Source organism: Streptomyces sp. SID9727 (assembly GCF_010550605.1).
In the GTDB taxonomy this organism is placed as follows: domain Bacteria; phylum Actinomycetota; class Actinomycetes; order Streptomycetales; family Streptomycetaceae; genus Streptomyces.
In genome coordinates this window covers 1-54066 of record NZ_JAAGNI010000312.1, presented here as the reverse complement: position 1 = coordinate 54066, position 54066 = coordinate 1, and the positions used below count along the sequence as shown (strand labels likewise).

The 54066-nt window shown below is 72.2% G+C and carries 45 protein-coding genes, 1 pseudogene and 1 riboswitch; of the genes and pseudogenes, 18 read left to right on the top strand and 28 right to left on the bottom strand.

The window, feature by feature from the left end:
- Window positions 1–178: 178 nt before the first annotated feature.
- From G3I41_RS21160 to G3I41_RS21120, 9 genes are all read right to left on the bottom strand, one after another.
- Window positions 179–664: a hypothetical protein gene (locus tag G3I41_RS21160; RefSeq protein ID WP_164401965.1), complete on the bottom strand. Its 486-nt coding sequence runs from the start codon at window positions 662–664 to the stop codon at window positions 179–181.
- A 94-nt stretch (window positions 665–758) separates the two neighbouring features.
- Window positions 759–1442: a uracil-DNA glycosylase gene (locus tag G3I41_RS21155; protein WP_164401964.1), complete on the bottom strand. Its 684-nt coding sequence runs from the start codon at window positions 1440–1442 to the stop codon at window positions 759–761.
- Between the two features lie 103 nt (window positions 1443–1545).
- Window positions 1546–3132: an ABC transporter substrate-binding protein gene (locus tag G3I41_RS21150; RefSeq protein WP_164401972.1), complete on the bottom strand. Its 1587-nt coding sequence runs from the start codon at window positions 3130–3132 to the stop codon at window positions 1546–1548.
- Window positions 3133–3249: 117 nt separating this feature from the next.
- Window positions 3250–4005: an SDR family oxidoreductase gene (locus G3I41_RS21145; RefSeq protein WP_164401963.1), complete on the bottom strand. Its 756-nt coding sequence runs from the start codon at window positions 4003–4005 to the stop codon at window positions 3250–3252.
- A 20-nt stretch (window positions 4006–4025) separates the two neighbouring features.
- The gene (fabG, locus tag G3I41_RS21140; protein WP_164401962.1) at window positions 4026–4787 is read right to left on the bottom strand and encodes a 3-oxoacyl-ACP reductase FabG; all 762 of its coding nucleotides are present in this window, start codon (window positions 4785–4787) and stop codon (window positions 4026–4028) included.
- Between the two features lie 212 nt (window positions 4788–4999).
- Window positions 5000–5383, bottom strand: coding sequence for a DUF3037 domain-containing protein (locus tag G3I41_RS21135; protein ID WP_164401961.1), 384 nt, complete (start codon window positions 5381–5383; stop codon window positions 5000–5002).
- On the bottom strand, window positions 5380–6231 hold the full coding sequence (locus G3I41_RS21130; protein ID WP_343242197.1) for a HipA family kinase: 852 nt from the start codon (window positions 6229–6231) through the stop codon (window positions 5380–5382). Before G3I41_RS21130 ends, G3I41_RS21135 begins: the two co-directional genes overlap by 4 nt.
- Before the next feature lie 267 nt (window positions 6232–6498).
- Entirely contained in the window at window positions 6499–7464 is a 966-nt protein-coding gene (locus tag G3I41_RS21125; RefSeq protein ID WP_164401959.1) for a glutaminase, read from the bottom strand.
- Window positions 7465–7519: 55 nt separating this feature from the next.
- A complete protein-coding gene (locus G3I41_RS21120) occupies window positions 7520–10246 on the bottom strand; it encodes a LuxR family transcriptional regulator (protein WP_164401958.1) in 2727 nt (908 codons plus the stop codon).
- Window positions 10247–10425: 179 nt separating this feature from the next.
- Between G3I41_RS21120 and G3I41_RS21115 the strand changes: the two genes are divergently transcribed.
- Window positions 10426–12564, top strand: a complete 2139-nt coding sequence (locus tag G3I41_RS21115) for a M4 family metallopeptidase (protein WP_164401957.1) — start codon at window positions 10426–10428, stop codon at window positions 12562–12564.
- A gap of 93 nt (window positions 12565–12657) precedes the next feature.
- Here the strand turns inward: G3I41_RS21115 and yjfF are convergent, their stop codons facing one another.
- From yjfF to G3I41_RS21095, 4 genes are all read right to left on the bottom strand, one after another.
- On the bottom strand, window positions 12658–13641 hold the full coding sequence (gene yjfF, locus G3I41_RS21110; protein WP_164401956.1) for a galactofuranose ABC transporter, permease protein YjfF: 984 nt from the start codon (window positions 13639–13641) through the stop codon (window positions 12658–12660).
- On the bottom strand, window positions 13638–14645 hold the full coding sequence (locus G3I41_RS21105; protein ID WP_164401955.1) for an ABC transporter permease: 1008 nt from the start codon (window positions 14643–14645) through the stop codon (window positions 13638–13640). Before G3I41_RS21105 ends, yjfF begins: the two co-directional genes overlap by 4 nt.
- Complete coding sequence (locus G3I41_RS21100; protein WP_164401954.1) at window positions 14642–16189, bottom strand: sugar ABC transporter ATP-binding protein; 1548 nt, start codon at window positions 16187–16189, stop codon at window positions 14642–14644. Before G3I41_RS21100 ends, G3I41_RS21105 begins: the two co-directional genes overlap by 4 nt.
- Before the next feature lie 67 nt (window positions 16190–16256).
- Window positions 16257–17207, bottom strand: coding sequence for an ABC transporter substrate-binding protein (locus G3I41_RS21095; RefSeq protein ID WP_164401971.1), 951 nt, complete (start codon window positions 17205–17207; stop codon window positions 16257–16259).
- A 336-nt stretch (window positions 17208–17543) separates the two neighbouring features.
- Between G3I41_RS21095 and G3I41_RS21090 the strand changes: the two genes are divergently transcribed.
- A complete protein-coding gene (locus tag G3I41_RS21090; protein ID WP_203601423.1) occupies window positions 17544–18584 on the top strand; it encodes a LacI family DNA-binding transcriptional regulator in 1041 nt (346 codons plus the stop codon).
- A gap of 98 nt (window positions 18585–18682) precedes the next feature.
- Here the strand turns inward: G3I41_RS21090 and araD are convergent, their stop codons facing one another.
- Genes araD through araB form a run of 3 tightly spaced genes read right to left on the bottom strand, consistent with a single transcriptional unit; the run spans window position 18683 to window position 22698 of the window.
- Window positions 18683–19396: an L-ribulose-5-phosphate 4-epimerase AraD gene (gene araD / locus G3I41_RS21085; RefSeq protein WP_343242196.1), complete on the bottom strand. Its 714-nt coding sequence runs from the start codon at window positions 19394–19396 to the stop codon at window positions 18683–18685.
- Between the two features lie 35 nt (window positions 19397–19431).
- Window positions 19432–20940 carry an L-arabinose isomerase gene (gene araA / locus G3I41_RS21080; RefSeq protein WP_164401951.1) on the bottom strand — a complete coding sequence of 503 codons (1509 nt, stop codon included), beginning with the start codon at window positions 20938–20940 and terminating at the stop codon, window positions 19432–19434.
- A 51-nt stretch (window positions 20941–20991) separates the two neighbouring features.
- A complete protein-coding gene (gene araB, locus G3I41_RS21075; RefSeq protein WP_164401950.1) occupies window positions 20992–22698 on the bottom strand; it encodes a ribulokinase in 1707 nt (568 codons plus the stop codon).
- Window positions 22699–23016: 318 nt separating this feature from the next.
- Here araB and chvE point away from each other — a divergent pair, with 318 nt between their 5' ends.
- The 3 genes from chvE to mmsB are packed head-to-tail and all read left to right on the top strand — an operon-like array spanning window position 23017 to window position 26989.
- Window positions 23017–24126, top strand: a complete 1110-nt coding sequence (chvE, locus tag G3I41_RS21070) for a multiple monosaccharide ABC transporter substrate-binding protein (RefSeq protein ID WP_164401949.1) — start codon at window positions 23017–23019, stop codon at window positions 24124–24126.
- 47 nt (window positions 24127–24173) lie between these two features.
- Window positions 24174–25745: a multiple monosaccharide ABC transporter ATP-binding protein gene (gene mmsA / locus G3I41_RS21065; protein WP_164401970.1), complete on the top strand. Its 1572-nt coding sequence runs from the start codon at window positions 24174–24176 to the stop codon at window positions 25743–25745.
- Entirely contained in the window at window positions 25742–26989 is a 1248-nt protein-coding gene (gene mmsB, locus G3I41_RS21060; protein ID WP_164401948.1) for a multiple monosaccharide ABC transporter permease, read from the top strand. Before mmsA ends, mmsB begins: the two co-directional genes overlap by 4 nt.
- A gap of 61 nt (window positions 26990–27050) precedes the next feature.
- Here the strand turns inward: mmsB and G3I41_RS21055 are convergent, their stop codons facing one another.
- Window positions 27051–28157 (bottom strand): aldose epimerase family protein, encoded by a 1107-nt coding sequence (locus G3I41_RS21055; protein WP_164401947.1) that lies wholly within the window; start codon window positions 28155–28157, stop codon window positions 27051–27053.
- Between the two features lie 323 nt (window positions 28158–28480).
- On the opposite strand from G3I41_RS21055, the gene G3I41_RS21050 reads away from it, so the two are divergent.
- Window positions 28481–29443 (top strand): DUF6215 domain-containing protein, encoded by a 963-nt coding sequence (locus G3I41_RS21050; protein WP_164401946.1) that lies wholly within the window; start codon window positions 28481–28483, stop codon window positions 29441–29443.
- Between the two features lie 18 nt (window positions 29444–29461).
- Here the strand turns inward: G3I41_RS21050 and G3I41_RS21045 are convergent, their stop codons facing one another.
- Window positions 29462–30250, bottom strand: a complete 789-nt coding sequence (locus G3I41_RS21045; RefSeq protein ID WP_343242195.1) for a maleylpyruvate isomerase family mycothiol-dependent enzyme — start codon at window positions 30248–30250, stop codon at window positions 29462–29464.
- Between the two features lie 151 nt (window positions 30251–30401).
- Between G3I41_RS21045 and G3I41_RS21040 the strand changes: the two genes are divergently transcribed.
- The 3 genes from G3I41_RS21040 (at window position 30402) to G3I41_RS21030 (ending at window position 34917) form a co-directional block, all read left to right on the top strand.
- Window positions 30402–31004: a TetR family transcriptional regulator gene (locus G3I41_RS21040; protein WP_164401945.1), complete on the top strand. Its 603-nt coding sequence runs from the start codon at window positions 30402–30404 to the stop codon at window positions 31002–31004.
- 102 nt (window positions 31005–31106) lie between these two features.
- Window positions 31107–32711 carry an MDR family MFS transporter gene (locus G3I41_RS21035; RefSeq protein ID WP_164401944.1) on the top strand — a complete coding sequence of 535 codons (1605 nt, stop codon included), beginning with the start codon at window positions 31107–31109 and terminating at the stop codon, window positions 32709–32711.
- A gap of 67 nt (window positions 32712–32778) precedes the next feature.
- Window positions 32779–34917 (top strand): prolyl oligopeptidase family serine peptidase, encoded by a 2139-nt coding sequence (locus G3I41_RS21030; protein ID WP_164401943.1) that lies wholly within the window; start codon window positions 32779–32781, stop codon window positions 34915–34917.
- Between the two features lie 55 nt (window positions 34918–34972).
- Here the strand turns inward: G3I41_RS21030 and G3I41_RS21025 are convergent, their stop codons facing one another.
- Window positions 34973–35887, bottom strand: coding sequence for a LysR family transcriptional regulator (locus G3I41_RS21025; RefSeq protein ID WP_164401942.1), 915 nt, complete (start codon window positions 35885–35887; stop codon window positions 34973–34975).
- 74 nt (window positions 35888–35961) lie between these two features.
- Between G3I41_RS21025 and G3I41_RS21020 the strand changes: the two genes are divergently transcribed.
- Window positions 35962–36921, top strand: coding sequence for a DMT family transporter (locus G3I41_RS21020; protein WP_203601422.1), 960 nt, complete (start codon window positions 35962–35964; stop codon window positions 36919–36921).
- A 72-nt stretch (window positions 36922–36993) separates the two neighbouring features.
- On the opposite strand, the gene G3I41_RS21015 is transcribed toward G3I41_RS21020, so the two are convergent.
- Complete coding sequence (locus G3I41_RS21015) at window positions 36994–38325, bottom strand: aminotransferase class I/II-fold pyridoxal phosphate-dependent enzyme (RefSeq protein ID WP_164401940.1); 1332 nt, start codon at window positions 38323–38325, stop codon at window positions 36994–36996.
- A gap of 35 nt (window positions 38326–38360) precedes the next feature.
- On the opposite strand from G3I41_RS21015, the gene G3I41_RS21010 reads away from it, so the two are divergent.
- Complete coding sequence (locus G3I41_RS21010) at window positions 38361–39050, top strand: pyridoxamine 5'-phosphate oxidase family protein (RefSeq protein WP_164401939.1); 690 nt, start codon at window positions 38361–38363, stop codon at window positions 39048–39050.
- Here G3I41_RS21010 and G3I41_RS21005 read toward each other — a convergent pair.
- Window positions 39047–40036: an EamA family transporter gene (locus G3I41_RS21005; RefSeq protein ID WP_164401938.1), complete on the bottom strand. Its 990-nt coding sequence runs from the start codon at window positions 40034–40036 to the stop codon at window positions 39047–39049. The genes G3I41_RS21010 and G3I41_RS21005 overlap by 4 nt on opposite strands.
- A 147-nt stretch (window positions 40037–40183) precedes the next feature.
- On the opposite strand from G3I41_RS21005, the gene G3I41_RS21000 reads away from it, so the two are divergent.
- Window positions 40184–40372, top strand: a complete 189-nt coding sequence (locus tag G3I41_RS21000; RefSeq protein WP_164401937.1) for a hypothetical protein — start codon at window positions 40184–40186, stop codon at window positions 40370–40372.
- A gap of 60 nt (window positions 40373–40432) precedes the next feature.
- On the opposite strand, the gene G3I41_RS20995 is transcribed toward G3I41_RS21000, so the two are convergent.
- Entirely contained in the window at window positions 40433–41053 is a 621-nt protein-coding gene (locus G3I41_RS20995) for a PadR family transcriptional regulator (RefSeq protein WP_164401936.1), read from the bottom strand.
- Window positions 41054–41185: 132 nt separating this feature from the next.
- Here G3I41_RS20995 and G3I41_RS20990 point away from each other — a divergent pair, with 132 nt between their 5' ends.
- Window positions 41186–41563, top strand: coding sequence for a hypothetical protein (locus G3I41_RS20990; RefSeq protein ID WP_164401935.1), 378 nt, complete (start codon window positions 41186–41188; stop codon window positions 41561–41563).
- Window positions 41564–41570: 7 nt separating this feature from the next.
- On the opposite strand, the gene G3I41_RS20985 is transcribed toward G3I41_RS20990, so the two are convergent.
- A complete protein-coding gene (locus G3I41_RS20985) occupies window positions 41571–42569 on the bottom strand; it encodes a HEAT repeat domain-containing protein (protein WP_343242194.1) in 999 nt (332 codons plus the stop codon).
- A 6-nt stretch (window positions 42570–42575) separates the two neighbouring features.
- On the bottom strand, window positions 42576–43244 hold the full coding sequence (locus G3I41_RS20980) for a HEAT repeat domain-containing protein (RefSeq protein WP_164401967.1): 669 nt from the start codon (window positions 43242–43244) through the stop codon (window positions 42576–42578).
- Window positions 43245–43373: 129 nt separating this feature from the next.
- Here G3I41_RS20980 and G3I41_RS20975 point away from each other — a divergent pair, with 129 nt between their 5' ends.
- The gene (locus tag G3I41_RS20975) at window positions 43374–44192 is read left to right on the top strand and encodes a PhzF family phenazine biosynthesis protein (protein WP_164401934.1); all 819 of its coding nucleotides are present in this window, start codon (window positions 43374–43376) and stop codon (window positions 44190–44192) included.
- Between the two features lie 9 nt (window positions 44193–44201).
- Here the strand turns inward: G3I41_RS20975 and G3I41_RS20970 are convergent, their stop codons facing one another.
- The gene (locus G3I41_RS20970; RefSeq protein WP_343242193.1) at window positions 44202–44981 is read right to left on the bottom strand and encodes a CPBP family intramembrane glutamic endopeptidase; all 780 of its coding nucleotides are present in this window, start codon (window positions 44979–44981) and stop codon (window positions 44202–44204) included.
- A gap of 184 nt (window positions 44982–45165) precedes the next feature.
- Between G3I41_RS20970 and G3I41_RS20965 the strand changes: the two genes are divergently transcribed.
- Entirely contained in the window at window positions 45166–46950 is a 1785-nt protein-coding gene (locus tag G3I41_RS20965; RefSeq protein WP_203601421.1) for a substrate-binding and VWA domain-containing protein, read from the top strand.
- Between the two features lie 25 nt (window positions 46951–46975).
- Here the strand turns inward: G3I41_RS20965 and G3I41_RS20960 are convergent, their stop codons facing one another.
- Window positions 46976–48481 (bottom strand): glutamate-cysteine ligase family protein, encoded by a 1506-nt coding sequence (locus tag G3I41_RS20960; protein ID WP_164401932.1) that lies wholly within the window; start codon window positions 48479–48481, stop codon window positions 46976–46978.
- A 480-nt stretch (window positions 48482–48961) separates the two neighbouring features.
- Between G3I41_RS20960 and G3I41_RS20955 the strand changes: the two genes are divergently transcribed.
- On the top strand, window positions 48962–49561 hold the full coding sequence (locus G3I41_RS20955) for a hypothetical protein (RefSeq protein ID WP_164401931.1): 600 nt from the start codon (window positions 48962–48964) through the stop codon (window positions 49559–49561).
- 324 nt (window positions 49562–49885) lie between these two features.
- Complete coding sequence (locus G3I41_RS20950; RefSeq protein WP_073969024.1) at window positions 49886–50092, top strand: DUF5999 family protein; 207 nt, start codon at window positions 49886–49888, stop codon at window positions 50090–50092.
- Window positions 50093–50179: 87 nt separating this feature from the next.
- Here the strand turns inward: G3I41_RS20950 and gcvP are convergent, their stop codons facing one another.
- Window positions 50180–53065: an aminomethyl-transferring glycine dehydrogenase gene (gene gcvP, locus G3I41_RS20945; RefSeq protein ID WP_164401930.1), complete on the bottom strand. Its 2886-nt coding sequence runs from the start codon at window positions 53063–53065 to the stop codon at window positions 50180–50182.
- A 193-nt stretch (window positions 53066–53258) separates the two neighbouring features.
- A riboswitch (glycine riboswitch) is annotated at window positions 53259–53356 on the bottom strand.
- 116 nt (window positions 53357–53472) lie between these two features.
- On the opposite strand from gcvP, the gene G3I41_RS20940 reads away from it, so the two are divergent.
- Window positions 53473–53841, top strand: coding sequence for a PRC-barrel domain-containing protein (locus G3I41_RS20940; protein ID WP_164401929.1), 369 nt, complete (start codon window positions 53473–53475; stop codon window positions 53839–53841).
- On the opposite strand, the pseudogene G3I41_RS20935 reads toward G3I41_RS20940, so the two are convergent.
- Window positions 53766–54066, bottom strand: a pseudogene (locus G3I41_RS20935) (DNA polymerase IV); the annotation flags it as partial. The gene G3I41_RS20940 and the pseudogene G3I41_RS20935 sit on opposite strands and share 76 nt — an antisense overlap.

The window sequence follows — 54066 nt, the reverse complement described above, 5'->3', positions numbered from 1 at the left end:
CCACGCCGGATCGCCCCGGCCCCACCCGCCCCCGCGCCCGCCCTGCCCGCGCCCGGCGGCGGGACCGGGGTGTGCGCTCTCGGCAGGGGCTACGGTCACTGGCCGGCGGGCAGCCCGCAGTCCCGGATCTGCGACCGCGCCTACGGGCGGTGAGGCGGCGACGCTCCGAAGGCGCCGGTCACCACTCGCGCAGCCGCCGATCCAGCCGGCCGATCGCCGCCCGGACGCCACCCCCGTACCCGTCGTCCGTGCCGTCGTCGGCGAGGACCGCCGAAGCCGCCCGGGCCCGCTCCAGGTGGTCCCGGGCGGCGGCCGGGCGCTGGAGCTTCACGTAGTCCGCGGCGAGGTTGAGGTGGAGCGACGGGTAGAAGGCGCGCACCGCGACCGCGTCCCGGTCTCCCGCCACGCGGTCGTCGGCCAGGGCCCGGGCCGCGGTCAGCGCGCGCAGGTCCCAGGCCAGCTCGTCGGCCGGATCGTCCTGCGTATCGGCCAGGTAGTGCGCCAGGGTGCACCGGTGCAGGGCGTCGCCCTCGTCGCCGATCTCGGACCAGAGCACGGTGAAGCGGTTGCGGGCCTCCTCCCGGTCGCCTCCGTGCAGCAGCATGACCGCCTGGCCGATCCTGGTCATGAAGACGTCCTCCGACGCCTCCCGCTGCTCCGTCACCACGGCCTCCTCGCGCCCGTCCGCCCGGACCCGGCGGTCCGGCTTCCGACGCTAGCCGCCGGGACGGGCGGACACGCGGAGGCTCGGGCGCGGCTCAGCCCAGGTCGGGGATGCGCCAGTCGATGGGCTGGTGGCCCTGCCGGGCAACGGCCTCGTTTATCTGGGTGAAGGGGCGGGAGCCGAAGAACTTCTTCGCCGACAGCGGCGAGGGGTGCGCGCCCTTCACCACCACATGGCGCTCGGTGTCGATCAGGGGGAGCTTCTTCTGCGCGTAGTTGCCCCAGAGGACGAAGACCGCCGGGTCGGGGCGGGCGGCGACGGCGCGGATCACCGCGTCGGTGACCTTCTCCCAGCCCTTGCCCTTGTGCGAGTTGGCCTCGCCCGCGCGGACGGTGAGCACGGCGTTGAGCAGCAGGACGCCCTGCTCGGCCCACGGCATCAGATAGCCGTTGTCCGGGACGGGCAGGCCCAGCTCCTCCTTCATCTCCTTGTAGATGTTGCGCAGCGAGGGCGGGGTCTTCACACCGGGACGCACGGAGAAGCACAGACCGTGCCCCTGGCCCTCGCCGTGGTAGGGGTCCTGGCCGAGGACCAGGACCTTCACCTTGTCGTACGGGGTCGCTTCCAGGGCCGCGAACACCTGCTCCCGGGGCGGGTAGACCGGTCCGGCGGAGCGCTCCTCCTCGACGAACTCGGTGAGCTCCTTGAAGTACGGCTTCTGCAGCTCTTCGCCGAGGACGCCGCGCCAGGACTCGGGCAGCAGGTCGGTGTCGGTCACGTGAACAACCTCCGGTAAGCAATCCGTTCTTGCTCCCAGAACCTACCGGGCACCACTGACAACGCGGTCCGGGCGGGCCGCCGGGGCCCGCCCGGACGCGGACTCACCAGCTGGCCTTGCGGTAGAGCTCCCACATCTGCATGACGGTCTGCGGGTCCAGAGCGCGCTCGCCGCCGCCGATGTCCTCGCCCGCCGCCACGTACAGCTTGCCCTGCCAGAGCGGCAGCAGCCGCACGTCGTCCACCAGGATCTCCTGGGCCCGCTCGAACTCCTTGGCGACCGCGCCCCGGTCGCTCTGCTTGCGGGACCGGGGCAGCAGCTGCTTGGTGATCTCGTCCTTCACGTACGGCATGCCCGTGACGCTGTTCTTGCCCACGAACGGGGCGATGAAGTTGTCCGGGTCCGGGAAGTCCGGGAACCAGCCTCGGCCGAAGACCGGGTACTCGCCCTTGGTGAAGCCCGCCTGGAAGGTCTTCCAGGGGCGGCTCTTGAGGGTGATGCGGAAGAGTCCGGACGTCTCCAGCTGGCGCTTCAGCTCGGCGAACTCGGGCGCGGTCGAGGAGCCGTAGCGGTCGGTGGTGTACCAGAAGGTCATGGGGACGGGCGTGGTGATGTGCGCGTCGGCCAGGATCTGGCGGGCCTTGGCCTTGCTGGGGTTGCCGAAGGTGTCGAAGAAGCTGGTGGTGTGGGTCGCGATGCCCTTGGGGACCATCGAGTACAGCGGTTCGGCCGTGCCCCGGTACACCTTGGCGACGAGCGCGTCCCGGTCGACCAGCTGGGCTATCGCCCGCCGGACGGCCGGCTTGCCGGACGCGGGGTCGTCCGGGTTGAAGACCAGGAAGCGGATGTCGGCGCCGGTGGACTCCACGATCTGGAGGTCGGCGCCCTCCCCGCTGCTCTTGCCGTCCTCGATGCTGACGACGTCCTCGGCGGACAGGCCGCGGTAGGTGGCGTCGATCTCGTTCTTCCGGAGCGCCTTCACCATGGCGCCGGAGTCCTTGAAGTACCGGATGGTCACGGCGTCGTTCTTGCGGTCGGCGAACCCCTTGTAGTCGGGGTTCTTCACCAGCTCGGAGCGGTCGCCCTGCTTGTAGGCGTCCAGCAGGTAGGGACCGGATCCGATGACCTTGCCGTCGTCGCGGATCTTGTGCTTCGAGTACGCGCTCGGCGCGACCAGGGACATGGCCGGGGTGGCCAGGACGAAGGGGAAGGTGGCGTCGGGCTTCTTCAGGTTGAAGATGACGACGTCGTCGCCCTTGGTCTCGACCCGGTCGAGCGAGCCGAGCATGCCGACGGGTCCGCCCTTGACCCCGATCTCCGAGATCCGGTCGATGGAGTACTTCACGGCCGCCGCGTCCAGCTTGTCGCCGTTGGAGAACTTCAGCCCCTTGCGGAGCCGGCAGCGGTAGGCGGTGCTGGTGCGGTCGGTGAACCTGCACTCCTCGGCCGCGTCCGGCTCCGGCGTCGTACTGCCGGTGGGGAAGCTCACCAGAGTCTGGAACACGTTCCGCATCAGCTCCCAGGAGCCGTCCCACGCCGCCGCCGGGTCCAGGGTCGAGGGCTCACTGGTCGTCCCGACGGCGAGCTTCTGCTCCACATCCGATCCGCCGCCGGGCAGCAGCCCGCAGCCGGCCAGCAAGGACAGGGACGCAAGGGCTGCAGCGGCCTGCAGACTGGCCCGGTAGAACACGTGCACGCTCCTCGATCAGCCATGGGTCGGCAGACCATACCGCAGTGCCCCACCGGGTCAATCCGCAGGCTCGGCGGGGCACTTGAGGCAATCGGGACCATATCGGCCCAGGCCGGATCAGCCGACTCCGGCATTCAGGAAAATGCCACCGTCGACCACCAGGGTCTGGCCCGTGATCCAGGCGGACTGGTCGGAGGTGAGGAAGGCGGCCGCGCCGCCGATGTCCTCCGGCACCCCGAGCCTGCCGAGCGGGTAGGCGGCCGCCGCCTCCTCCTCACGGCCCTCGTACAGCGCCTGGGCGAACCGGGTCTTGACGACCGCCGGCGCGATCGAGTTGACCCGGACCACCGGCGCGAACTCGTGCGCCAGCTGGAGGGTCAGGTTGACCATGGCCGCCTTGCTCATCCCGTACGCGCCGATGAAGGGCGAGGCGGAGACGCCGGCGACCGAGGCGATGTTGACGATCGCCCCGCCGTTCTCCTTCTGCCACGCCTTCCAGGTCTGCTGGGCGAAGCCGAGCGCCGAGACCACGTTGGTCTCGAAGACCTTGCGGGCGACGTTCAGGTCGAGCTCCGCGATCGGCCCGAAGACCGGGTTGGTGCCGGCGTTGTTGACCAGGAAGTCGACCCGGCCGAACGCCTCCATGGTGCGGGCGACGGCCGCCGCCTGGTGCGCCTCGTCGTGCGCCTTGCCGGCGACACCGATGACCCGGTCGGCGCCGAGCGTCTCGACGGCCTCCTTCAACGCGTCCTCGTTGCGCCCGGTGATGCACACCCGGTCGCCGCGCTCGACGAGCGCCTGCGCGATGCCGTAGCCGATGCCCCGGCTCGCGCCGGTGATCAGCGCGACCTTGCCGCTGTCCTGCACAGTCATGATGTCCGCAGCCCTTCGGGTCAGTTGAGCGGTCCGCCGGCCACGTACATGACCTGGCCGGAGACGAAGCCGGCGGCGTCGCCCGTGAAGAAGGCGATGGCGTTGGCGATGTCGTCGGGGACGCCGACGCGCTGGACCGGGATCTGCGTCGCGGCGGCGGCCTGGAACTCCTCGAAGCCCATGCCGACACGGGCCGCGGTCTGCGCGGTCATCTCGGTGACGATGAAGCCGGGCGCGACGGCGTTGGCGGTGATGCCGAACTTGCCGAGCTCCTTGGCGAGGGTCTTGGTGAAGCCCTGGAGGCCCGCCTTGACCGCCGAGTAGTTGGCCTGGCCGCGGTTGCCGAGCGCCGAGGAGGAGGACAGCGACACGATACGGCCGAACTTGGCGTCCACCATGTGCTTCTGGACGGCCTTGGCCATCAGGAACGCGCCCTTGAGGTGCACGTTCATGACGGTGTCCCAGTCGGACTCGCTCATCTTGAAGAGCAGGTTGTCGCGGAGCACGCCCGCGTTGTTGACGAGGATCGTCGGGGCCCCCAGCTCGGCGGCGACCCGCGCGACGGCGGCGTCCACCTGGGCGCTGTCCGACACGTCGCAGCCGACGGCGAGCGCCTTGCCCCCGGCGGCGGTGATCTTCTCGACGGTGTCCTTGCAGGCCGCCTCGTCGAGGTCGAGTACGGCGACGGCGCGGCCCTCGGCCGCCAGGCGTACCGCGGTGGCGGCACCGATGCCCCGGGCCGCTCCCGTCACGATGGCTACGCGCTGCTCGCTGGTCGACATGCTTGGCTCTCCTCGCCCTTGGATAGCGGCTCAGCGGACGTCGGGGGCTCCGGGGAGACCGCCCGATGACTGAGCAACCGCTTAGTACCTTCAGCAGACGAGACGCTAGAAGCCCTGGCACCCGGTGTCAACGGGCCACGGGCGCAGCGGCGCATGTCACACTCCGGCGGGCCGCCGTCGCGCGGTGCGTGGACGGCGGCCGGGGGCGGCGGTCAGCGCACCAGCAGGTCGAGCAGCCGCTCCACCTCGGCCTCGGGATCGGCGGTGAGGCCGCTGTGCACGGGCCCGGGCTGGACGACGGTGGAGCGGGGCGCGATCAGCCAGCGGAAGCGCCTCCCCACGTCGTCGCCGGCGGCCTGGCCCGCGTACGTACCGCCGCGGCAGACGCCCTCGACGGCGCGCAGCGCGGCCCGGACCCCGGTCACGTCGGCGCCGGGGTCGAGCGCCTTCAGCTTCGTCTCGTCCAGCTCGGTGCGGGCGGCCACGAAGCCCTTGGCGCGGCAGTAGACCACCACCCCGGCGTTGAAGCACTCCCCCCGCTGGACGCGGGGGACGACGCGCAGCAGCGCGTACTCGAAGACGTCGCGCCCGCTCATGCCCGGCCGCCCTTCTCGCCGTCCGTGGCGTGGCCGCGCGGGGCGAGCCGTTCGGTGATCCAGCCCGGGGCCTGGGACGGCTTGTCGGGGGTGGGCGCGTCCATGATGATCCGCTCGTGGATGGTCGCCGCGCGGGCGGCCAGCGCGTCCACGTACGCCTGCCGCAGTTCGTCCGTCGTGCCGAAGCCCGGCTCGTCCACCAGCCACTCGTCGGGGACGTCGGCCGCGACCTCCGCGAGCAGCCCGGGCGTGACCAGCGGGGCGAGTTCGGCGGCGGCCGACGCGAGGTCGGGCCGGAAGGGGGCGAGGGCGTGGTCGGAGGCGTTGTACGGCTTGGCGGCGGACGCCTGGGCGCCGGGCCAGTTGTGGTGCCAGATCATGGTGGCGCCGTGGTCGATGAGCCAGAGGTCGCCGTGCCAGATCAGCATGTTCGGGTTGCGCCAGGACCGGTCGACGTTGTTGATCAGCGCGTCGAACCAGACGACCCGCCCGGCCTCGCGCGGGTCCACCTCGTAGGCGAGCGCGTCGAAGCCGAGCGAGCCGGGCAGGAAGTCCATCCCGAGGTTCAGGCCGCCGCTGGCCTTCAGCAGCTCCTGCACCTCCTGGTCGGGCTCGGCGAGCCCGATGACCGGGTCGAGCTGGATCCGCACGAGCTCGGGGACCCGCAGCCCGAGCCGCCGCCCGAGCTGCCCGCAGATCACCTCCGCGACGAGGGTCTTGCGGCCCTGCCCGGCTCCGGTGAACTTCATGACGTACGTGCCGAGGTCGTCGGCCTCGACGATCCCGGGGAGCGATCCGCCCTCACGCAGGGGCGTGACATAGCGGGTCGCTACGACCTCTTCCAACACTTTCCCAGGCCACCCATCTCTTCAGCCTTGCGATCCTCGGAAGAATGCTCCGGGGCGTAGAGGCGGACATCGCCGGTCGACGGCACCGGGGAGCCTCCGCCGACGTGCCGGCCTCCCGCTCCCCGGGCACACCGTCGACGGCGCCGCGCCCTTGCTGCCGACCTCCGGCATGAAGCGCCCATAGTAACCGAGGGTGATCGCGAGAATGGAGCAGCGCGGTCGGGCCCCGGTGGTCGCACGCGCGGTGCGCGGTGGAGGGCAGCGCGTTCAGAAGACGGACAGGCCGGTGAGCGTGGTGAAGCGGTCGAGCGCCGCGACGCCCGCCACCGAGTTGCCGCGCCGGTCCAGTCCGGGGCTCCACACGCACAGGGTGCACACACCGGGTACGACCGCGATGATCCCTCCGCCGACACCGCTCTTGCCCGGCAGGCCCACCCGGTAGGCGAAGTCCCCGGCGGCATCGTACGTACCGCACGTGAGCATGATCGCGTTGACTTGCTTGGCCTGGCTCGGGGTCAGGAGTACCGAGCCGTCGGTCCGGACGCCGCGCCGGGCGAGGAAACCCGCGGCGAGGGCCAGGTCCGCGCACGATGCCTCGATCGAGCACTGCCGGAAGTAGGCGGCCAGCAGGTCGGGGACCGGGTTGGCGATGTTGCTGTAGGAGGCCATGAAATGGGCGAGGGCGGCGTTGCGGGCGCCGTGGGCCGCTTCCGAGGCGGCGACGGCCGGTGTGAAGTCGATGACCGGGTTACCGCTTTCGGCCCGCAGCAGCTCCCTGATCCGGCCGGCGGCGTCCCCGGTCAGCGTCTGCAGCCGGTCGGTGACGACGAGGGCGCCGGCGTTGATGAACGGGTTTCGGGGGATACCGTTCTCGTACTCCAGCTGCACCAGCGAGTTGAAGGGGTTGCCGGAAGGCTCGCGGCCCACACCCTGCCAGATCCGTTCGCCCTCCAGCGAGAGCACCAGGGCCAGGGCGAAGACCTTGGTGATGGACTGTGCCGAGAAGGGGGTGCGCCAGTCGCCGACCCCGTAGACCGTTCCGTCCGGTTCGGCGACGGCCATGCCGAAGCGCCGGGGGTCGGCGCCGGCGAGCAGCGGGATGTAGTCGGCGGGGCTGCCCCACTCGCCGAGGGCGGCCGTCTCCTTCTCGATGCGCTCCAGTACGGCGCCGAGGCGTCCGGTCGCGACCGCGGTCACCGTGTCCGGACGAATGTGACGGGGGCTGTGGTGCATGGGCGGTCCTCAGGGAGGGATGGGGTACGAGGGGCTGGTCGAGGGTCCGCACGCGTCACTCCGACGCGGGACCGACGGTGTGCGCGAGTTGGACGCGTGAGTGCAGGCCGAGTTTGCGGTAGACGCGAGTGAGGGTGGCTTCGACCGTCTTGACGCTGACGGTGAGGGCCGCGGCGATGTCGCGGTTGCTCGCTCCTCCGGCAGCGAGCCGGGCGCAGCGCTGTTCGGCCTGGGTCAGGGAGGGGCGGCCGCTGTGGTCCGAGGCGTTGCGCTCCAACCGGTTGAGGCTGTCCGCGGCGGCCTGGGCCCAGGGGTGCGCCTCGTGGGCGGTGAAGAGATCGGCGGCGCTCCGTGCTGCCTCGCGGGCGTTCGCGCGCCGGCGTCCGCGTCGTTCGGTGTGGCTGAGCGCGAGCAGGGTGCGGCCCCGTTCGATCGGGAGGTGGCTCAGGCGGCCGGCCGCGTCGGTGAGCCGGCGGGCGGCCGTGTCGTAATCGCCGTGCGCGGCGTCCAGGAGGGCCTGGACGCGTTCGAGGGACGGAATGACGGACTGCCTGCCGAGGTCGGTCGCGCTCCGGTGCGTGCTGCTCAGCAGTTCATGAGCCTGTTCGAGGTGCCCCAGCGTGATGAGGGATTCGGCCATGTCGGCGTGCCAGCGCAGGATGGACGGGTCGTGGACCTGCTGGAGCGCCTCCAGGCCGCGAACCTCCTCCAGTGCCTCCAGGGCTTCCTTGGCACGGCCCGTGACCAGGAGGAGATGGCCGAGGGCGTAGAGGTTGCGGGAGAGGAACACCCGGTTGCCCTCCCGCCGGCACGCCTCGGCACCGCGGCGGGCGATGGCCAGGGCGGGACCGGTTCGTGCGGCGGTGCCCTCGACGAGGGCGGAGGTGTAGCAGGCGGGCCCGGCAGGCAGGCCGGAACTGTCGGTCAGTGCCTGGGCGCGGGCGGCGTAGTCGAGGGCCTGGGCGCACCGTCCGGCACGGATCTCCACTTCGGCGAGACCGCGCAGGACGTCCACGGTGCCCTCGGCGTCCCCGGCCTGCTGGGCCTGGAAGAGCAGGGGCAGCAGAAGAGTCCGCGCTTCGGACAGGCGGTCGTCGAACAGGGCGTGGCGGGCGGCGAGGTGTTCAGGGGTGGCGTTGACGGCGACAAGTGCGGTGCGGGGCGTGCGCAGGGCGCGCTCGAGTGTGGCATCGGTCCCGGGGCTGCCGAGAACGCGCTGGACGCGCGCCTGCATGGTCAGAGCGAGGGCGGTGGTGGTGGTGTCGCCGGCGGCCTGGGCGAGCGCGGCGGCCTGAGCGGCCAGGGCGGCAGCCTGTTCGGGGGCTCCTTCGTTGAGGTTGGCGCGGATGGCTTGACGGAGCAGGATCTGGGCGATCAGGTCCGGCTGTCCGGCGGCCTCGTGAACCGCCCCGGCGAACAGTTCGTCGGCGCCGTTCAGACGCTGCCCGCTTGCGTCGAGCAGGGCCAGCAGAGCCTGGACGCGTGGGGCGGGCCGGTCTTCGTGCTGCAAAAGGAGCCGGGTCGCGGCCCGGCCGCGGGAGAGGTCTGCGCAGTGCGCGGCGTCCCGGATGGCGGTCAGGGCTCGCTCGGTGACCAGATGCGTGTCTTCGCGCGGGGTGAGGTCGGCTGCCAGCAGGGCGAGTTCGGCGGCGAGCACGTGTTCTCCGCGCAGTCTCGCGCGGTCGGCGGCGCGGGCGGTGTGCAGGGCCGTGCGGGAGTCGACGGTGCCCGCGGCCGCCAGTGCGGTGTGCCGGTCGCGGCGGAGGGGGTCGTGGCCGGCTTCGGCAAGGCGCGTGTGCAGGCGACGGCGGGCGGAGGCCGGCAGCCGGGTCATGAGCTCCGCGCCGATCGCGGAGGCGGTGAGCCGCACCCTCCCGTCCTCCCGCCCGATGTCGACCAGTCCCGCCGTCTCTGCCTGGGCAAGGAGCGTCCCGGCCGCCGGACCGGCGAGGCGAACGAGCAGTTCGAGGTCGGGCCGGTCGTCCAGCGCGGCGAACGCCAGAAGTTCCTGTACGTGGGCCGGCACCTCGTTCAGCCACTCGTCCATCAGGCGCCGGGCCGCCGGCGGCAGGAAGGGCTCGCTTCCGCCGACTCGGTCCGAGGGAGGCGGCGCGGCGTCGGCGAGCGCCAGGACCAGGGCGGGATTACCACCGCTGCTCGCGTGGATCCGGGCCACCTCACCGGTGGACAGCGGCAGATGCGACAGCAACGCGGCGACCTGACCGGACGTCAGGGCCGCGACGCGCACCGCGAGTGCGTTCTCCCCGCACCAGTGGACTCCGGCCTCCGGCCGCCAGGCACGGTCGGCGACGATCGCGGGGAGGCCGGGGGTCAGACGCAGAGCCCAGCCCAGGACCGCCGCGCTGGCCGGGTCCAGCCACTGGGCGTTGTCCACCACCAGCGTCATGGGCGACGCGTCCCGCAACAGGGCGACGGAAAGGCGGCGTAGCCGCAGGGCCGTCCCGGCAGGCTCCGAGGTGCCCGGTTCATCGGCGGACTCGTCCAGTTCCGCCGTCAGTTCCCTCGCCGCCGGGGACGGCAGGGCCAGGGCGAGTTCGAGGAGACCCGCGTAGGGGACCTGGACATCCTGCGGACGTGGGGCCAGTCGCAGAACCGGAAGGCCCAGCCGCCGTCCCAGGACCGCGGCCGCGGTGGTCTTGCCGATTCCCGGCGGCCCGAACAGCACCACCCGCCGGGCTCCGTCCACGGCGTCCGGCGCCTCCGGCAGCACGGGACCGGCCGGTCCCTGAAGCGTGTTCATCCACATCGCAGCGTCGCGCATCGGGCCATGGTGCGCCCGCCCGGACGCCCCGGTCCAGGTCAAGGGATTTCCCTGATGCCGGCCGACTTCCCCGTCCCTAGCCTCATGGCCACAGCAGAGCCAACCGCTGCCGAACGCCCCCCGCACCCCAGATGACGTCCTGCGGCATTTCCCCGACACGGCTCTGCGGAAGGATCACGATGAACCGCAAGAACGCGCTGGCAGCCGGAGTCGCGGCCGCCCTCGCCCTGGGCTCGGTGAACCTGTTGGCCACCCAGTCCACCGCGGCCGCCGACAGCTCCGCCGCCCGCCCCGGTGCCGGATTCCGGGCGATGTCGGCCGAGTCGCGCGACGAGGCGATACGCACGGCCGACCGGAATGCCGCCGCCACCGCCCGCGAGCTCGGCCTTGGCTCCGCCGAGCACCTGGTGGCCAAGGACGTACTGCTCGACACCGACGGCGCCCGGCACGTGCGCTACGACCGCACCTACAAGGGTCTGTCCGTGATAGGCGGCGACCTGGTGGTCCACCTCACCGCGGACGGCAGAATCACCGGCTCGGACCTGGCGCACCGGGGTCCGGTCCGGGTCCCCGGCACCTCACCGAAACTGACGGCGGCCGCCGCCTCGGCCGCGGCCGTGAAGCACGCCAAGCACGTGAAGAACCCGAAGTCCAAGGGCGCGGACACCAGCACCCTCGTGGTGTACGCGGTCGGCAAGGTGCCCGTCCTCGCCTATCGGTCGACGGTCACCGGTGCGGGCGAGACCGGTCCGGCGTCCCGGGAGGCGGTGATCGTCGACGCCACCAGCGGCGCTCCGCTGGCCCAGTACGAGCTGCGCCAGAGCACCACGGGCACCGGCAACGGCGTCACCGCGGGCCAGGTCTCCCTCGACACCACCCAGTCCGGCAGCACCTACACCCTCACCGACCCCGCGCACGGCGGCACGATCGTCTACGACTCGTACAACAGCCCGCAGACGAACCCGAAGCAGAACGCCCGGACCTTCTCCAAGGCCACCAACTCCTGGGGCAACGGCACCACGTCCAGCCGTGAGAGCGCCGCCGTGGACGCCTCCTACGGCCTGGCGAAGACCTGGGACTACTACAAGAGCTCCTTCAACCGCTCCGGCATCCGCAACGACGGACGCGGAGCCCCCGCCTACGTGCACGTGGACACCGGTCTGCTGAACGCGTTCTACGACGACGACTGCTTCTGCATGTTCTTCGGCGACGGCTCCTCGCAGAACGGCAGCACCCCGGTCACCGCGCTCGACGTGGCCGGCCACGAGATGAGCCACGGCGTGACCGCCGCCACGGCCAACCTCAACTACTCCGGTGAGTCGGGTGGTCTCAACGAGGCCACCAGCGACATCTTCGGCACCATGGTCGAGTTCTACGCCGGGAACTCCGGCGATCCGGGCGACTACTACATCGGCGAGAAGCTCAACATGTCGGGCGGATACATGCGCCGGATGGACAACCCCTCCACCGACGGCGCCTCGCTGTCCTGCTGGACCTCCGGTGCCGGTTCGGCCGACGTCCACTACTCCTCCGGCATCGGCAACCACTTCTTCTACCTGGCCGCCGAGGGCACCGGGGCGAAGACCATCGGAGGACGCTCGCACAACGGAACCACCTGCAACAACGACACCTTCACGGGCATCGGCAAGGAGAAGGCCGCCGCCGTCTGGTACCGCGCGCTGTCCACCTACATGACGTCCACCACCAACTACGCCGGCGCCCGCACCGCCACCCTGCAGGCCGCCGCCGACCTGTACGGTGCCGACTCGCAGGAGCGGTACCTCGTCTCCAAGGCATGGGCGGCTGTCAGCGTCGGTACCGCGCTGCCCGACCCCGGGACCGGCACGCCCACGCCCACGCCCACCCCCACCCCTCCCAACGGGAACGCGCTGGCCAACGGCGGCTTCGAGCAGGGCACCAGCGGCTGGACCCAGAGCGACGACATCATCACCGCCTCGACTCTGCAGTCCGCGCGCGGCGGCTCCCACTACGCCTGGATGATGGGCTACGGCACCAACGCCATCGAGTCCCTCTCCCAGTCGGACGTCGCGGTTCCCTCCACCGGCACCCCGAAGCTCACGTTCTGGCTGAAGGTCAGCACCCAGGAGTTGGGCTCCGTCGCCTACGACACCCTCAGGGTCAGGGTCGACGGCACCACGCTGGCCACCTACTCCAACGCGAACGCGAGCGCGGGCTACGTCCAGCGGACCGTCGACCTGTCCGCCTACAAGGGCCGGACGGTGAAGCTGGAGTTCGCCGGCACCGAGGACACCTACCTGTCGACCATCTTCCTGGTCGACGAGATCGCCATCGGCTGACCGGAACCGCTCACCACCTGTGCTCCTGCCCCGCCCGGGGCAGGAGCACCTCGCCGCTCGGGGCGTCCGACCGGGGCGGCGCGGCGGCACCGGTTACCGGGGCCGCCGCACGATGACTCGCTGGAGGACGATGAAGGCCAGCAGCAGGGCGCCGATGACGATCTTGGTCCACCAGGAGCTGAGGGTGCCCTCGAAGGAGATCAGTGCCTGCACGGTGCCGAGCACCAGGACGCCCGCCGTCGAACCGGCCACATAGCCGACCCCGCCGGCCAGCAGGGTGCCGCCGATGACCACGGCGGCGATGACGTCCAGCTCCATGCCGACCGCGTGCAGGCCGTAGCCGGAGAGCATGTACAGCGCGAACAGCAGGCCGCCCAGAGCGGAGCAGAAGCCGCTCACCGCGTAGACGCCGACCTTGACCCTCGTGGTGGGCAGGCCCATCAGCCGCGCCGAGGTCTCGCTGCCGCCGACCGCGTACACCGTGCGGCCGAAGCGGGTGAGGTGGAGGACGTACACCGCCGCCGCCACCACGGCCAGGGCGACGAGCACGCTGTAGGTGACCGTGACGTCGCCGGGCAGCTCGATCGTGCCGGTGGCGAAGTCGCGGAAGGAGGTGTTGGTGATGGACACCGACTCGACGCTGATCAGGAAGCACAGCCCCCGGGCCAGGAACATCCCGGCCAGGGTGACGATGAACGGCTGGACGTCGAAGTAGTGGATGACCAGGCCCATCAGCAGGCCGAGGACGGTCCCGGAGACGAGCACGGCGAGGACGGACAGCAGGACCGGCCAGCCCGCCCGGAGGGTGGAGGCGGCGATCATGGTGGACAGTGCGGCGACGGCGCCCACGGAGAGGTCGATGCCGCCGGTGAGGATGACGAAGGTCATGCCGACGGCGAGCACGATGAGGAAGGCGTTGTCGATGAAGAGGTTGGCGACGACCTGGCCGGAGGCGAAGTCCTGGTAGCGGACCGAGCCGATGCCGAAGGTCACCGCGAACACCACGACGGTGGCGACGACGGGCAGGAATCGCTGGGGAAGGCGCGGTCGTACGGACGCGAGGGCCGATGTGCTCATCCGGCGGCCACCTTCTGGGTCTGGGGTGCGGTTACGGGGGGCTTGCGCCGGCCGCCGATGAGCCGCGCGGTGCGCGGGGACTGCAGCAGGCACACGGCGATCACCACGACCGCCTTGAACAGCAGGGTGACGTTGGTGGGCACGCCGATGGAGTAGACGGTCGTCGTCAGCGTCTGGATGACGAGCGCTCCGACGAGGGTGCCGCCCAGCGAGTAGCGGCCGCCGGCGAGCGAGGTGCCGCCGATGACGACCGCGAGGATGGCGTCCATCTCGATCCACAGACCTGCGTTGTTGGCGTCGGCGGCGCTGACGTTGGAGCTGATCATCAGTCCGGCCACACCGGCGCAGAACGCGGCGAAGACGTACACGGTCCAGGTGATCGTGCGGGAGCGGACCCCGGCGAGCTTGCTGGCCTCGGGGTTGGCGCCCACCGCCTCGATCAGCATGCCGAGGGCCGTGCGACGGGTCAGCAGGGCGACGCCGCCGAGGACCGCGAGGCTGATCAGGATGGCGATCGGCAGGACGAGGAAGCCGGCCCCGATCTGCCGGTACGCGGAGCTGTCGACGGTGACGATCTGGCCTTCCGTGAGCAGCATCGCGCCACCGCGTCCGGCCGTCATCAGGACGAGGGTCGCGATGATCGGCTGGATGCCGAGCACGGAGACCAGGAAGCCGTTCCACAGACCGAGCAGCACGCATACGGCCAGGGCGACGAGGATCGCGGTCGGCACGTCTCCGCCGTCGGCGATCCAGGTGCAGCCGATCGCTCCGGCGATCGCGGCGACCGCGCCCACGGACAGGTCGATGCCCCGGGTGGCGATGACCAGGGTCATGCCCACGGCGATGAGCATGGTCGGGGCGCCGTTGCGGAGGATGTCCACCAGGCTGCCGTACAGGTGGCCGTCCTGGATGCGCAGCGCGAAGAAGGAGTGCGTGAAGAAGACGTTGAGCAGGAGCAGGCCGGCCAGTGCGACGAGCGGCCAGAGCAGACGTCCGCGGATCACGAGGCCACCGCCGCTTCCGCGTGGGCGTCGGCCGCGATGGCCGACATGACGGCGTCCACGGAGACGTCACCGCCGGACAGTTCGGCCACCTTGTGCCGGTCCCGCAGGACCACGACCCGGTCGGACACCCGTACCACCTCCTCCAGTTCGGCGGAGATGAACAGCACCGCCATGCCCTCGGCCGCCAGTTCGGCGACCACCTTCTGAATCTGTGCCTTGGCCCCGACGTCGATGCCCCGGGTGGGCTCGTCCAGGATGAGGAGCCGGGGCCGGGTCACCAGCCACCGGGCCAGCAGCACCTTCTGCTGGTTGCCGCCGGAGAGGTTGCCCATCACGGCGTCGGGGTCGGCCGGGCGGATGTCCAGCCGCTCGATGTACTCGGCCACCATCGCCTCGGCGGTGCGCCGGGGCACCGGCCGCGCCCAGCCCCGGGACGCCTGGGTGGCGAGGATCAGGTTGTCGCGGACGCTCAGATCGGCGACGACGCCTTCCGCCTTGCGGTCCTCGGAGCAGAAGGCGATCCCCTTCGCGATGAGGGACCGCGGCCCCCGGACCCGTACCGTCTCGCCGTCCACCGCGAGGGTGCCCTTGTCGGCGCGGTCGGCGCCGCACAGCAGCCGCGCGAGTTCGGTCCGGCCGGACCCCAGCAGCCCGGCGAGGCCGACGACCTCGCCCTCGTGGATGTCCAGGTCGAACGGCTCGATCGCGCCGGCCCGGCCGAGGCCGCGGGCGACCAGGACCGGGGCGCTGCCCGGTGCCCGTTCCTCCGAGCGGCGCTCGACCTCGGACAGCACGCCGAGCTCACGGCCCAGCATCGCCGACACCAGCGCCATGCGATCGAGGTCCTGCGGCAGGTACTCCCCCACCAGCGTGCCGTTGCGCAGCACGGTCATCCGGTCCGACAGCTCGTAGACCTGGTCCAGGAAGTGCGAGACGAAGAGGATCGCCACGCCCTCGTCCCGCAGCACGCGCACGATGCGGAACAGCTCCTCGACCTCGTCGCTGTCGAGGCTGGAGGTCGGCTCGTCCAGCACGAGCACCCGGGCGTCCACGACCAGCGCCCTGGCTATCGCCACCAGTTGCTGCACGGCGATGGAATGGCTGCTCAGTACGGAGCCGGGATCGATGGTCAGACCGATCCGGGCCAGGAGTCCGGCGGCGCGGGCCCGCATGGCCCGGCCGTCGATGGCGCCCAGTCTGCGCGGTTCGTGGCCGAGCAGGATGTTCTCGGCCACCGACAGGTTCGGGCAGAGGTTGACCTCCTGGTAGACGGTGCTGATCCCGGCGTCCTGGGCCTGGCCGGGGGTGGTGAACTCGACCGGCTCGTCGTTCAGCCGGATGGTGCCGGCCACCGGCCGGTGGACCCCGGTGAGGGCTTTGATCAGGGTGGACTTGCCCGCGCCGTTCTCACCCATGAGTGCGTGCACCTCACCGGGGAACAGGCGGAAGTCGACGCCGGCGAGCGCCTTGACGCCGGCGAACTCGACGGTGATACCGCGCATGTCGACGACCGGGCTGGCGCCGGCCGCTGGGGAATCGGTCATGACCCGTGCTTTCGTCAAGGGGGGAGCGGCCCCGCCACCCGTCCCGGTGGCGGGGCCGCGGCGCCTGTCAGTACTTCCGGTCCTTGAGGACCTTCGCCGCCTGCTCCGAGGTGAAGGCGGTCTCCTCGGTGACGACGCGCTCCGGGACCTTCTCGCCCTTGACGACCTTCTTGGCCAGGTCCATCAGCTGGTCGCCGAGGAGGGGGTTGCACTCCACGATGTAGTTGATCTCGCCGTCCGCGAGGGCCTGCATGCCGGCCTTGACCGCGTCCACGGTGATGATCTTGATGTCGGTGCCGGGCTTCTTGCCGGCCGCCTTGATCGCCTCGATGGCGCCGAGGCCCATGTCGTCGTTGTGGGAGTACACGACGTTGATGTCGGGGTGCGACTTCAGCAGTGCCTCCATGACCTGCTTGCCGCCCGCCCGGGTGAAGTCACCGCTCTGCGAGGCCACGATCTTGATGTCGGACTTTCCGGCGATGGCCTCCTTGAAGCCCTTCTGCCGGTCGATGGCCGGGGCGGCGCCGGTGGTGCCCTGGATCTCCGCGACCTTGGCCGGACCGTTCGCGTTCTCGGTCAGCCACGTGCCCGCCTTGCGGCCCTCCTCGACGAAGTCGGAGCCGAGGAACGTCTTGTAGAGGGAGGTGTCCTCGGAGTCGACGGCGCGGTCGGTGAGGATCACCGGGATCTTCGCGCGCTTGGCCTCCAGCAGGACGGCGTCCCAGCCCGTCTCCACCACCGGGCTGAAGGCGATCACGTCGACCTTCTGCTGGATGTAGGAGCGGATGGCCTTGATCTGGTTCTCCTGCTTCTGCTGCGCGTCGGAGAACTTCAGCTCGATGCCGGCGCTCTTGGCCGACTCCCGTACCGACTTGGTGTTGGCGGTGCGCCAGCCGCTCTCCGCGCCCACCTGGGCGAAGCCCATGACCAGCTTGCCGCCGCCGGACGACTTGGACCCGCCGCCGTCGCCGCTCCCGCAGGCTGTCAGCGTGGCCAGCGCCAGCGCGCAGCCGACCATGGCAATTTTCTTGAACACAGCGTCGTCCTCCATCGTGAACCGTGCGTCCCTGCCGCCGACCTCTGCGATCGGGGGCCACGGGCGTCAACAGTGAGCGCTAACATTTACCGCGTCAACCCCTGGGGGAACCACAATTCGGCATCGGCGCGCACTTGTTGTGGACGAGACTGTTAACGCTCACTATGAGGGGGCCGGCGGCTGAGGACCGGCCTCCGGGGGGCGGTGGAGCCCGCGCCGCGGGGGCCGTACCTTGGCCGGGCGTAGATTGAACGTTCATTGCGGATCACCCGCGGCCCCCGCCGACAAGCGGGGCGGGGCGGTCACCGTCAGGAGGAGATGGGTGTGGAGGACGCCACGGCGACGAGTCCGGTGGTGCGGGTACCGGCGATGACCGATGTCGCGCGGCTCGCGGGCGTGTCGCATCAGACGGTGTCCCGGGTACTCAACAGCCACCCCAACGTGCGCGAGCAGACCCGGCTGCGGGTGCTCGCCGCGGTGAAGGAGCTGGGCTACCGGCCCAACCGTGCCGCGCGCGCCCTGGTGACGGGGCGCTCGCAGCTGATCGGCGTGATCGCCCAGAACTCCACGCTGTACGGACCCTCCTCGCTCCTGGCCGCGTTCGAGATCGCCGCCGCCCGCCAGGGCTTCGCGGTCAGCGTGCACCGGGTGCCCGAGCTGGGGCAGTCCTCGATCACCGCCGCCGTCGAGCGCCACCGCGACGAGCGCGTGGCCGGGATCGTGGTCATCGCGCCCACCGCCTCGGCCGACGCCGCGCTGGCCGGGGTGCCCGCCGAGGTGCCCCTGGTCACCGTCGACGGCGACCCCGAGCGCGGGGCGCCGATGGTGTCCGTGGACCAGGAGCAGGGCGCCTACGAGGCCACGAAGCACCTGCTGGAGGCGGGCCACGAGACGGTGTGGCACATCTCGGGCCCGCCGGACTGGTTCGACGCGGCGGGCCGCATCCGCGGCTGGCGCCGGGCGCTGCAGGAGGCCGGGGCGGAGGTGCCTCCGGTCAGCACGGGCGACTGGTCCGCCGCGTCCGGGTACCGGGCGGGGCAGATGCTGGCCAGGATGCCCGAGGTCACCGCGGTCTTCGCGGCCAACGACCACCAGGCCCTCGGCGCCCTGCGCGCCATGACCGAGCGGGGGCGTTCGGTCCCGGACCAGGTGAGCATCATCGGGTTCGACGACGTGCCCGAGTCGGCGTTCTACTCGCCGCCGCTGACCACCGTGCGCCAGGACTTCGGCGCGGTCGCCACCACGACGCTCGACCTCCTGCTCGGCCTGATGAACGGTGCCGAGACGAAGGGCGCGCAGCCCGTCATCACCCCGGAGCTCGTCCGCCGGGAGAGCGTGCGGGCGCCCGCCGGCGGCTGACCGGGCCACCGGCAGGCCGTGCCCGGGGGCGTGCGGCTACCGGTGCCAAGGGCCCCGCACACGGTGTGCGAGGCCCTGGCAGGCGTGATGTGCGGTGGTCACGCGGCTCCGGGGTTGCCGTAGTAGGCGTCCGGGCCGTGTTTGCGGGTGAAGTGGCGGTCCAGCAGGTGGGGCGGGGGCTCCACCGCGCCCAGGGCGATGGTGTGCAGGGCCATCTCGGCGACCGCCTCGCAGATGATCGCGTGCTCCAGGGACTTGGTCGCGTCGGCGCCCCAGGTGAACGGGCCGTGGTGGGCGACCAGGGCGCCGGGCACCTCTCCGGCCCGGTCGTCGTCGCGCTCCAGGAGGTCCACGATGACCTGCCCGGTGTTGTACTCGTAGTCCTCGGCACACTGCTCGGGCGTCAGCGCGGCGGTGACCGGCACGGGCCCGTTGAAGGTGTCGGCGTGGGTCGTTCCGAGCACCGGAATCGCTCGTCGGGCCTGGGCGAAGGCGACGGCGTGGGTGGAGTGGGTGTGGGTCACCCCGCCGATCGAGGGGAAGGCGAGGTAGAGGCTGCGGTGGGTCTCGGTGTCGGTCGAGGGGCGGAGCCGGCCCTCCACGACGCTTCCGTCGGCGAGGGAGACGACGACGAGGTCGTCGGCGCCCAGCGCGTCGTAGGGGACCCCGGACGGCTTGATGACGAAGACGCCGGCCTCCCGGTCGACACCGCTCACATTGCCCCAGGTGAGGGTGGCGAGCCCGGCCCGGGGGATGCGGAGGTTGGCTTCGAGTACGTCCCGGCGCAGTTCTTCCGATACGGTCCCGGTCACGGAGGGCTCCGTCCTGGTGGAGGTGTCGGCGGCGGTCACAGGCTCTGGGCCAGCCGGTGGTACGCCTGGTTCCAGCGCAGTTCGCGGGTGAAGCTCCGGATGGTGGTGTCCCGGTCGATGACGGCGAGTTCGGTGCGCAGCATCTCGGCGAGGTCCTCCAGCTCCTCGCCGCCGAGTGCGGTGGTGAGGACGGTGTGGTGCGGTGCTCCGGCCGTCAGCCATGCCTCGGTGGAGGTGCGCAGGTCGGGGGTGGGCCGCCACACGGCGCGGGCCACCGGCAGCGCTGGCAGCGGCTCCGGCGGGGTGACGACGTCGATGTGGTTGGCGACGAGCCGGAAGCGGTCGCCCATGTCCGCGAGCCCGACGACCACGGCGGGGCCGGGGGCCGCGTCGAAGACCAGCCGGACCGGGTCCTCCCGGCCACCGATGGAGAGCGGGTGGATCTCGCAGCTGGGGGTCGCCGTGGTGAGCGTGGGGCAGACCTCCAGCATGTGGGCACCGAGGATGAGTTCCTGGCCGGGCGTGAGGTCGTAGGTGTAGTCCTCCATGAACGACGTGCCGCCGGGCAGCCCGTGCGCCATGGCCTTGAGCGTGCGCAGCAGGACGGAGGTCTTCCAGTCGCCCTCGCCGCCGAAGCCGTAGCCGTCGGCCATCAGGCGCTGGACGGCGAGCCCGGGCAGCTGGCGCAGGCCGCCGAGGTCCTCGAAGTTGGTGGTGAAGGCGCGGAAGCCGCCCTCGGTGAGGAAGGCGCGCAGACCGGCTTCGATGCGGGCGGCGTAGCGCAGGGACTCGTGGCGCTCGCCGCCCGGCCGCAGCTCGGGAGCGAGGGCGTAGAGGTCCTGGTACTCCTTGACGAGCGCGGTGACGGTGGTCTCGTCGGCGGCGTCCACGGCGGTGACGAGGTCGTTGACGCCGTAGGTGTTGACCGAGACCCCGAAGCGCAGCTGGGCCTCGACCTTGTCGCCCTCGGTGACGGCGACGTCGCGCATGTTGTCGCCGAAGCGGGCGAGTCTGAGGCCGGCGAGTTCGGCGCGGCCCACGGCGGCGCGCGCCCAGCCGGCGATGCGGTCGACCACCTCGGGGGTGGTGACGTGGCCGGCGACGGTCTTGCGGGGGACGCCGAGGCGGGTCTGCACGAAACCGAACTCGCGGTCGCCGTGGGCGGCCTGGTTCAGGTTCATGAAGTCCATGTCGATGGTGGACCAGGGCAGTTGGCGGTTGGCCTGGGTGTGCAGGTGCAGCAGCGGTTTGCGCAGGGCGTCGAGGCCGGCGATCCACATCTTGGCCGGGGAGAAGGTGTGCATCCAGGCGATGAGGCCGATGCACCGGTCGTCGGCGTTCGCGTCGAGACAGACCCTGCGGATGGCGGCCGCGTCGGTGAGGACGGGCTTCCAGACCACGCGCACCGTCATCTGCGGCTGGTCCGCGAGGGTGTCGCGGATGACCCGTGACTGGTCGGCGACCTGGGCCAGGGTCTCGTCGCCGTAGAGGGACTGGCTGCCGGTGAGAAACCAGATCTCGCGGTCGGGCTGGGCGAGCGTCATGTCGGGTGTGCTCCTCGTCGTGCTGGAAAGAAGGGTCCGGGCCTGGGCAGGTCAGCCCGCGGTGGCGGTGCGCGCGGCGTTGCGGATCCGGCGCAGACGGTGCAGGAGGAGATCGGCGCCGGTGCCGAAGTGGTCGTGGAGGGCGCGGTATTCGGCGAACAGCGCGTCGTAGGCGTCCGCCCGGCCGGGGTCCGGGGTGTACGCGTGCCGCTGGACGCTCCCCATCGCGGCGGCGGCGGTCCGGACGTCCGGGTGCGCGCCCGCGGCCACGGCGGCGTGGATGGCCGAGCCGAGCGCGGGCCCCTGCTCGGAGGTGCCGAGGGAGACGGGGCGGCGCAGGACGTCGGCGTAGATCTGCATGAGCAGGGCGTTCTTCTTTAGCCCGCCGGTGACGATGAACTCCTCGACCGGAATCCCGCCGGCCTCGAACGCCTCCACGATGACCCGGTTGCCGTACGCGGTGGATTCGAGCAGGGCGAGGTAGACGTCCTCGGGGCGGGTGTCGAGGGTGAGCCCCGCGACGACCCCGGAGAGGTGGTGGTCGACCAGGGTGGAGCGGTTGCCGTTCATCCAGTCCAGGGCGACCAGGCCGTGCGCGCCGACCGGCTGTCCGGCGGCCTTGCGGGTCAGGAGCTGGTGCAGGTCCTCCCCCGCGTCCCTCGCCTCGGTGCGGTAGTCGTCCGGTACGCCCTGCCGGAGCCACCAGGCGAAGATGTCACCGACCGCGCTCTGCCCGGCCTCGTAGCCGTAGGCGCCTTCCACGACGCCGCCCTCGACGACCCCGCAGATGCCGGGGACGTCGGCGAGGGTGGCGCCGTTGAGCACGTGGCAGGTGGAGGTGCCCATGATGGCGAGCAGCCGGCCGTTCTCGACGGCTCCGGCGGCGGGGGCCGCCACGTGCGCGTCGACGTTGCCCGCGGCCACGGCGATGCCCTCGGGCAGACCGGTCCAGGCCGCGGCGCGGCCGCTCAGGCCGCCGACGCGGGAGCCCAGCGCCGACAGCGGGTGCTCCAGGCGGGTGGCGGGGAAGTCCGCGAACTCCGGGTGGAGCCGGGAGAGGAAATCGGGCGAGGGGTAGGCGCCGTCCTGGTGGATGCCCTTGTAGCCGGCGGTGCAGGTGTTGCGCGATTCGGCGCCGGTGAGCTGCCAGACGATCCAGTCGGCCGCCTCGATCCAGCGCGCGCAGGCGGCGTAGACCTCGGGATCCTCCTCCAGCACCTGGAGGGCCTTGGCGAACTGCCACTCGGATGAGATCTTGCCGCCGTACCGGCTGATCCACTTCTCGCCCCGGTCGTGCGCGAGGGCGTTGATGCGGTCGGCCTGCTCCTGCGCGGCGTGGTGCTTCCACAGCTTCGGCCAGGCGTGCGGGTGGTCGGACCACTCGGGCAGCAGGGCGAGCGGGACGCCCTCCGCGGTGGCCGGCAGGACCGTGCAGGCGGTGAAGTCGGTGGCGATGCCGATGATGCGGGCCGGGTCGACCCCGGCGGCCTCGACCGCCGCCGGGACCGCGGTACGGAGTACGTCGCGCCAGTCCTCGGGGTGCTGCAACGCCCAGTCGGGGGGCAGCGGTACGCCCGTGAGCGGGAGGCGGTCCTCGATGACGGCGTGGCGGTAGTCGTGGACCGCCGAGCCGAGTTCGGCGCCGTCCCGCACCCTGACCACCACGGCGCGCCCGGACAGGGTGCCGAAGTCCACTCCGACCGTGCAGGCGTCGGGGAGGTGCGGGTCGACGGGGTCGGAAGAGGCGTGTGGCGTCACGATGCGGTCTCTCTCGTCTGGGGTGGGCGGGGCGGCAACGGACCCCCGTTGATTGTTAGCGCTCACAATCCTTGGAGGCAAGGGCTGCGTGCACTTTTGTGACCCCTGATCGAATCGGCGGTCACACCCGTCTCCGCGCATCACACAATCCACACGCGGAACCTGCGGGATGCGCCACGATTACCTCCCTTTCCTCCGGTTACGACCGCACCCCGGCGCAAGAAAAGACGCCGGGGACCCTTGCACCCCCTTGATGCGAGCGCTAACAATCGAGCTTCACCCAGGCCGCCGCGACGACGGGATTGTCAGGTCATGCCCATGAAGAACTTCCGAGCCGCGTCCGCCCTCGTGGCGGTGACCACCGGCTGCGCCCTGCTCCTCACCGCCTGCGGACAGGACAGCGCGGGAGGAAGCCAGGAGAAGAAGGACAAGAAGGACGTCACCATCGGCATCGCCATGCCGACCAAGTCCTCCGAGCGGTGGATCGCCGACGGCAAGAACATGACCGCGAGCCTGAAGAAGGCCGGCTTCGCCACCACGCTCCAGTACGGGGAGGACGACCCCGACCAGCAGGTCGCCCAGATCGAGAACATGATCACGCAGGGCGTCGACGCGCTCGTCGTGGCCGCCATCAACGGCGAGGCCCTGTCCAACGTCCTCCAGCAGGCCGCGGACGCCGACATCCCCGTGATCTCGTACGACCGGCTCATCCTGGGCTCGCCGCACGTCGACTACTACGCCTCCTTCGACAACGAGAAGGTCGGCGAGCTCCAGGCCACGTACATCGTCGACAAGCTCGGACTGAAGGGCGGCGCGAAGAAGGGCCCGTTCAACATCGAGCTGTTCGCCGGGTCCAACGACGACAACAACACCAAGTACTTCTTCAACGGCGCCATGAAGGTGCTGAAGCCCTACTTCGACAAGAAGCAGCTGGTCGTGCGCTCCCAGCAGACCCGGCTCAACCAGGTGACCACGCTGCGCTGGGACGGCGGGACCGCGCAGAAGCGCATGGACGACCTGCTGACCTCCTCGTACTCCTCCGCGCACGTCGACGCGGTGCTCTCCCCGTACGACGGCATCTCCATCGGCATCCTGTCCGCCCTGAAGTCCGACGACTACGGGAGCAAGTCCAAGCCGCTCCCGGTCGTCACCGGTCAGGACGCGGAGGTCGCGTCCGTGAAGTCGATCATCGCGGGCCAGCAGACCCAGACCGTCTACAAGGACACCCGCGCCCTGGCCCAGGTCGCGGCGGACATGGTGACCGCGGTACTGAACGGCAAGAAGCCCGAGGTCAACGACGAGTCCACGTACGACAACGGCAAGAAGGTCGTGCCCGCCTTCCTGCTCGACCCGGTCAGCGTCGACAAGGCGAACTACCGGAAGGTCCTGGTCGACTCCGGCTACATCGACGCCAAGGAGCTCGGGTGAGCCCCGCCGCCCCCGAAGCCCCCGCCGCCCCCGGCCCCGTCCTCGAAATGCGGTCCATCGTCAAGACGTTCCCCGGAGTCCGGGCGCTCTCCGAGGTGACCCTGTCCGTGCGGCGCGGCGAGGTGCACGCCCTGTGCGGCGAGAACGGTGCCGGCAAGTCGACGCTCATGAAGGTGCTTTCCGGCGTCCACCCGCACGGCTCGTACGAGGGTGAGATCCTCCTCGACGGCGAACCGTGCCGCTTCAAGGACATCCGGGCCAGCGAACGGCGCGGGATCGTCATCATCCACCAGGAACTCGCGCTCGTCCCGCATCTGTCGATCGCCGAGAACGTCTTCCTGGGCAACGAGCCGGCCCGGCGCGGGATCATCGACTGGCGCGAGTCGCTGCGCCGCGCGTCCGCGCTGCTCAAGCGGGTCGGTCTGGACGACCATCCGGAGACGCGGGTCGCCGACATCGGCGTGGGCAAGCAGCAGTTGGTGGAGATCGCGAAGGCGCTGGCGAAGGACGTCCGGCTGCTGATCCTGGACGAGCCCACCGCCGCGCTCAACGACGAGGACAGCGCGAAGCTGCTGCGGCTGATGCGGGAGCTGAAGGACCAGGGCATCACCTCGATCATCATCTCGCACAAGCTGAACGAGATCGCCCGGATCGCCGACTCCGTCACCATCCTGCGCGACGGGCGGTCCATCGAGACCCTGGACGTCAACGACCCGGCCACCACCGAGGAGCGCATCATCCGCGGCATGGTGGGCCGGGACCTCGACAGCCGCTTCCCCGACCGCACCCCGTACACCGGCGAGACCGACACCCGGCCCGCCCTGGAGGTCAGGGACTGGACGGTGCGCCACCCGCTCGACCGCGCCCGCAAGGTGGTCGACGGGGTCTCGCTCCAGGTCCGGCGCGGCGAGATCGTGGGCATCGCCGGGCTCATGGGCGCCGGCCGGACCGAGCTCGCGATGAGCGTCTTCGGGCGCTCGTACGGGCACTACGAGCGGGGCTCCGTCCTCAGGGACGGCCGCGAGGTGCGCACCCGTACGGTGCCCGAGGCGGTCGGCCACGGCATCGCGTACGTCACCGAGGACCGCAAGCACTACGGCCTCGATCTCGGGGACTCGGTGGGCCGCAACATCTCGCTCGCCTCGCTCGGCTCCCTCGCCCGCCGGGGTGTGGTGGACGGCCACGAGGAACGCAAGGTGGCCGAGCGGTACCGGCGGACCATGAACATCAAGACGCCGAACGTCCTGGAACCGGTCGGCCGGCTCTCCGGGGGCAACCAGCAGAAGGTCGTCCTCAGCAAGTGGATCCTCACCGGTCCGGACGTCCTCATCCTGGACGAGCCCACACGCGGCGTGGACGTGGGCGCCAAGTTCGAGATCTACACCGTGATCGACCGGCTCGCCGCCGAGGGCAAGGCGGTCCTCTTCATCTCCTCCGAGCTGCCCGAGCTGCTCGGCATGTGCGACCGCGTGTACACCATGGCCGCCGGCCGGCTGACCGGCGAGGTCGCCCGTGAGGACGCCACGCAGGAAGTGCTGATGCGGCACATGACCCGGGACACCCCCGTACCACCGGTGGCCACCGCGGGCACCACCCCCACCGAAGGACAGCAGGCATGAGCACCGACGTCAGCACCCACACGAAGGCCACCCCGCCCTCCGGCCAGGGAGGTTCACCGCCGACGGCCGCCCCGGTCGTCCGGGTCCTTCTGGACGGCGTGCGGCGGAACATGCGCCAGTACGGCATGCTCTTCGCGCTCGGCCTGATCGTGCTCCTGTTCCAGGTCTGGACGGGGGGCGACCTGCTGCTCCCGCGCAACGTCTCCAACCTGGTGCTCCAGAACAGCTACATCCTGATCCTGGCCATCGGCATGATGATCGTCATCATCGCCGGGCACATCGACCTGTCGGTGGGCTCCCTGATGGCGCTGGTCGGAGGCGTCGGGGCGGTGCTCATGGTCGAGCACCATCTGGCCTGGCCGGTCGCCGTGGTCCTCACCCTGCTGCTCGGAGCCGTCGCGGGGGCGCTCCAGGGCTTCTTCATCGCGTACGTCGGCATCCCGTCGTTCATCGTGACGCTCGCGGGCATGCTGCTGTTCCGGGGGCTGACGGAGATCTTCCTCAAGGGCCAGACGCTCGGCCCGTTCCCGGAGGGCATGCAGCGGGTCGCCAACGGCTTCCTGCCCGAGGTGGGGCCGGAGACGAACTACCACAACATCACGCTGGTGCTGGGCCTGGGGCTGGCGGCGTACGTGGTGTTCCAGGAGCTGCGGGACCGGCGGCGGCAGCGCGAGTTCACGCTGGAGACCCTGCCGACGGGCCTGTTCGCGCTGAAGGTGACGGCTCTGGTCGCCGCCGTGCTGGTCACGACGCTGCTGCTGGCGAGCTACAAGGGGGCGCCGGTGGTGCTGCTGATCCTGGCGGTGCTGCTGGTCGGCTTCGGCTACGTGATGCGCAACGCGGTGATCGGGCGCCACGTGTACGCGATCGGCGGCAACCTGCCCGCCGCGAAGCTGTCCGGGGTCAAGGACCGGAAGGTGACCTTCGCGGTCTTCCTCAACATGGGGATGCTCGCCGCGCTGGCCGGTCTGGTCTTCGCGGCGCGCTTCAACGCGGCCTCCCCGAAGGCGGGGGTGAACTTCGAACTGGAGGCCATCGCGGCCGCGTTCATCGGCGGGGCGTCGATGAGCGGCGGTGTGGGCACCGTCCTGGGAGCCATCATCGGCGGACTGGTCCTCGGTGTGCTCAACAACGGCATGAACCTGGTCGGGGTCGGGACCGACTGGCAGCAGGTCATCAAGGGCCTGGTGCTGCTCGCGGCGGTCGGCTTCGACGTGTGGAACAAGCGGAGGGCGGGCGCCTGACCCGCCCCTGACGCGGCTGTGCCCGCCGGTTCGGTGAACCGGCGGGCACAGCCGCGTCTCCTCAGCCCCTGGTGCCGAACCGCAGGACCGTCCTCGACCGGTACGCGTCACCGGGTCGCAGCACGGTGGACGGGTCGCCGGGCCGGTTGGGCGAGTCGGGGAAGTGCTGCGTCTCCAGGGCGATGCCGGCGCCGGCCCGGTAGCGCGCGCCGCCCTTGCCGACGACGGATCCGTCGAGCTGTCCCCCGGTGTAGACCTGGAGGCCGGGTTCGGTGGTCAGCACCTCCAGGGAGCGGCCCGTGGCGGGGGCGTACAGGACGGCGGCGGTGCGCGGCGCGTCGTCCCGGAGCGCCTCCAGTACGAAGTTGTGGTCGAACCCGCCGCCCGTCTCCGCGAGTTGGCCAGCGGGGGAGGCCAGTGCCTCGCCGATCACGCGCGGCCGGCGCAGGTCGAACGGTGTTCCGGTGACGGGGAGATGGTCGCCGCGCGGGATGAGGTCCGGTCCGACGGGCGTGAAGTGGGCCGCCTCGACGGTCAGTTCGTGGCCGAGGATGTCGCCCGCGCCCTCGCCTCCGAGGTTGAAGTACGCGTGGTTGGTCAGGTTGACCGGGGTGGCGGCGTCGGTGGCCGCCGCGTAGGAGAAGGTGAGGTCGCCGTCCCGGTCGATGAGCATGGAGACCGTGACGTCCAGGTTCCCGGGGAAGCCCTGGTCGCCGTCGGGGCTGCGGAGGCGCAGGAGCACCCCGGTCCGCTCGGGGGTGTGCACGCTTTCGGCTTCCCAGACCCGGTGGTCGAACCCGTCCGTCCCGCCGTGCAGGCAGTGGCCGTTCTCCTGGGTCGTCAGCCGGTGGGGCGTGCCGTCCAGGGTGAAGCGGCCGTGCGCGATGCGATTGGCGTAGCGGCCTACGGTGGCGCCGAAGTACCGGGCGGCGGTGGCTGTCAGGGCCGGGTCGGCGGGCGCCAGGACGACGTCGGCCATGTCGCCGTTCCGGTCCGGCACCCACAGGCCGTGGAGGCGGGCACCACGCGTGTGCACCTCCGCCACGAGCCGGCCGGGGAAGCCGAAGGTCCAGCGCTGCCCGGAGTACGCGTCGGGGCGGCAGACGGGTGGGCCTCCGGCGAAGAGGGCCGCGGAGGAGGTCGGAGGAGTTCTCTCGGACTGATACACACCTAGCATTGTGAGCGCTCACTCAAGCTGCCTCAACCCTTCGCCAGGCATTATGACGGATGCGAACGCGCCTGCAAGGTGAGCGATAACAATGTGCGACGGCAGGGCGGGCACCGCCATCTGCGGCGGCTCGTCGCCGCCACGCGAGGGCTCCGCCGCCACGCGCCCGGCGGGCACCGGCCGGCGTGGCAGGCGGCGGCCTCCCGGGCGGTCGCGGAACCCGCCCCTCCGCGTACGGCCCGGGCGAGCGGGACCGTCCGAACCAGCCCGGAATTGTGGCCTCCGCCACAGCATGGATGATCGCCTCCTGATGAGATCACCGGATGCTCGGTCTCATCCTCCGCGTTCTGCCCTTCTGGGTGCGCGAACCCCTGTTGATCCTCCTCGGATCCCTCTTCGGCGCGGGCATGGTGTTCAACGCCGTCGTCGAAGCCGAGTCCCGGTGGATCATGGCGGGGCTCGGTGCGGCTCTCCTCCTCGTCACCGCGTACCGCATCCGCACGGTGACCCACGCCTGGCGCGCCCGCGAGGAGGCCGGGCGCGCCCCGGCGCAGCAGCGCCCCGCCGCCGGGCCGGCGGCACCGAAGCAGAAGGAGCCCAACGCCTGGGCGCAGGTCTTCGTGGCCCTGGCCCTGGTCGGGGCCCTCGTGGGCGCGGTGTGGCTGGCCCCCCGCGTCACGGGGGACGGCACCGCCACCGCCCGGAAGCCCGCCACCTGCTCCGACGACGAGCCCGGGAAGCGGCTGCCGAAGGCGTACGCCCTGACGCCGGGCGCGGTCACCGGCGACGATCTGTGCAAGGCGCTCAACCGGTCCGACCTGGCGGACCTCCTGGGAACGCCCGGCGAGCAGCCGACGGTGGCGTACGGCAACAGCGGCACCGCGTCCCTGACCGCCGACAAGGTCGCCGAGCCGGAGGCCCGGGTCCAGTTCCCCACGTACACCGTGGAACTCTCCGCCACGTACAACCATCTGACGGTCGCCCAGTACGCGAAGGTGCTGGCGCCCCAGACGCTGGACCACACGACGCACAAGGTCCTCGGCCGGCCCGCGGTCTTCACCTCGGACCACCTCATGCGGTTCCGCATCGGGGGCGACGCGTCCGGCGGGCCCGCCACGGAAGGTCCCCTGGCCAGGACGCTGACGGTGGCCCTCGACCGCGAGGACCCGGGCGGCTCGTTCGACTTCACCGTGTGGAGCGCGTCCGGGGCCGTCCTGCCCGAGGACGGCGTCATCCTCGGCATCGTGGAGAAGATCCTCCCGACGCTCCCGGGGGAACCCGGCTGAGCCGGGGCGGCGCCGCCGCTACACCTCCGGTTCCCAGTCCCGCAGCAGGTCGAGCAGCTTCCCGTCCCCGGCGATGCGCAGGGCTTCCGCCGGAATGCGGTTGTACAGGTGGAGGACCAGGTCACCGGCCGGGCCCCGGACGGCCACCCCTGCGGTGCCGACGCCCTCGACGGCGGGCGCGGGGATACGGGCGGGGCGGGCCCCGTCGCCGTCGACGACGAGGCGCCAGGAGAGGCCCTCGAAGGCGTGGAAGTCGAAGACCGCCGGCGGATGCGGCCAGGCGCTCGGCGTCGCGACGCAGGTGAACAGGAACTCCTCCACACCGTCGAGCCCCACCTCCTCCGGCAGCGGCTCCGGCACGCCCTGCGCGCTCTGGGCGTCGTACGTGTGCACCGCGCTCTCCTGGACCCGGTGGCGGGCGACTCCCCCGGCGTTCTGCGGCGTCAGGGCCGGCCCCCACCAGGTCCAGCAGCCCCGCTCCGGACCCGCTTCCCGGAGCGTGTCGAGCAGGAGTTCCGTGGACTCGGCGAGCCAGGCCACGAGTGCGTCCGGCTCGCGCGGCGGGACCAGGGCGGCGCGGGCGGCCAGGGCCTCGGCGGGCGGGGCGGCGGCGGGGCCGGCCTTGACGATGTCGGCCCAGTAGCGGTCACCACCGCCCAGGTGCTGGGCGAGGTCGTACAGATTCCAGCCGGGGCAACCCGGCACGGCGGCGTCGAAACCGGGTGCGGAGGCGATCGCGGCGCGGAAGGCCGCCGACCGCTCGTCGATGAGCCGCAGCAGACCGGTGAAGTCATGGGATGGGGTCACCGGGACTGCCTATCACCGGGATCCGCCCACCGGCCACCGATTTCCGCGCCCCGCCCCCGTGCGCCCGCCTGCCCGCCCCGCCCCGCACACACACCTGCCCACCCTCTATAAAATTTTGCCCAGCCTGCAAAATTGCATAGCATGCATCTTCATGAGCGACGATCCTCCCCTGGGGCTGCGGGAACGCAAGAAGCGCGCCACGCGTGACGCCCTGGCGGGCGTGGCCCTGCGCATGGCCGCCGAACGGGGCTTCGAGCACGTGACCGTCGAAGCGGTCACGGACGCCGTCGGGGTCTCCGTGCGCACGTTCTTCAACTACTTCCCGTGCCTGGAGGACGCGATCACGCGCCCCGTCCAGGAGAACGCCGAGCGGACCCGCCGGGCCGTCCTCAACGCTCCCGGGCACCTGACCGCGCTCGAAGCCCTCAGCGAGGCCATCGCCCAGGAGCTCGCCTCCATCGAGGAGGACCACGAGCGCTGGGAGCTCCAGCTGGAGGTGCTGAGGAAGAGCCCGGCCCTCCTCCCCAACTTCCTGGCCGCCCGGGGCGCCGACGAGAACGCCATGGTCGCCGTCGTCGCCGAACGCCTCGGCCAGGACCCCGAGACCGACCTCCACCCCCGGCTCCTCGCGCACGTGGCCCTGGCCGCGGTGCGCGCGGCGGTCGAGGTCTGGGTGGCCACGGGCCGAACCCGTACCTTCCAGAGCCTGTACCGCGAGGCGTTCGCCTCACTGGCCGCCGGTCTGAAGGGCTGAGCCGCACGGCGCGCGCCGGCCCACCCGTCACCCACCGCACCACCCTCCGCGCCGCGCCACTGGGCGCGGAGCCAGTCACCAGAGAATGAGGAACGTCAGCCGATGACCGCTGCCGTCACACCCGAAACCGGCGCCGCCGGTCCGACCGAGGGGGCCGCGTCAGGCATGACGCGCCGCCAGATACTCCAGGCCATGTCGGGCCTGATGGCCGGCATGTTCGTCGCCATCCTGGCCTCCACGGTCGTCTCCAACGCCCTGCCCCGGATCATCGCCGACCTGCACGGCACCCAGTCCTCGTACACCTGGGTGGTCACGGCCGAACTCCTCGCCATGACGGCGACCGTGCCGATCTGGGGCAAGCTCTCCGACCTGTACGACAAGAAGCTGCTCATCCAGCTCTCGCTGTCGATGTTCGTCGTCGGCTCGCTCGTCGCCGGCTTCTCGCACAGCGTCGGGCTGCTCATCGTCAGCCGTGTCGTCCAGGGCATCGGCGCGGGCGGTCTCACCGCCCTCGCCCAGGTCGTGATGGCGGCGATCATCCCGCCGCGTGAACTCGGCCGCTACTCCGGCATCTTCGGTGCGGTCTTCGCCGTCGGCACGGTCGCGGGTCCGCTGATCGGCGGGGTCCTGGTGGACACCTCGTGGCTGGGCTGGCGCTGGTGCTTCTTCATCGGGGTGCCGTTCGCGCTGCTCGCGATCGTGCTGCTCCAGCTGACCCTGAAGCTGCCGACGATCCGCCGCGAGGTGAAGATCGACTACGTGGGTGCCGTCCTCATCATGAGCGGTGTCAGCTCGCTGCTGCTGTGGGTGACCCTCGCGGGCAACCGCTTCGACTGGGCGTCCTGGCAGACCGCCGCGCTCGTCTCCGCCGGCGTGGTCCTGCTCGCCACCGCGGTGTGGGTCGAGTCCCGGGTGGCGGAACCGATCATCCCGCTGGGCATCTTCCGCAACCGCACCGTGGCACTGACGACGGTGGCGAGCCTGCTGGTCGGTGTCGCCATGTTCGGCGGCACGGTGTTCCTCTCGCAGTACTTCCAGATCTCGCTGGGCAAGTCCCCGACGACCGCGGGCCTGATGAGCCTGCCGATGATCCTCGGTCTGATGATCTCGACCACCGTGGCCGGGCAGATCATCTCCGCCCGGGGCAAGTGGAAGGGCTTCCTCATCGCGGGCGGCATCATCATGACCGCGGGCATGGGCCTGCTCTCCACGATCGGCGCGGACTCCTCGTTCGGTCTGCTCAGCGTCTACATGGTCGTCCTCGGGGTCGGCGTCGGCATGCTGATGCAGAACCTCGTGCTGGCCGCCCAGAACGACGTGCCCGCCTCCGAACTCGGTGCGGCCACCTCGGTCCTGTCGTTCTTCCGCAGCCTCGGCGGCGCCATCGGGACGAGCGCCCTGGGCGCGGTCCTCGGCCACCGGGTCACCCAGGAGCTGGAGAAGGGCTTCGGCGGGGCGGCCGGCGGCGGGACCGGCGGCGGTGTCCCCGAGCTCAGCAAGCTGCCTGAGCCGGCCCGTGTCATCGTGGAGAACGCGTACGGCGTCGCCACCGCCGACGTCTTCCTCATCGGCGCCCCCTTCGCGTTCCTGGCGCTCGTCGCGGTGCTCTTCATCAAGGAGAAGCCGCTGCGCACCCAGAGCGGCATGGAGCGCCTGGCGGAGGAGACCGCGGCGGCGTCCCAGCCCGCCGCCCCCGCCGCGCACTGATCGCGGCCGTCCGGGGCCCGGCGGCCCCGGACGGCTCGCCGGCCGCGCCGCCTGTCATGGTGTCGAGATGACGCTTCCCCCCGACAGCCGCGCGGCCGACGCCTTTCCCGAGCAGTTCGCCCGCACCCGCCGCTTCTCGCTGGGCGTGCCCCGGCAGTTCAGCGTCTCCCCGGACGGTGAGCGGATCCTGTTCGTCCGGGGCACGTCGGGCGTCGACCCGGTGAGCCGGCTCTGGCTGCACGAGGACGGCACGGAGCGGCTGCTCGCCGACCCGCTCGGGCCGGGCTTCGCGGCAGAGGCCCCCGGCGAGGTCCCGCCGGAGGAACGGGACCGGCGCGAACGCGCCCACGAGACCTCGTCCGGCGTCGTCTCGTACGCCACCGACGCCTCGGTGCGTCTGGCGGTCTTCGCCCTCGCGGGCGCCCTCTGGCTCGTCGCCACGGACGGCTCCGCCCCCCGCCGCCTGCCGACCGCCGGGCCCGCCGTGGACCCCCGCCCCTCCCCCGACGGCTCGCTGGTCGCGTACGTCTCCGGCGGCGCGCTGCGCACGGTACGGGCGGACGGCACCGGCGACCGCGCGCTCGCCGGACCCGACGGCGACCTCATCACGTACGGCCTGTCCGACCACGTGTCACAGGAGTCCATCGGCCGTACGCGCGGCTACTGGTGGTCCCCCCGCGGGGACGCCCTCCTGGTCGCCCGCACCGACACCACCGGCGTCCGGCGCCGCTACCTCACCGACCCCGCGCACCCCGAGCGCCCGCCCCGCGAGCTGGCGTACCCGACCGCCGGCACCCCCAACGCGAAGGTCTCGCTGCACCTCGTGCGGCTGTCCGGCGAGCGCACCGCCGTCCGGCTCCCCGGCGAGGCGGGCGGCGGGCACCCCGAAGGCGCCTGGACGGACCGGGCGTTCGAGTACGTGGTGGCGGCGGGCTGGGACGACCGGGGTCCCCTGGCCTCCGTGCAGACCAGGGACCAGCGGTCCGTTCACGTCCTGGCGGTGGACGAGGCGACCGGCGCCACCAGGACCCTGCACCGCGCCCACGATCCCGCCTGGGTCGCCCTGCGTCCGGGCACCCCGCTGCGCCTGCCGTCCGGCGCGCTCGTCGTGCCCGCGCGTCCCGGCGGCGACACCCAGGGCCTGGACATCGGCGGTGCCCCGACGCCCCCGGGCCTGGAGGTGCGCGAGGTACTCGGCACGGTGGACGGACGGGTGTACTTCACGGGCGGCGACGAGCCCACCGAGGTCCACGTCTGGTCGTGCGGCACGGCCGGAGACCTGGCCCGGGTGTCCGGCGCCCCCGGCGTGCACACCGCAGCCGTCGGAGGACCGGTGGTGGTCCTCGACAGCCGGACCCCGGACGGCCATACGGTGACCGTGCTGCGGGACGGCGCGGCGACGGGCCGGATCGCCGTCCTGGCCGAGGAACCGCTCGTCACCCCGCGCCCCCTGGCGCTGAGCCCGGGCGCGCGGGGTCTGCGCAGCCGCCTCCACCTGCCGTCCTGGCACGCGCCGGGTGACGGGCCGCTGCCGGTGCTGCTGAGCCCGTACGCCGGCCACGGCATGCAGATCGTGCTGAAGGTGCGGGCGTGGTGGACGGCGGTCGCCCAGTGGTTCGCGGAGCAGGGGTTCGCGGTCCTCGTCACGGACGGGCGGGGCACGCCGGGGCGCGGCGAGGCATGGGAGAAGTCGGTGCACGGCGACCGGCTGACGGCCGTGCTGGAGGACCAGATCGACGCCCTGCACGCGGTGGCCGCCGACCGCCCCGAGCTGGACCTGACCCGGGTGGCGATGCGCGGCTGGTCGTTCAGCGGGTACCTCGCGGCAGCGGCGGTGCTCCGGCATCCGGAGGTCTTCCACGCTGCGGTGGCGGGCGCGGCCCCGGCGGACCGGCGGCTCTACGACACCCACTGGGAGGAGCGCTTCCTGGGCCACCCGGACGTGCTGCCGGAGAACTACGACCGCAGTTCCCTGCTGGCGGAGGCCGCGACGCTGACCCGGCCGCTGATGCTGGTGCACGGGCTCGGCGACGACAACGTCACCGTGGCGCACACCCTGCGCCTCTCCACGGCCCTGCTGGCCGCGGGCCGTCCGCACACGGTGCTGCCGCTGTCCGGGGCCGGTCACCTGGTGAGCGGGTACCGCACGGCGAGCGGGCTGCTGCGGCTGGAGCGGGACTTCCTGCGGAACGCGCTGCGGGTCTGACGGCACGCCGTTCACCCCAGGGGGTCGTCCAGCCCCGCCCACGGGGTCGTCCAGCTCATCCCATGGGGTCGTCCAGCTCCCGCCCCGCCTCGCGCAGCGCCGCGACCGCCGCGCGGACCGAGGGCCGCCGGTCCGCGTCCGTCCGCCACACGGCGTGGACATGGCGGCGCATCCGCTGCCGCACCGGCACCAGCCGTACCCCGTCGGGCACGGGCCCCCGCCCCAGCCGGGGCGCCACGCACACGCCCATCCCGGCGGCGATCAGCGCGAGTTGGGTGTGGTGTTCACCCGCGAGGTGGGCGATGCGCGGTTCGATGCCCTTGGAGCGGAGCGTGAACATCAGCCAGTCGTAACAGAATTCGCCCTCGGGCCAGGACACCCAGTCGTCGTCCGCGAAGTCCTCCAGGTCCACTTCGGTGCGGCCGGCGAGCGGGTGGCTCGCCGGCATCGCGATGTCCGGGGCGTCGTCCAGCAGTTCCGCCCGGGTCAGTCCACCGGGCACCGGGAGCCGCTTGTTGCTCCAGTCCAGGACCACCGCGAGATCGATGTCGCCCCTGAGCACCGCCCGGATGCCGGCCTCCGGCTCCAGTTCGAGGGTGCGCACCCGCAGTTCGGGATGGCCGGAGCGGAGGGCGAGCAGCGTCGAGGGGAAGAGGCCGCGCGCGGCCGTGGGGAACGCGCCGAGCCGGATCTCCCCCACGACCTCACCGCGCTGGGCCTCGATGTCGGACTGCGCCAGCTCGACCTGCGAGAGGATGCGGGCCGCGTGGCCGGCCAGCAGGCGGCCCGCGTCGGTGAGACGCACCCCGCGCCCGTTCCTGGCGAGGAGCTGCTGGCCGACCTCGCGCTCCAGCTTCGCCATCTGCTGCGAAACGGCCGACGTCGTGACGTGCAGCCCTTCGGCGGCGGCGCTGACCGAACCGAGCCTGGCCAGGGCGTCCAGGGTGCGCAGGCGCTCCAGGTTCAACATGTAAGCGATGCTACGTGAAGCAGTGCATAAAATCTCACTTGTGCTACGAGGTGGGGGCGGCGATCGTTGTCACCATGAGCGCCCCGACCACACCGAGAGCCACCTCCGAGCCCTCCCCCGCCGTACTCCCCGAGCCGCCGGACGCCCCCGCCCGGCGGCCGGCCCTGGACTGGCGGCTGCGCTTCGCGGCGCTCTCACTGATCTGGGGCTTCAGCTTCCTCCTGATCAAGGTGGGGACCGACGCCTACGCCCCGTTCCAGGTGACCCTGGGGCGGCTCCTGTCGGGCACGGCGGTCCTGGCGGTGGTCATGGCGGTGAAGCGGGAGCGGCTGCCGCGGTCCGCCCGGACCTGGGGCCATCTGGCGGTGGCGGCCTTCTTCCTGAACGCCCTGCCGTTCTCCCTGTTCGCCTACGCCGAGCTGTCCATCCCGTCGACGCTGGCGGGCATCTGCAACGCGACCTCGCCGCTGTGGGGCATGGCACTGTCGCTCGTCGCCCTCTCGGAGGACCGGCCGACCCGCCGCCGCGTCGCCGGTCTCGGCCTCGGCTTCCTCGGTGTCCTGACGGTGCTGGGCGCCTGGCAGGGTTTCTCCGGCCTGGACTTCAGCGGCACCGCGATGGCCCTCCTGGCCTCGCTGAGCTACCCGGTCGGCTGGATCTACGTCCGCCGGACGCTGGCCGGCAGCGGCGCGTCGACCCTCGCCCTCACCGGCAGCCAGCTCTTCCTGGGAACCGTGCAACTCGCGGTCGTCACCCCGCTGTTCACCACCGTCCCCGACGGCTTTCCCGTCCTGCCCACGCTGGCCGTCGTCGCGCTCGGGGCGCTGGGGACGGGACTGGCGGTGCTGCTCCAGTACGGCCTGGTGAACGAGGTGGGGCCGACCACCGCGCAGATGGTCACCTACTTCATCCCGGTCATCGCCACGGCGGCCGGTGTGGCCGTGCTCGGCGAACAGCTGAGCTGGAACACCCCCGTCGGCGCGCTCGTCGTCCTGGCCGGAGCCGCGCTCACCCAGAGCCGTCGACGCACCTGAGGGACCGGCGGCCGCACCCGTGAAGCCGGCGCCGCACCATGGCGCCGGGGCCGCACCCATGACGCCGGTGCCTCATCCGTAACTCAGCGGCCTCGCCGGTCCCGCCGCCCGTGCCACCGCGTCGGCCAGCGGTCCGATGTCGGCGTCGGTGAGCGGGGAGACGGTGATCCGGACCGCCTGGGGCGCGGCGATACGGAACCTGGCCCCGGGCGCCACCGCCCAGCCCGCCTGCAACAGCCGGGCCACCGCGCCCGTCTCGTCGCTCACCGGCACCCAGACGTTCATCCCGCTGCGGCCGTACGCCAGCACACCGCGCTCCGCCAGCGCGCGGACGAGGGCGTCCCGGCGGCGGGCGTAGGACCGGGCCACCGCGCGCGAGTCCACGGCGCCGGCGCTCCAGAGGTGCACCACGGTCCGCTGCAGCAACCGGCTGACCCAGCCGGGCCCGAGCCGCTGGCGGCCGGCCACGCGGTCGATCGTGACCGCGTCCCCGGTCAGCACCGCGACCCGCAGGTCCGGCCCGTACGCCTTGGCCACCGAGCGGACGAACGCCCACCGGCCCGTGGCCCCGGCCAGCGGGTGCAGCGGCTGGTCCACGATGGCGTGGCCGTGGTCGTCCTCGACGAGCAGGACGTCCGGGTGCCGGGCGAGGACCGCCCGCAACCGCCCCGCCCGGTCCGCGGAGACCGTGGCCCCGGTCGGGTTCTGCGCCCGGTCCGTGATCACGACGGCCCGGGCACCCGCCTGGAGCGCCGCTTCGAGCTCATCCGGCAACGGCCCGTCCTCGTCCAGCGCCATCGGCACGGGCCGCATGCCGAGTGCGGGCACCAGGTCCAGGAGCCCGCCCCAGCCGGGGTCCTCGACCGCGACCCGGTCGCCCGGCCTGAGGTGGGCGGAGAGCACCCGCTCGATCGCGTCCAGCGAGCCGGACGCGGCGGCCACCGGCCCGGCCGGCACCCCGTCGGCGTCCATCGCGGCACGCGCGAGTGCGGCGAACTCCGGGTCCACGGCCGCCTCCCCGTACAGCCCGGGCTCGCGCGCATACGCCTCGGCGACGGACGCGAACGCCTCGCCCAGACGCGGGAGCAGCGCCGGATCGGGGCTGCCGTCGCCCAGGTCCCGTACACCCGGCGGCGCCTCGACCCGCATCGAACCGCGCGCGGTGCTCGCGGGGCGCGGCCTGACCCGGCTGCCCCGGCGCCCGGCGGTCTCGATCACCCCGCGCTCGCGCAGGGTGCGGTAGGCCGCCGCGACGGTGTTGGGATTCACCTCCAGCCGGGCCGCCAGCTCCCGCATGGGAGGCAGCACATGACCCGGCGGCAGCTCGCCCGAAGCGACCCCGCGTTCGACGCTGGCGGCGATTTCCTGCGCACGCCGCCCACTGATCCGATACTCTCCTAGCACAAACAACAGTATGCACTAGTGCAATGGAGACCGCAATGCCGGAGACCGCTGCCCCGCAGACCACGCCCCCGGACGCCTCGTCCGGCTACGAGCCGACGGACCGCACCGTCCCCACCCGGTCGCGGGACCGCGCCGCGTACGACCGGGAGACGGTCCACTCGATACTCGACGCCGCCTACCTCTGCCACCTCGGCTTCGTGCGCGACGGCGCACCGGTCGTGCTGCCGACGCTCTTCGGCCGGGTCGGCGAGCGGCTGTACGTGCACGGCTCGACCGGCTCGCGGCCGCTGCGGGCCGCCGGGAGCGGCGACGAGGGGCTGCCCGTGTGCCTGACGGTGACCCATGTCGACGGCCTGGTGCTGGCCCGTTCGGCCTTCCACCACTCGCTCAACTACCGCTCGGTGGTCGTGCACGGGACGGCGTACCAGGTGACCGACCCGGAGGAGCGGCGCGTCGCCCTGGACGCGATCGTGGACCAGGCGGTGCCGGGGCGCTCGAAGGACTCGCGGCCGGCCGACGGCAAGGAACTGGCCGCCACCGCGGTCATCCGGCTGGACCTGCGGGAGGTCTCCGCCAAGATCCGTACGGGCGGCCCGAACGACGACCCGCGGGACGTCGGCCTGCCGTACTGGGCCGGTGTCGTCCCCGTCGCACCGGCCTGCGGCATCCCGGTCCCCGCGGACGACCTGGACCCGTCGATCGGCGTGCCGGCGTACCTGTCCTAGAGACGGGCGTCGGCGCGTTGCCCGGTGACGTCCGGAGCCCCCGAGGCCACCGGCCCGGAGGGCGGCCGGGGCGCGGCCGACTGCGCGATGAGGGCGCCGGCCAGGACGAGCGCGCCGCCGATCAGCTGTGGGGCGGCCAGGTGCTCGCCGAGGAGCACCCAGGCGAGCACGGTCGCGATGACCGCTTCCAGGCAGGCGACGACGCCCGCGACGGCCGGTGACAGCAGGCGCACGGAGATCACCCCGGTGACGTACGCGATGACGGTGGCCAGCAGCACGATCCAGACGAGCAGCAGCCAGGCCGGCACCGCGGCGCCGTCCATGACCGTGTCGCCGCCGAGCACCGGCCAGTCCATGCCCCAGGGACGGGCGATGACGGTGAGCACGAGGGCGCCGATGAGCAGTCCGTACGCGATGACGCCGACCGGGTGCGGGGGCTCGCCCCCGCCCGGGGACGCCTCCCCGCCGCCCTGGTCGGAGAGGACGAAGTAGCCGACCTGGCAGCAGGCCGCGCCGAGCGCGAGGAGCAGCCCGACCGCGTCGAAGCCGAGTCCGGCCCACACCTCGACCACGCAGGCGAGACCACCGACCGCGAGAACGACCCCGAGGGCCGCCGCCCGCGTGACCGGCCGTCGCTGCACGAAGCGCACCCACCCGAGGACGAGCGCCGGGGCCAGGTACTCCACCAGCAGCGCGACACCCACCGGGATCCGGGAGATGGCGGCGAAGTAGCAGGCTTGCACGCCCGCGACGGCGAGCAGTCCGAAGCCGAGCAGGAGCACGGGGCGGCTGCGCACCAGCGCCCGGTGGCGCCAGGCCACCGGCAGCATGACGAGCGCGGCGCCCGCGACCCGCAGCCAGACCACGTGGAGCGGGTCGAGTCCCGCCTCGATCAGCGGCTTGGCCGCCACTCCGGAACCGCCGAATGCGAAGGCCGAGGCGAGGGCGAGTCCCAGGCCGGCGCTTCTCCCCTGAGACGCGTGCATCGGCACATCATGACAGCTGCGGTCAGGAGCGTCACTCCGGTGACACCTGACGCGCGCGGCGCTCCAGGGGACGGGGCAACCGACCTCCCGCCCGTACACGTCCCACAGGACGGAGCGGTTGTTCGCGGTGCGGCGGGAGGGGGCCGGGTGAGCTGGCTGGTGTCCCTGCCGGCGCTTGACGGGCGCGAGTACGTCTACCGGGTCCACGCGCCGCTGGACGCCCTGCCCGCGGATCTGTTCTGGTGCGCGTTCCACTGCCACGACGACGGACCGCACCCCCGCGCGTCCGACCGCTTCGACGCGGCGCGGATCCGGCCCGTCACGACGGACGCGTAGACGGCGAGGGAGTCCGGCGGTCCGGGCCGCCGGAGTCCCTCGCACCGGCACACGACGGGCTCAGTGCTCGTCGGCCAGGATGAGGTACAGCTTCTTGCGGGCCTCGTTGATGACGGCGACCGCCTTGTCGCGCTGGTCGGCCGAGCCGGTCTTCCAGACCTGGCCGAACGCCTCCATCAGGCCGAACCCGGCCTGCCTGACCTCGTTCATGCTCTCCCAGTCGACGCCGCGGCCGGCCTCTTCCCAGGGCGCCTCGGGCCCGGTCTCGGCCTCGGTGCGGCCGGTGTCGGTGAGCGTGAACAGCTTCTTGCCGCCCTCGCTCGCACTGGTGATCAGGCCCTCGTCCTCCAGCAGCTGAAGGGTCGGGTACACCGAGCCGGGGCTGGGCCGCCAGGCCCCTCCACTGCGCTCGCCGATCTCCTGGATCATCTCGTACCCGTGCATCGGCCGGTCCTTGAGCAGCGCCAGGATCGAGGCGCGCACATCACCGCGCCGCGCCCTGCCCCGGCCGCCGCCCCGGCCCCGTCCGCCCCCGAACGGCCCACCGCCGAACGGCGGCCCGAACGGCCCGAAGGCCGCCCGGTGCCCCTCGAAACCACCACGGTGCCCCTCGGGGCCGTACGGGCCGCGCCCGTGACCACGCCCGTGTTCATGTCCATGTTCGAATCCGTGTGCACGCATGACGTACTCCTCCACCCACGTTGATATTACCTATCGCTGTACTGTCGCGATGCTTCAAAGATATATCGGAACCGATCGCGCGGCAACCCCGGCCGGTCCTGCCCGCGCATCGGGCGCCCGTACCCTCGGCCCATGGCCCGCAAAGCGAAGACGGCCCGGCGGCTGGTCGCCGACGGGCACACGTATCTGTGGACGCTGCGCCACCTGCACGACGACGGCCGTTCCTGCCGCCAGGTCCTCACGCTGCACCGGCAGCCGGCCGGCTCCGGCGGGTCGCTGCGCATCGTCTTCGCCGAGGGCCCGGACCGGTACGTTCCGGGCGGGGCTCCCCTGGGCTCCGGAGACGTGGGGTTCGTCCGGGGCGCCTCCCTCAACCTGCACGAACCCGGCGCCGTCCGCGCCCTGCTCGACGTGGCCACCGCCCGCGGATGGCAGCCTGACGACCGGTGTCGGACGGAGGTGGACGGCTGGCCCCTGCTGGAGCCGGCGGCGGCCCTGCGCGCGCCGTGACCCCTCCCTACCGCCCCCGCAGCCCCAGCAGGTACAGCGCGGTCACCGCCACGCCCCGGTCCCCGTCCTCCGCCAGCTCCCCCAGCGCCCGGGTCGCCGTCGGGCCCGGGATGTCCGCCAGTGCCTGGGTGAGGCGGCGGCGGGCGGACGCGTCGAGGGCGGTGTCGGCGAGGCGGCCGACGAGCGCGGAGGCGATCCGCTCGGCCGTCTCCGGACCGGCGGCCAGCACACCCAGCGCGTCGGCCGCGTCCACGTCCCGCACCGCGTCCGCGACCATGTCGATGAGCGTCGGGACCGCCTCGGCCACCCCGCGCGCACCGAGCGCCGGCGCCGCGTACCGGCGTACCGCGACATCGGGATGGGCGAGGGCGTCGCGCAGCAGCGCGCTCGCCGCCTCGCCCGGAATCCCGGCGACCGCCCGCACGGCACGGGCGCGCACCGCCGCGTCGGGTGAGTCCAGGCCCTTCGCCAGCAGTCCGAGCCCGTCGCCCGTCCGCGCCAGCGCCCAGCGCAGCGCGCCGGCCACGTGGGGGTCCGGCTCGGCCAGCACCGCCTCGACCAGGGCCTCCACCGGCAGGGACGCCTCCCCCGAGAAGGACAGCGCCGCACGCTGACGGGTGCCCGGACTGGCGGAGCCCAGGGCCTGGAGGAGGGCGACGGTACGCAGGACCTCCTCCCAGTCCCCGGGCTCGGCGGCGCCGATCCGGCTGAGCCGGGTCAGCAGCTCCGTCTCGCTCGCGATACGCTCCCGGGTCCGCCGCGCGAGGTCGTCCACCAGCCCGGCCGGGCTGAACCCGGGATCGTCCAGGGCGCGCCCCACCTCGCGCAGTGAGAGTCCGAGGGACCGCAGGCTCTCGATGTGGAAGATGCGCCGGACGTCCTCACCGGAGTACTCCCGGTATCCGACGTCGTTGCGCCCCGTGGGGCGCACCAGACCCAGCGACTCGTAGTGCCGGAGCATGCGTGCGCTGACCCCGGACCGCCGCGCCACCTCACCGATCAGCACCGTCCATCACCCCTCCTGACCGTACGCCCCGAGCGCCACCCTCCGCTTCGCCTCCTCGATCGCGAAGTCGAACCCGGCGTCCGGATCGCGCCGCAGTTCCCCGGTGGCGAGCGCGTGCTCGCGGACGCGGGGCTCGGGGTGCGCGGCGGCGGCGTCCAGCGCCGGTGCGGCCGCCGCGCCGAGTGCGATCAGCGCCCGGCTGAGGCTCAGCCGCGTCTCGCGTCCGCCGCGCCCGAGCTGTCCGGCCAGCACTTCCGCGAGCGCGTGCGCCTCGTCCTCGGGCACGAGGACGACCGCGGTGCGCCAGGCCGCGCGAGCCACCTCGTCGTCGGTGTCGGTGAGCAGGGCCCGGGTGATCGCCGGCCAGGCCCGCCGGTCCCCGGTCTTGGACAGCGTGTGCAGGGCCTGGCCGCGGGCCTGGGGGACCTCCGAGCGGAGCTCGCCGACGAGCCGGGGGACCGTCAGGTCCCGCGGGTGCCGGGTGAGCGCCCAGGTCAGCATCTCCCGTACGGAGAAGTCCGGTTCGGTCGCGCACCGCTCCACGAGCCGGTCCACCAGCCGCGCGTCCGGCGCCGATCCGACCGCCAGCGCGGTCCGCAGCCGCACCGACGCGTCACCGTGCTCCAGCCCGCGCAGCGCGCGGGTGACGGCCGTCTCCTCGTTCGCCGTGGTCATCGGGACCACCTCCTCGTGGCCGAGTGAAGCGGTTGTCACCGTGACAAGGTCAAGCCCGGCGCGGTTTCGGGGCCACCGTTCCGCGATTGGCCTTGGTTCCCGGCCGGGGCGGAGTCCTACGGTCGGCGCATGAGGATTCGCACCGTAGACGCGTTCACCGACCGCCCCTTCACCGGCAACCCCGCCGGCGTCCTGCTGTTCGGCCCCGAGGGCTTCCCCGGGGACGCCTTCCTCCAGCAGGTCGCCGCCGAGCTGAACCTCTCCGAGACCGCGTTCGCCCATCCGCTGCCGCCGGGCGGCGAGGCGGACTGGGCGCTGCGGTGGTTCACGCCGGTCACCGAGGTGGACATGTGCGGCCACGCCACCCTCGCCACGGCCCATGTCCTGCACACCACGGGCGCGGCCACCGGCTCGGTCCGCTTCGCCGCCCGGTGCGGCACGCTGACGTCGACCGCCCACCCGGACGGTTCGCTCACGCTCGACTTCCCGACCGCCCCGCTGACCCCCGAGCCGGCCCCGGACGGCCTCGCGGAGGCTCTGGGCGCGGAGCCGTTGTCGGTGCACGACACCGGTGCACAGGTCGGGGACCTGCTGGTGGAGCTGGAGAACGAGGCGGCGGTACGGGCACTGACCCCGGACTTCGCGGCGCTGGCCGCCCTCTCGCGGCGCGGCGTCATCGCCACGGCCGCCGCGGCGCCGGTGCGCGCGTACGACTACGTCTCCCGAGGCTTCTTCCCGGCCGTGGGCATCGACGAGGACCCGGTGACCGGCAGCGCGCACACCGCCCTGGCCCCGTTCTGGTCGGCGCGGCTCGGCCGCGACCGGCTGACCGGGCTTCAGGCCTCCGCCCGCTCCGGGCTCGTGCACACCTCGCTGCGCGGCGCGCGGACCCTGCTGACGGGCCGCGCGGTCACGGTCCTGGACGGCGAACTCCTCGTCGGCCCGTGACACCGGGGCTCACGGCGTGGGCAGCCAGCCCACCTTCCCGGCGAGCAGCGCGTAACCGACGAATGCGCCGATGTCCAGCAGCGCGTGGGCCGCGACGAGGGGGCCCACCCGCTGCCAGCGCCGGTACAGCAGCACGAAGACGACGCCCATCACCATGTTGCCGATGAACCCGCCGATGCCCTGGTAGAGGTGGTACGAGCCGCGCAGCACCGAGCTCGCCAGCAGTGCCGCCATCGGCGTCCAGCCCAGCTGCCCCAGCCGGCGCAGCAGGTAGCCGACGACGATCACTTCCTCCAGCACGGCGTTCTGGAGGGCCGACAGGATGAGCACGGGGAACTTCCACCACACGTCGGGCAGTGACTCGGGCACGACGGTGAGGTTGAAGCCGGCCGCCCTGGCCACCAGGTAGAAGGCCAGCCCGGCGCTGCCGATGCCCGCCGCGACGACCGCGCCCCGTGCCGCGTCCTGCCCGGGCCGGGTGCGGTCGAAGCCGAGGATCCGCAGCCCGGTCCCTTCCCGGACGAGCAGATGCGCCACCAGCGCGACGGGCACCAGCGCGGTCGCGATACCGAAAAGCTGCCAGGCGAGATCCAGCCAAGGGCGGCCCGGGGCTGCCGAGCTGTTGAGGGTCGCCGCCTGGTCCTTCAAACCCCCTGGTTTCGTCAGCGATCCGACAAAGCTGATAAGGGCGGACACGCCGCTCGCCCCCAGCGAGAGCGCCAGCACCAGCACCGTCTCGGACCGGAGAATCCGTTGTGACACGGCCTCCTGGGGATAAGAATCAGCCACGCGCCCCGCCTCCACCTGTACACCTGCCCTCAGTTGTGCATTCGCGTCCCACGCCCTTCGCCGCCCCGCTAGGGTCTCGAATGCAGGTACGAAGATCATGCGCGACTGGCCGGGGGACGAGCGCCATTGCCGATGGCGTGGTCCCCCTTTTCCTTGTACATCCTCAAGGAGGGGCACCACCGACATGGGACGTCACAGCTTGCCCGATGACCGACCGGCGGCCGGAGGCGGGGACCGTCCACCGCGCCGCCGCCGGAACGTGGCCATCGCCACCGTGCTCGTCCTCGCCGTGGCGGGGGGAGCGGCGGTCGCCGTGCAGGGCGGTCTGCTCCCGTTCTCCACGTCGTGCGAGGAGGGCGCCGTCCACCTGTCGATGGCGGCCTCCCCCGACATCGCTCCCGCCGTACGTGCCGTCGCCGACCGGGCACGTACGGACGAGGTGCGCTCGGGCGGGCGCTGCGTCGACGTGAACGTGGTGGCCCGTGACTCGTACAAGGTCGCGGACGCGCTCGCGAGCGGAGGCCGCCCCGACTACCAGATATGGCTCCCCGACTCGGACTTCTGGCTGACCAGGGCGAAGGGCGCCGGGGACGGCACCCCCATCACCCCCGGCGGCTCCGTCGCCACCTCACCGGTCGCGCTCGCCGCCGTCCCCCGGGCCGCCGAGAACCTCGGCTGGCCGAAGAAGACGTACACCTGGGCCGAGTTGACGGGCGCGGCCATGGAGTCCGACCGGGTACGTCTCGGCTCCGCCGACCCCGCGCGCTCGGCCACCGGCCTGCTGGCCCTCAACAGCATCGGCGTATCCGCCGGGAAGCAGGGCGGCGACAGCGACACCCGGGTCGCGGCCACCGCGAAGCTGCTCGCCCAGCGGATGTCCGACGGGGACACCCAGGTCGTGGCGACCCTGCCGCAGGACGGCTCGGGCGCCGAGGCGGGCAACCCGGCACGCAACCAGGCGGTGCTCCTCTCGGAACAGGCCGCCTTCGCCCACAACGCCGAGTCGACGGCCGACGGCAAGCTGGACCTGTTCTACCCCGAGGACGGCACCCCCCTGCTCAACTACCCGCTCGCGATGGTGGACGAGAGCCACCAGTCCACGGACGTGAGCCGGGCGGCGCTTCGGTTCATGACCCTGCTCTCCGAGGAGAGCGCCGTGCGCATCTTTCGTGAGCACGGCTTCCGGACCACGTACGGAACGGCGGACGAGAAGCTCGTCGCGACGGCGGGCGGCCGGTCGCCGCAGCCGTACGACGCGACGCAGCCGCCCGCCCCGACGGACGAGGCGCTCCAGGAGACGCTCGGCATGTGGACGATCACCGTGCAGAGCGCGCGGCTCACCACCGTGGTCGACGCCTCCGGCTCCATGGCCGCGACGGTGCCGGGTCGCGGCCAGTCCCGGATGGACGTCACCAAGGCATCGCTGATCCAGGCGCTCGACCAGTTCACCCCGAACGACGAGATCGGTCTCTGGGAGTTCGCGACCACGCTCGACGGGGACAAGGACTACCGGCAGCTGGTGACGACCGCCAGGCTCGGCGACGCCGTGAAGGGGGGCGGCACCCACCGGGAGAAGCTCGCCGCCGCGTTCGCCGCGCTGCGACCGGTACCGGACGGCGCCACCGGTCTGTACGACACCGCGCTGGCGGCGTACAAGGAGGCGCAGCGCACGTACGTGAAGGGCAAGTTCAACGCGGTGGTGATCCTCACGGACGGGTCCAACCAGGACGAGCGGTCGATCTCGCGCGCCGCTCTCGTGGGCGAGCTGAAGTCCATCGCCGACCCGACGCGCCCGGTCCCGCTGCTGGCCATCGCCGTCGGGCCCGAGGCGGACCGCGCGGAGCTGGAGGAGATCGCCGAGGTCACCGGGGGCGGGGGCTACCAGGTGAACGACCCGGCCGAGATCCAGGCGGTGATCCTCCAGGCGGTGATGACGGCGGCCCAGGGCGCCCGCGCGGCCGCGGAGTAGGGACAGGCGGCGGACCGGCCACCCGTCACGGCCCCGGGACGCCCGCCGGCCAGGTGTGCACCGGGTCACCGCCCTGCATCAGCTCGGCGTAGCGCCGGGTCATCGCGGCGAGGGCGGCGCCCCGGTCCAGGCCCGCCTCGCGTCCCCGGTGGTAGGTGTCCGCCTGCCAGGACGCGCCGTTCGTCCGCCGCTTGCACCGCTCCTCGATGATGCCGAGGTAGTGGTCCCGGTCCGCCGGCTCGATGTTCCAGCCGTCGAGCCCGGCGGCGGCGAGCGGCAGCAGCTCGTCGCGCACCAGCTTCGTCACGGGCACCCGCGTCAGTCCGCCGGAGCGGCCGGGCCGGGGCCACAGCAGCTCGGCCTCGATGCCGTGGCGGCACGCGGTCTCGAAGTTCTCGGCGGCGGCGGAGAACGGCATCCGGGTCCACACCGGACGCGACTCCCCCGCCAGCGCCCGCACCAGGCCGTAGTAGAGCGCGGTGTTGGCGATGACGTCGGCGACCGTCGGGCCCGCGGGCAGCACCCGGTTCTCCACCCGCAGGTGCGGGACGCCGTCGGCGATGCCGTACACCGGGCGGTTCCACCGGTAGACCGTGCCGTTGTGGAGGACCAGTTCCTTCAGCTGGGGCACCCCGCCGTCGGCGAGGACGCGCAAGGGCTCCTCCTCGTCGCAGATCGGCAGGAGCGGCGGGAAGTACCGCAGGTTCTCCTCGAAGAGCTCCTCGACCGAGCCGATCCACTTCTCCCCGAACCAGGTCCTGGGCCGCACACCCTGGTTGCGCAGTTCGGGCGGCCGGGTGTCCGTGGCCTGTTCGAACAGCGGCGGCCGCGACTCCCGCCACACCTCGCGGCCGAAGAGGAACGGCGAGTTGGCGCCCAGGGCGACCTGGACGGCGGCGACGGTCTGCGCCGCGTTCCACACGTCGGCGAAGCGTTCCGGAGTGACCTGGAGGTGCAGTTGCAGCGAGGTGCAGGCCGCCTCCGGGGTGATCGATCCGGCGGTGGCGACGAGCCGCTCGACGCCTTCGATATCGAGCGAGAAACTCTCGCCGCGCGCCGCCAGCATTTGATCGTTCAGAAGGGCGTAGCGGTCGACGTCGGAGAGATTGGACCGGACCATGTCGTCGCGGCCGAGCGTCGGCAGGATTCCGATCATCATGATCCCGGCATCGACTTCACCGGCCTTGCGGTCGGCATATCCGAGCCCGGTCCTCAGCTCTTCGGCCAACTGATCCAGAACACGCCCCGACAGATGATGGGGGACTATGTTCACCTCAAGATTGAACATCCCCAGTTCCGTCTGGAAATCGTGACTCGCGATGCGCTCCAGCACCTGCCCATTCAACATCTTCGGCATGGCGTCGGCGCCCGTGAGATTGAGTTCGATCTCCATGCCCATGAGGTTGCGCGGCCGGTCGAACCGCCGCTCGGCCAAGAGCCCGGACAGCGCCTCCAGGCACTGTTGCAGTTTCTTCCGGTACCTCTGCCGGTCGGACAGGTCAAAGGCGCCCGCGACGACCTTCTCCCCCATCGACGTGTCCTCCTCACGTGGCCGGCACGCGGCCCGGGCCGCCCGCATCACGATCGATAATGCCCGCAGGACGTGATCCGTAACGCCCCGCGGACGGCGCACACACGCTAATCTGAGCGCCGGGGCCCCGGGCACATTCACTCGGCATGACGCAGCGGGCGGTTTCCCCGTACGGCGGGCCCGTAAAGCCCCGACGGGTTTCGGCCGACCGCAGCGCGGGAAAAACCCGAGGCGGCGGCTGCGCCGCTCGCGCCGAATCAGCATGATCTCCGCATAATAAAGTCCGGATACCGCCTTGTCGGCAATAGCCGTGGCGGCTAGTGGAAACACCGCGTGAACACGTGTCGTATAAACTCCGCGGACGAGGCAGAGAGTTGACGCACCGGCTCAGTCACCGGCCTCCTCTGGCCCCGCACGCCGACAACGCCGTCCGCACCCGCCCGCGCACCACCGTGTCTCCGAAGTGAGAGGCGACCCAATATGCCGCTGCATGTTCCCCCGGCCCCCGCGCCCGCGCTGCGCAGCGTCCTCGCGGCGCTCGGTTCACCGACCGCCGTCCGCGAGGCCCGCACGCCCGCCCTGCGGTCCGCACAGGGACCTCTGAGCCCCGAACACCCGCTGCCCGTCCATGTGCTGGGCGTCGCCCCCGGCGACCTCGCACCCGCCACCCGGCTCGCCGCCTGGCGCTTCCAGATCCGCAGCACGGAGCGGGCGGTGGCGGCGGCGGACACCATGCTCACCGCGGACGGCTGGGCCTTCTCGCACTTCTTCGAGGGCCCGTACATCGCCTCGACGGAGCTGGCGCTGCGCCAGGCGGAGGGGATGAGCGGAGGCCCCTACCAGCCGAGGCTGCTGTCCATCCCCGACCTGTACATGCTGGCCCTGTGGCTGCACGGCGACCCCACGGCGGACGCCTCCTGCGGCGCGCCCGCGCCGGACGACGTGCTCGTGCCGCTGTCCCCGGCGCCTCCCGGCTTCGCCGCGCACCGGCCGCACCGGGCCGCCGACCTGCTGCCGGTGATCACCACCCGCATCACGCCCGGCCCGGGACCGCTGCTGGGCTCGCCGGCCCCGGCCTGAGACCGGCGGCCGCCCCCTCCGCACACGTGTGCCCCGTCGCCCCTTCCGGCGGCGGGGCACAGCACGCGGACGCGCGTACGGCACCCCGCCCATCCGGGCTAGTCCCATCCGGCCACCCCGAACCACCCGAAGTGACAGTGCAGTTGAGTTGAACCGTCCGGGCGGGTGACACGTCATGGGAGGAGTGGAAGCGCTGCGGCGAAATCCCTGCGGATTGTCGCCGGCAGGGCAACACTGGGATGCGACCGATTCGATACGGGGGCGGTCATGAACACCTCTTCACACCGCAGGCCACTCAACTCGACGCAGCGAAAGAACCCATCCATGTGCCAGCACCAGCCACCCTGCCCGACAGCCGACTCAGCCGACCGGGAGGCCGCCCGCCAGGTGGCCCACCACCCGGAGCAGGGCTGGAGCCTGCTGTGCAACGGCGTCCTGCTCTTCGAGGACACCGGTGAGCTGCTTCCGGACGGGCAGATCATCGCCCCGCACAGGCCCCTGGCGGCGAGCCGGGTGGTCAAGGCCGCCTGAGCGGCCGGGTACGGAAAAGGGGCCGGCCCGGAGAGTCTCCGCACCGGCCCCGACGCGTGTCCGCGTCACACCGCTTCGATCACCTGATCAGTTGTCGTACTCGTCCAGGGGCGGGCACGAGCAGACGAGGTTGCGGTCACCGAACGCCCCGTCGATCCGGCGCACCGGCGGCCAGTACTTGTCGGCGGCCGAGACACCGGCCGGGAACACCGCCACCTCGCGGCTGTACGCGTGCTCCCACTCCCCGCCGAGCGCGGCGGCGGTGTGCGGGGCGTTGGCGAGCGGGTTGTCGTCCGCGCTCCACTCCCCCGACGCCACCTTCTCGATCTCGGCGCGGATCGCGATCATCGTGTCGCAGAAGCGGTCCAGCTCCGCGAGGTCCTCGCTCTCGGTCGGCTCGATCATCAGCGTGCCGGCGACCGGGAACGACATGGTCGGCGAGTGGAAGCCGTAGTCGATGAGCCGCTTGGCGACGTCGTCGATGCTGACGCCGGTCGCCTTGGAGATCGGCCGGAGGTCCACGATGCACTCGTGCGCCACCAGACCGGCCGGGCCGTTGTACAGGATCGGGTAGTGCGGTTCGAGACGCTTGGCGATGTAGTTGGCCGCGAGCACGGCGACCTGCGTCGCACGCTTCAGGCCCTCGCCACCCATCAGGCGTACGTATGCCCAGGAGATCGGGAGGATGCCCGCGGAGCCCCAGGGGGCCGCCGAGATCGGTCCGACGCCGGTCTCCGGGCCCGCCGCGGGCTGGAGCGGGTGGTTGGGCAGGTACGGCGCCAGGTGCGCGCGCACGCCGACCGGGCCGACGCCCGGGCCGCCACCGCCGTGCGGGATGCAGAAGGTCTTGTGCAGGTTGAGGTGTGAGACGTCGCCGCCGAACCGGCCGGGCTTGGCCAGCCCGACCAGGGCGTTGAGGTTGGCGCCGTCGACGTAGACCTGGCCGCCGGCGTCGTGCACCTCGGCGCAGATGTCGGCGACGTGCTCCTCGAAGACACCGTGCGTCGACGGGTAGGTGATCATGAGCACGGCCAGCTCGTCGCGGTACTGCGCGATCTTGGCGCGCAGGTCCTCGACGTCGACCTCGCCGTCGTCGGCGGTCTTGACGACGACCACCTTCATGCCGGCCATCACGGCGCTCGCGGCGTTGGTGCCGTGCGCGGAGGACGGGATCAGGCAGACGGTCCGGTTCTCGTCGCCGTTGGCACGGTGGTACGCGCGGACGGCCAGCAGCCCCGCGAACTCGCCCTGCGAGCCGGCGTTCGGCTGGAGGGAGACCGCGTCGTAACCGGTGACCTCGGCCAGCCGCTCCTCCAGCTCGCGGATGAGCGTCAGGAAGCCCTGCGCCTGCTCGGCGGGCGCGAACGGGTGCAGCGCGCCGAACTCGGGCCAGGTGATCGACTCCATCTCGGCGGTCGCGTTCAGCTTCATGGTGCAGGAGCCGAGCGGGATCATGCCGCGGTCCAGCGCGTAGTCGCGGTCGGCGAGCCTGCGCAGGTAGCGCAGCATCGCGGTCTCGGACCGGTGCTGGTGGAAGACCGGGTGGGTGAGGATCGTGTCGGTGCGCAGCAGCGCCTCGGGCAGCGCGTCCTCAGTCGTGGCGTCCAGCGCCTCGACGTCCCCGTCGGCACCGAAGGCGGCCCAGACGGCGGCGACCTGGGTGCGGGTCGTGGTCTCGTCGCAGGCGAGGGAGACCGTGTCGGCGTCGACCAGGCGCAGGTTCACCCCGCGCTCGCGGGCGTCGGCGACGGCCTCGCCGGCCCTGCCCGGCACGCGGACGGTGAGCGTGTCGAAGTACGAGCCGGTCACCACGTCGACGCCGGCGGCGCGCAGGCCCTCGGCGAGGATCGCGGCGTAGCGATGGGTGCGCCGGGCGATCGTACGCAGCCCCTCGGGGCCGTGGTAGACGGCGTACATGCCGGCCATGACGGCGAGCAGCACCTGGGCGGTGCAGATGTTGCTGGTGGCCTTCTCGCGGCGGATGTGCTGCTCGCGGGTCTGGAGGGCCAGGCGGTACGCCTTGTTGCCGTCGGCGTCCACGGAGACGCCGACCAGGCGGCCGGGCAGGCTGCGGGCGAACGTGTCGCGGACCGCCATGTAGCCGGCGTGCGGGCCGCCGAAGCCCATCGGGACGCCGAAGCGCTGCGTGGTGCCGACGGCGATGTCGGCGCCCAGCTCGCCGGGCGAGGTGAGCAGCGTGAGGGCCAGCAGGTCGGCGGCGACCGTGACGATCGCGCCCAGCTCGTGCGCCTGGTCGATCACGGGCTTGAGGTCCCGGACGGCCCCGGAGGCGCCGGGGTACTGGAGCAGCACGCCGAAGACGCCGCGCTCGGCGACCTCGGCCGGGATGCCGTCGGTGAGGTCGGCGACGACGACCTCGACGCCGGTCGGCTCGGCGCGGGTCTCGATGACCGCGACGGACTGCGGCAGGGTGTCGGCGTCGACCAGGAAGACACCGTTCTTGACCTTGCCGACGCGCCGGGCGAGCGCCATGGCCTCCGCGGCGGCGGTGCCCTCGTCGAGCAGCGAGGCGCCGGAGGTGGGCAGGCCGGTCAGCTCGGCGACCATCGTCTGGAAGTTCAGGAGGGCTTCGAGGCGGCCCTGGGAGATCTCGGGCTGGTACGGCGTGTAGGCCGTGTACCAGGCGGGGTTCTCCATGACGTTGCGCAGGATCACCGGCGGGGTGAACGTGCCGTAGTAGCCGAGCCCGATCATCGGGGCGAGGACCTGGTTGCGGTCGGCGAGCCGGCGGAGTTCGGCCAGCACCTCGGCCTCGGTCCGGGCCTCCGGGAGGGCCAGCGCCTCGGCGCTCTTGATCACGTCGGGCACGGCGGCCGCGGTCAGCTCGTCCAGCGAGCCGTAGCCGACCTGGGCGAGCATCTTCGCCTGCGCCTCGGCGTCGGGGCCGATGTGGCGCTGCTCGAAGGGGATGCCCTGTTCCAGCTGCGTGAGCGGGGTGCGACGGGGGGTCATGGTGGAGGCCTCCTGGTCTGTCACGACCTGCGAGGGGCACCGCGGCGCCGGGTGCCCTGACGGCCTCCCCCTCTGTCATCTCAACCTGAGAGCTTCACCGACGCCACACGGGCGCCGGCTTTCACCGTCGGTGAGGGAGAGGCTCCGTACGGCCCATCGGCCGCGCGCAACCCGCCCTGCTTTCCAGAGTGACCTCGTCCGTGCGGTACGGGGGCCTGAGAGATTCCGGGGAGGATTTGCTCCTTCGGCGTCCTCCGGATCGGCTCCGGACGACTCTCCCGCACGGGGTCAGCAGCCATGGCCAGCCTACCAGCGGGGTACACGACGAGAATTCTCGAGTGGCCAAGACCACGGAACTGCATTTCTGTAGTCCCTGTGGACCAGCCGCGACCCGTGTGGGAGGGACCGTGCAGACCGACATCGACCCGCGCAGCCTGATCGGCCGCAAGGCCTTCGACCGCAAGGGCACCAAGATCGGGACCGTGGACGAGGTGTACCTCGACGACGCGACCGGCGTCCCGGAATGGGCGGCCGTGCGCACCGGGCTCTTCAGCCGTGACGCCTTCGTTCCCCTGGAGCCCAGCGAATTCGTGGACGACACACTGCGCGTCCCCTTCGACCGGGCGCTGATCAAGGACGCCCCCGACTTCGGCGTGGGCCGCCATCTCTCCCCCGAGCAGGAACTCCAGCTCTACCGTCACTACGGCCTGGACGCGGCCCCCGGCGCACCGGCCCCGGACCGCGACTTCGGCCGGCTGGCGGGCCAGGAGGAGTAGTCCGGCGGGTCCGGGACGAGCGGCAGCGGGTCGGCGGCCCGCAGCGCGGGATCGTCCACGCGGAACGTACGCACCCGGCCGGGTGCCGTGGCGCCCGGTTCCTCGAACCGCACGGTCACCCGGCCGACCCCGCTCCCCTGCACCCAGCCGTGCCCGTGGACCTCGTGGAGCACGTCGTGTCCGGCCGGCCAGCGGCGCGCGGCCCGCTGCTCGGCGGCCGCCACC

Coding starts and splice junctions, on each gene's coding strand:
- gcvP (WP_164401930.1), bottom strand. CDS start 53,065: ATGACCCCCCGTCGCACCCCGCTCACGCAGCTGGAACAGGGCATCCCC.
- G3I41_RS20980 (WP_164401967.1), bottom strand. CDS start 43,244: ATGACCACGGCGAACGAGGAGACGGCCGTCACCCGCGCGCTGCGCGGG.
- araA (WP_164401951.1), bottom strand. CDS start 20,940: ATGACGCTCGCCCAGCCCGACCGCGAGATCTGGTTTCTCACCGGCAGC.
- G3I41_RS20960 (WP_164401932.1), bottom strand. CDS start 48,481: ATGGGGGAGAAGGTCGTCGCGGGCGCCTTTGACCTGTCCGACCGGCAG.
- mmsB (WP_164401948.1), top strand. CDS start 25,742: ATGAGCACCGACGTCAGCACCCACACGAAGGCCACCCCGCCCTCCGGC.
- G3I41_RS21115 (WP_164401957.1), top strand. CDS start 10,426: ATGAACCGCAAGAACGCGCTGGCAGCCGGAGTCGCGGCCGCCCTCGCC.
- G3I41_RS21100 (WP_164401954.1), bottom strand. CDS start 16,189: ATGACCGATTCCCCAGCGGCCGGCGCCAGCCCGGTCGTCGACATGCGC.
- yjfF (WP_164401956.1), bottom strand. CDS start 13,641: ATGAGCACATCGGCCCTCGCGTCCGTACGACCGCGCCTTCCCCAGCGA.
- fabG (WP_164401962.1), bottom strand. CDS start 4,787: ATGTCGACCAGCGAGCAGCGCGTAGCCATCGTGACGGGAGCGGCCCGG.
- G3I41_RS20965 (WP_203601421.1), top strand. CDS start 45,166: ATGGGACGTCACAGCTTGCCCGATGACCGACCGGCGGCCGGAGGCGGG.
- G3I41_RS21135 (WP_164401961.1), bottom strand. CDS start 5,383: ATGAGCGGGCGCGACGTCTTCGAGTACGCGCTGCTGCGCGTCGTCCCC.
- G3I41_RS21005 (WP_164401938.1), bottom strand. CDS start 40,036: ATGCACGCGTCTCAGGGGAGAAGCGCCGGCCTGGGACTCGCCCTCGCC.
- G3I41_RS21010 (WP_164401939.1), top strand. CDS start 38,361: ATGCCGGAGACCGCTGCCCCGCAGACCACGCCCCCGGACGCCTCGTCC.
- G3I41_RS21030 (WP_164401943.1), top strand. CDS start 32,779: ATGACGCTTCCCCCCGACAGCCGCGCGGCCGACGCCTTTCCCGAGCAG.
- chvE (WP_164401949.1), top strand. CDS start 23,017: ATGAAGAACTTCCGAGCCGCGTCCGCCCTCGTGGCGGTGACCACCGGC.
- G3I41_RS20990 (WP_164401935.1), top strand. CDS start 41,186: ATGGCCCGCAAAGCGAAGACGGCCCGGCGGCTGGTCGCCGACGGGCAC.
- G3I41_RS21095 (WP_164401971.1), bottom strand. CDS start 17,207: ATGGTCGGCTGCGCGCTGGCGCTGGCCACGCTGACAGCCTGCGGGAGC.
- G3I41_RS21040 (WP_164401945.1), top strand. CDS start 30,402: ATGAGCGACGATCCTCCCCTGGGGCTGCGGGAACGCAAGAAGCGCGCC.
- G3I41_RS21050 (WP_164401946.1), top strand. CDS start 28,481: ATGCTCGGTCTCATCCTCCGCGTTCTGCCCTTCTGGGTGCGCGAACCC.
- G3I41_RS21025 (WP_164401942.1), bottom strand. CDS start 35,887: ATGTTGAACCTGGAGCGCCTGCGCACCCTGGACGCCCTGGCCAGGCTC.
- G3I41_RS21020 (WP_203601422.1), top strand. CDS start 35,962: ATGAGCGCCCCGACCACACCGAGAGCCACCTCCGAGCCCTCCCCCGCC.
- G3I41_RS20975 (WP_164401934.1), top strand. CDS start 43,374: ATGAGGATTCGCACCGTAGACGCGTTCACCGACCGCCCCTTCACCGGC.
- G3I41_RS21145 (WP_164401963.1), bottom strand. CDS start 4,005: ATGACTGTGCAGGACAGCGGCAAGGTCGCGCTGATCACCGGCGCGAGC.
- G3I41_RS21090 (WP_203601423.1), top strand. CDS start 17,544: ATGGGTGTGGAGGACGCCACGGCGACGAGTCCGGTGGTGCGGGTACCG.
- G3I41_RS21120 (WP_164401958.1), bottom strand. CDS start 10,246: ATGCGCGACGCTGCGATGTGGATGAACACGCTTCAGGGACCGGCCGGT.
- mmsA (WP_164401970.1), top strand. CDS start 24,174: ATGCGGTCCATCGTCAAGACGTTCCCCGGAGTCCGGGCGCTCTCCGAG.
- G3I41_RS20950 (WP_073969024.1), top strand. CDS start 49,886: ATGTGCCAGCACCAGCCACCCTGCCCGACAGCCGACTCAGCCGACCGG.
- G3I41_RS21125 (WP_164401959.1), bottom strand. CDS start 7,464: ATGCACCACAGCCCCCGTCACATTCGTCCGGACACGGTGACCGCGGTC.
- G3I41_RS21035 (WP_164401944.1), top strand. CDS start 31,107: ATGACCGCTGCCGTCACACCCGAAACCGGCGCCGCCGGTCCGACCGAG.
- G3I41_RS20955 (WP_164401931.1), top strand. CDS start 48,962: ATGCCGCTGCATGTTCCCCCGGCCCCCGCGCCCGCGCTGCGCAGCGTC.
- G3I41_RS20995 (WP_164401936.1), bottom strand. CDS start 41,053: ATGCGTGCACACGGATTCGAACATGGACATGAACACGGGCGTGGTCAC.